This is a genomic window from Pseudomonas sp. v388, assembly GCF_003935425.1.
Lineage (GTDB): Bacteria > Pseudomonadota > Gammaproteobacteria > Pseudomonadales > Pseudomonadaceae > Aquipseudomonas.
This window is the reverse complement of sequence record NZ_RHQN01000001.1, coordinates 854,317-911,987: the sequence shown is the minus strand read 5'-3', so window position 1 is coordinate 911,987 and position 57,671 is coordinate 854,317. Positions and strand designations below refer to the sequence as shown.

47 protein-coding genes (2 of these 47 only partly in view) are annotated in these 57,671 nt (G+C 62.5%); 19 read left to right on the top strand and 28 right to left on the bottom strand.

Going from position 1 to position 57,671, the window contains the following annotated elements:
• The 9 genes from EGJ27_RS04045 to glgA all read right to left on the bottom strand — a co-directional run.
• On the bottom strand, positions 1–208 hold the beginning of the coding sequence (locus EGJ27_RS04045) for an SAM-dependent methyltransferase (protein WP_125829408.1). It extends 416 nt beyond the left edge of the window; 208 of the gene's 624 nt are visible here — the first part of the coding sequence; the start codon lies at positions 206–208; its stop codon lies beyond the left edge, outside the window.
• A complete protein-coding gene (locus EGJ27_RS04040) occupies positions 205–978 on the bottom strand; it encodes a PIG-L deacetylase family protein (protein ID WP_125829407.1) in 774 nt (257 codons plus the stop codon). The genes EGJ27_RS04045 and EGJ27_RS04040 overlap by 4 nt, the downstream gene beginning before the upstream one ends.
• On the bottom strand, positions 975–1,988 hold the full coding sequence (locus tag EGJ27_RS04035; protein ID WP_125829406.1) for an acyl-CoA dehydrogenase family protein: 1,014 nt from the start codon (positions 1,986–1,988) through the stop codon (positions 975–977). The genes EGJ27_RS04040 and EGJ27_RS04035 overlap by 4 nt, the downstream gene beginning before the upstream one ends.
• A complete protein-coding gene (glgX, locus tag EGJ27_RS04030) occupies positions 1,985–4,162 on the bottom strand; it encodes a glycogen debranching protein GlgX (protein ID WP_125829405.1) in 2,178 nt (725 codons plus the stop codon). The genes EGJ27_RS04035 and glgX overlap by 4 nt, the downstream gene beginning before the upstream one ends.
• Positions 4,163–4,322: 160 nt before the next feature.
• Positions 4,323–4,745, bottom strand: a complete 423-nt coding sequence (locus tag EGJ27_RS04025; RefSeq protein WP_125829404.1) for a DUF2934 domain-containing protein — start codon at positions 4,743–4,745, stop codon at positions 4,323–4,325.
• A 17-nt stretch (positions 4,746–4,762) separates the two neighbouring features.
• Positions 4,763–7,546 carry a malto-oligosyltrehalose synthase gene (locus tag EGJ27_RS04020; protein WP_125829403.1) on the bottom strand — a complete coding sequence of 928 codons (2,784 nt, stop codon included), beginning with the start codon at positions 7,544–7,546 and terminating at the stop codon, positions 4,763–4,765.
• Complete coding sequence (malQ, locus tag EGJ27_RS04015) at positions 7,543–9,621, bottom strand: 4-alpha-glucanotransferase (protein ID WP_125829402.1); 2,079 nt, start codon at positions 9,619–9,621, stop codon at positions 7,543–7,545. The genes EGJ27_RS04020 and malQ overlap by 4 nt, the downstream gene beginning before the upstream one ends.
• Positions 9,611–11,425 (bottom strand): malto-oligosyltrehalose trehalohydrolase, encoded by a 1,815-nt coding sequence (gene treZ, locus EGJ27_RS04010; RefSeq protein WP_125829401.1) that lies wholly within the window; start codon positions 11,423–11,425, stop codon positions 9,611–9,613. The genes malQ and treZ overlap by 11 nt, the downstream gene beginning before the upstream one ends.
• 18 nt (positions 11,426–11,443) lie before the next feature.
• Positions 11,444–13,036, bottom strand: coding sequence for a glycogen synthase GlgA (gene glgA, locus EGJ27_RS04005; RefSeq protein ID WP_125829400.1), 1,593 nt, complete (start codon positions 13,034–13,036; stop codon positions 11,444–11,446).
• 611 nt (positions 13,037–13,647) lie between these two features.
• On the opposite strand from glgA, the gene EGJ27_RS04000 reads away from it, so the two are divergent.
• Positions 13,648–14,139, top strand: a complete 492-nt coding sequence (locus EGJ27_RS04000; protein ID WP_125829399.1) for a GNAT family N-acetyltransferase — start codon at positions 13,648–13,650, stop codon at positions 14,137–14,139.
• A 132-nt stretch (positions 14,140–14,271) separates the two neighbouring features.
• Here EGJ27_RS04000 and EGJ27_RS03995 read toward each other — a convergent pair whose 3' ends face one another.
• The gene (locus EGJ27_RS03995) at positions 14,272–14,445 is read right to left on the bottom strand and encodes a DUF6026 family protein (RefSeq protein WP_125829398.1); all 174 of its coding nucleotides are present in this window, start codon (positions 14,443–14,445) and stop codon (positions 14,272–14,274) included.
• Positions 14,446–14,759: 314 nt separating this feature from the next.
• Here EGJ27_RS03995 and gnd point away from each other — a divergent pair, with 314 nt between their 5' ends.
• Genes gnd through EGJ27_RS03980 form a run of 3 tightly spaced genes read left to right on the top strand, consistent with a single transcriptional unit; the run spans position 14,760 to position 18,080 of the window.
• Positions 14,760–15,734, top strand: coding sequence for a phosphogluconate dehydrogenase (NAD(+)-dependent, decarboxylating) (gnd, locus tag EGJ27_RS03990; protein ID WP_125829397.1), 975 nt, complete (start codon positions 14,760–14,762; stop codon positions 15,732–15,734).
• A gap of 5 nt (positions 15,735–15,739) precedes the next feature.
• A complete protein-coding gene (zwf, locus tag EGJ27_RS03985) occupies positions 15,740–17,266 on the top strand; it encodes a glucose-6-phosphate dehydrogenase (protein WP_371920835.1) in 1,527 nt (508 codons plus the stop codon).
• Positions 17,259–18,080, top strand: coding sequence for an HAD family hydrolase (locus tag EGJ27_RS03980; protein ID WP_125829395.1), 822 nt, complete (start codon positions 17,259–17,261; stop codon positions 18,078–18,080). Before zwf ends, EGJ27_RS03980 begins: the two co-directional genes overlap by 8 nt.
• Positions 18,081–18,089: 9 nt before the next feature.
• Here the strand turns inward: EGJ27_RS03980 and alkB are convergent, their stop codons facing one another.
• From alkB to EGJ27_RS03965, 3 genes are read right to left on the bottom strand one after another with little or no spacing between them, the layout of a single operon-like run.
• Complete coding sequence (gene alkB, locus EGJ27_RS03975; RefSeq protein WP_125829394.1) at positions 18,090–18,767, bottom strand: DNA oxidative demethylase AlkB; 678 nt, start codon at positions 18,765–18,767, stop codon at positions 18,090–18,092.
• A gap of 24 nt (positions 18,768–18,791) precedes the next feature.
• The gene (locus EGJ27_RS03970; RefSeq protein WP_125829393.1) at positions 18,792–18,974 is read right to left on the bottom strand and encodes a hypothetical protein; all 183 of its coding nucleotides are present in this window, start codon (positions 18,972–18,974) and stop codon (positions 18,792–18,794) included.
• Between the two features lie 14 nt (positions 18,975–18,988).
• Complete coding sequence (locus EGJ27_RS03965) at positions 18,989–19,294, bottom strand: DUF1883 domain-containing protein (protein ID WP_125829392.1); 306 nt, start codon at positions 19,292–19,294, stop codon at positions 18,989–18,991.
• Positions 19,295–19,460: 166 nt separating this feature from the next.
• On the opposite strand from EGJ27_RS03965, the gene EGJ27_RS03960 reads away from it, so the two are divergent.
• Complete coding sequence (locus EGJ27_RS03960) at positions 19,461–19,811, top strand: hypothetical protein (protein WP_125829391.1); 351 nt, start codon at positions 19,461–19,463, stop codon at positions 19,809–19,811.
• 21 nt (positions 19,812–19,832) lie between these two features.
• Here EGJ27_RS03960 and EGJ27_RS03955 read toward each other — a convergent pair whose 3' ends face one another.
• Entirely contained in the window at positions 19,833–20,117 is a 285-nt protein-coding gene (locus tag EGJ27_RS03955; RefSeq protein ID WP_125829390.1) for a hypothetical protein, read from the bottom strand.
• A gap of 177 nt (positions 20,118–20,294) precedes the next feature.
• Between EGJ27_RS03955 and EGJ27_RS03950 the strand changes: the two genes are divergently transcribed.
• The 4 genes from EGJ27_RS03950 (at position 20,295) to EGJ27_RS03935 (ending at position 25,371) form a co-directional block, all read left to right on the top strand.
• A complete protein-coding gene (locus EGJ27_RS03950) occupies positions 20,295–21,656 on the top strand; it encodes a UDP-glucose/GDP-mannose dehydrogenase family protein (RefSeq protein WP_125829455.1) in 1,362 nt (453 codons plus the stop codon).
• Positions 21,657–21,700: 44 nt separating this feature from the next.
• Positions 21,701–22,540 carry a UTP--glucose-1-phosphate uridylyltransferase GalU gene (gene galU, locus EGJ27_RS03945; protein WP_125829389.1) on the top strand — a complete coding sequence of 280 codons (840 nt, stop codon included), beginning with the start codon at positions 21,701–21,703 and terminating at the stop codon, positions 22,538–22,540.
• Between the two features lie 103 nt (positions 22,541–22,643).
• Positions 22,644–24,002 carry a glutathione-disulfide reductase gene (gene gorA, locus EGJ27_RS03940; RefSeq protein ID WP_125829388.1) on the top strand — a complete coding sequence of 453 codons (1,359 nt, stop codon included), beginning with the start codon at positions 22,644–22,646 and terminating at the stop codon, positions 24,000–24,002.
• A 70-nt stretch (positions 24,003–24,072) separates the two neighbouring features.
• Positions 24,073–25,371 (top strand): PAS domain-containing sensor histidine kinase, encoded by a 1,299-nt coding sequence (locus EGJ27_RS03935; protein ID WP_125829387.1) that lies wholly within the window; start codon positions 24,073–24,075, stop codon positions 25,369–25,371.
• Between the two features lie 10 nt (positions 25,372–25,381).
• Here the strand turns inward: EGJ27_RS03935 and EGJ27_RS03930 are convergent, their stop codons facing one another.
• On the bottom strand, positions 25,382–26,389 hold the full coding sequence (locus tag EGJ27_RS03930) for a DNA-binding protein (RefSeq protein ID WP_125829386.1): 1,008 nt from the start codon (positions 26,387–26,389) through the stop codon (positions 25,382–25,384).
• A 176-nt stretch (positions 26,390–26,565) separates the two neighbouring features.
• On the opposite strand from EGJ27_RS03930, the gene EGJ27_RS03925 reads away from it, so the two are divergent.
• From EGJ27_RS03925 to ahpF, 3 genes are all read left to right on the top strand, one after another.
• Positions 26,566–27,546, top strand: coding sequence for a site-specific integrase (locus tag EGJ27_RS03925; RefSeq protein ID WP_125829385.1), 981 nt, complete (start codon positions 26,566–26,568; stop codon positions 27,544–27,546).
• A gap of 120 nt (positions 27,547–27,666) precedes the next feature.
• Entirely contained in the window at positions 27,667–28,230 is a 564-nt protein-coding gene (ahpC, locus tag EGJ27_RS03920; RefSeq protein WP_074812657.1) for an alkyl hydroperoxide reductase subunit C, read from the top strand.
• A 123-nt stretch (positions 28,231–28,353) separates the two neighbouring features.
• Positions 28,354–29,916: an alkyl hydroperoxide reductase subunit F gene (gene ahpF / locus EGJ27_RS03915; RefSeq protein ID WP_125829384.1), complete on the top strand. Its 1,563-nt coding sequence runs from the start codon at positions 28,354–28,356 to the stop codon at positions 29,914–29,916.
• A 119-nt stretch (positions 29,917–30,035) separates the two neighbouring features.
• Here the strand turns inward: ahpF and gloA are convergent, their stop codons facing one another.
• On the bottom strand, positions 30,036–30,557 hold the full coding sequence (gene gloA, locus EGJ27_RS03910; RefSeq protein WP_125829383.1) for a lactoylglutathione lyase: 522 nt from the start codon (positions 30,555–30,557) through the stop codon (positions 30,036–30,038).
• A 153-nt stretch (positions 30,558–30,710) separates the two neighbouring features.
• Here gloA and EGJ27_RS03905 point away from each other — a divergent pair, with 153 nt between their 5' ends.
• Complete coding sequence (locus EGJ27_RS03905) at positions 30,711–31,247, top strand: DUF4946 domain-containing protein (RefSeq protein WP_125829382.1); 537 nt, start codon at positions 30,711–30,713, stop codon at positions 31,245–31,247.
• Between the two features lie 491 nt (positions 31,248–31,738).
• Here the strand turns inward: EGJ27_RS03905 and EGJ27_RS03900 are convergent, their stop codons facing one another.
• From EGJ27_RS03900 to EGJ27_RS03875, 6 genes are all read right to left on the bottom strand, one after another.
• On the bottom strand, positions 31,739–32,101 hold the full coding sequence (locus EGJ27_RS03900; protein ID WP_125829381.1) for a histone-like nucleoid-structuring protein, MvaT/MvaU family: 363 nt from the start codon (positions 32,099–32,101) through the stop codon (positions 31,739–31,741).
• A 348-nt stretch (positions 32,102–32,449) separates the two neighbouring features.
• Positions 32,450–33,547, bottom strand: coding sequence for a lipopolysaccharide assembly protein LapB (locus EGJ27_RS03895; protein WP_125829380.1), 1,098 nt, complete (start codon positions 33,545–33,547; stop codon positions 32,450–32,452).
• A 133-nt stretch (positions 33,548–33,680) separates the two neighbouring features.
• Positions 33,681–35,078: an efflux transporter outer membrane subunit gene (locus EGJ27_RS03890; protein WP_125829379.1), complete on the bottom strand. Its 1,398-nt coding sequence runs from the start codon at positions 35,076–35,078 to the stop codon at positions 33,681–33,683.
• Complete coding sequence (locus EGJ27_RS03885) at positions 35,078–38,269, bottom strand: efflux RND transporter permease subunit (RefSeq protein WP_125829378.1); 3,192 nt, start codon at positions 38,267–38,269, stop codon at positions 35,078–35,080. The genes EGJ27_RS03890 and EGJ27_RS03885 overlap by 1 nt, the downstream gene beginning before the upstream one ends.
• 12 nt (positions 38,270–38,281) lie before the next feature.
• Positions 38,282–39,523: a multidrug efflux RND transporter periplasmic adaptor subunit MexE gene (mexE, locus tag EGJ27_RS03880; RefSeq protein WP_125829377.1), complete on the bottom strand. Its 1,242-nt coding sequence runs from the start codon at positions 39,521–39,523 to the stop codon at positions 38,282–38,284.
• 284 nt (positions 39,524–39,807) lie between these two features.
• Positions 39,808–40,722 carry a LysR substrate-binding domain-containing protein gene (locus EGJ27_RS03875; protein WP_125829376.1) on the bottom strand — a complete coding sequence of 305 codons (915 nt, stop codon included), beginning with the start codon at positions 40,720–40,722 and terminating at the stop codon, positions 39,808–39,810.
• 318 nt (positions 40,723–41,040) lie between these two features.
• Between EGJ27_RS03875 and EGJ27_RS03870 the strand changes: the two genes are divergently transcribed.
• The 5 genes from EGJ27_RS03870 (at position 41,041) to pgm (ending at position 49,893) form a co-directional block, all read left to right on the top strand.
• On the top strand, positions 41,041–42,069 hold the full coding sequence (locus EGJ27_RS03870; protein WP_125829375.1) for a zinc-dependent alcohol dehydrogenase family protein: 1,029 nt from the start codon (positions 41,041–41,043) through the stop codon (positions 42,067–42,069).
• A gap of 559 nt (positions 42,070–42,628) precedes the next feature.
• Entirely contained in the window at positions 42,629–44,131 is a 1,503-nt protein-coding gene (locus tag EGJ27_RS03860; protein ID WP_125829373.1) for a hypothetical protein, read from the top strand.
• A gap of 129 nt (positions 44,132–44,260) precedes the next feature.
• Complete coding sequence (locus EGJ27_RS03855) at positions 44,261–45,664, top strand: PLP-dependent aminotransferase family protein (protein WP_125829372.1); 1,404 nt, start codon at positions 44,261–44,263, stop codon at positions 45,662–45,664.
• Between the two features lie 105 nt (positions 45,665–45,769).
• Entirely contained in the window at positions 45,770–48,121 is a 2,352-nt protein-coding gene (locus EGJ27_RS03850) for an ATP-dependent DNA helicase (RefSeq protein WP_177522920.1), read from the top strand.
• A 125-nt stretch (positions 48,122–48,246) separates the two neighbouring features.
• Positions 48,247–49,893 carry a phosphoglucomutase (alpha-D-glucose-1,6-bisphosphate-dependent) gene (pgm, locus tag EGJ27_RS03845; RefSeq protein WP_125829371.1) on the top strand — a complete coding sequence of 549 codons (1,647 nt, stop codon included), beginning with the start codon at positions 48,247–48,249 and terminating at the stop codon, positions 49,891–49,893.
• Positions 49,894–49,996: 103 nt separating this feature from the next.
• Here the strand turns inward: pgm and EGJ27_RS03840 are convergent, their stop codons facing one another.
• On the bottom strand, positions 49,997–50,272 hold the full coding sequence (locus EGJ27_RS03840; protein WP_017133756.1) for a peptidylprolyl isomerase: 276 nt from the start codon (positions 50,270–50,272) through the stop codon (positions 49,997–49,999).
• Between the two features lie 74 nt (positions 50,273–50,346).
• Between EGJ27_RS03840 and EGJ27_RS03835 the strand changes: the two genes are divergently transcribed.
• Complete coding sequence (locus EGJ27_RS03835; protein ID WP_125829370.1) at positions 50,347–51,519, top strand: PilT/PilU family type 4a pilus ATPase; 1,173 nt, start codon at positions 50,347–50,349, stop codon at positions 51,517–51,519.
• A gap of 1 nt (position 51,520) precedes the next feature.
• Here the strand turns inward: EGJ27_RS03835 and EGJ27_RS03830 are convergent, their stop codons facing one another.
• The 5 genes from EGJ27_RS03830 to EGJ27_RS03810 all read right to left on the bottom strand — a co-directional run.
• Positions 51,521–52,282 (bottom strand): 3-hydroxybutyrate dehydrogenase, encoded by a 762-nt coding sequence (locus tag EGJ27_RS03830; RefSeq protein ID WP_125829369.1) that lies wholly within the window; start codon positions 52,280–52,282, stop codon positions 51,521–51,523.
• A 9-nt stretch (positions 52,283–52,291) separates the two neighbouring features.
• Complete coding sequence (locus EGJ27_RS03825; RefSeq protein ID WP_125829368.1) at positions 52,292–53,683, bottom strand: GntP family permease; 1,392 nt, start codon at positions 53,681–53,683, stop codon at positions 52,292–52,294.
• Between the two features lie 283 nt (positions 53,684–53,966).
• A complete protein-coding gene (locus tag EGJ27_RS03820; RefSeq protein WP_125829367.1) occupies positions 53,967–55,385 on the bottom strand; it encodes a sigma-54-dependent Fis family transcriptional regulator in 1,419 nt (472 codons plus the stop codon).
• Between the two features lie 234 nt (positions 55,386–55,619).
• Positions 55,620–57,203 carry an ABC transporter ATP-binding protein gene (locus EGJ27_RS03815; RefSeq protein WP_125829366.1) on the bottom strand — a complete coding sequence of 528 codons (1,584 nt, stop codon included), beginning with the start codon at positions 57,201–57,203 and terminating at the stop codon, positions 55,620–55,622.
• Between the two features lies 1 nt (position 57,204).
• Positions 57,205–57,671, bottom strand: partial view of an ABC transporter permease gene (locus EGJ27_RS03810; protein ID WP_125829365.1) — the final stretch only. Its footprint extends 556 nt past the window's final position; 467 of the gene's 1,023 nt are visible here — the last part of the coding sequence; the start codon falls outside the window, past its right edge; the stop codon is at positions 57,205–57,207.

Sequence of the window (57,671 nt, the reverse complement as noted above, 5' to 3'; positions counted from 1 at the left end):
AGCCCACCAGCCGATCGCAGCGGGTAGCCAGTTCCGCGCTGAGTTCGCCGTTGGCACAGCCGGGTTCGAAAATCGCCGCATAGCGCTCGCGGGGCAGGGCCGCCAGGGTCAAGGCCCGCTTGCGTCGTTCGTACCAGCGCTGCTTGAACGCCCAGGGATCGTCATTGTCCTGGAAAAGCTCGTCGAAATAGCTATCGGCCACACTCATGTAAATACCAGTTCAAAGGGCTGCAGCAAGCGCTCCAGCACGCCCGACGGCAGGACCGGAGGCAGGCCGATGCCCGGATCGCCCTGCAGCTGGCTGCTGAACGCGTGCACCGCGTCGCGTTTGTGCGCCAGGGTGGCCGGATCGAGCAGCAGCTTGCGCGCCTGATCCCACGGCAAACGCTCGTCCTGCGGGTCCGCCCAGTGCCAGGCCCAGATCGGCACTTCACGCAATTGCGCACCGGTCAGCGCGCAGGCTCTGGCGCTGGCGCGGCCAACGGCCTCGTGGTCGGGATGACCGTCGTGCGCCCAGGTTGAAAACACCACGTCAGTCGGTCCCAGATGCCGCTCCAGAAAGGCGACCAAGGCGTCTTCGTGATCACTGACGCTACCATCGGCAATGCCTGCGCGTTGCCATTCGAACGTTCCGGGCAGCAGGCCGAGGCGGGCGAGGGCGTCGGCGCTTTCCTGAGGGCGAATGGTTTTGAGCCGGTTTTCCGGCCACAGCAATGAGCCGGGATGGCTGCCGCCGCCGTCGGTGACGGAAATCAGTGCCAGACTGCGCTGCAGTTGCGCCAACTGGCTCATCAGGCCGCCACAGCCCAGTACTTCATCGTCCGGGTGAGGCGCGATGATCACGGCCCGGCAGTTGGGCGGAACCAGAATGTCGGCGGTGATGGCCGGTACTGCTGCCAGTTTGCCGGAAGCGTTCCATGCCTGCAGGGTAGTCCCGCGCCCGGATTCACCTTCATTGACGACAAAGGATTCGCTCATAGCGCCCATGCCTTGGCCGCAGGCAGTTGGCTGCACGTCAGCTCGCCCAGCGCCGCAAGGTCCTGCTCGGCGTGGCTCTGGCGCAGAAACACAGGCAGGTCCGCCGCCAGCCGGGCAAAGCCTGCGTCCTTGCAATACACTCCGGCGCCCAGCGCTCGGCCTACATGCAACATGACCTGCTCGGCGGCGTGCTCGATGCCCGCGCGGCAGCGCCTGGCCAGCAATTCGGCGTTGGCGCCGGGCAGCCGATCCAGTTCGGCCGCCGCCGCGCGCAGTAGCGTGCCGGCACCATTGAGTGCGACATCCACCGCACCCAGATGGGCCAGGGAATGAGGCTCCGGCCGTTTGCCCGCGTGCTGCAGCAGCCGTTGTGCCAACGCTTGCGCAGCGCCGTACCAGACGGCGGCAATGCCGATGCCGCCCTGCCAGAATCCCGGCCGGGCGAGATAAGCGCCGGGCTCGCCGACCCGCCAGCCTCTGGCGTGATCGAGCCGGATGTCAAAACTGCCGGTGGCGGCCATGCCGACGGCACGCCAGCCATCCTGGGTGACCTGCACCCCCGGCTGGTCCATCGGCAACGCCACAAGCTGCTGGAAACCGTTTTCATCCCAGGCGGTGAGCAAACCGTGGCTGACCACGGCGGCTCCCGAACACCAGGCTTTGCGACCGTGCAGGCGCAGGTTTTCGCCCTCGCCTGTTACGCTGACCCGGGCCTGGGGCGGTTCGGCCGCCCAGGTTCCCCAGGTAAAGCCCGTGCCGGGTGCCGGAGCACCCAGTTCGGTCATGATCGCCAGCGCGTCGGTGTGTCCTTCATACAGCTTGCACAGCCCCAGGTCATGACCGGCCACACAGGCCAGAGTCTGCCAGCGCTCCAGGGTACGACCAGCGGCCGGCAACGGCAGCTGATCGAACCCTTCGCCGACCATGGCCCGCAAGCACTCGCCCAGCGCCTGCGCATCGGCATAGCCGTGCTTGCGCCAGTCGAGAAACTCGCCGATGGCCCGGATCATTGCTGATCGTCACGCTGCAGTTCGAACAGCAGCAGTGAGCGCGGCGTGACGGTGTACTCGGTGCCGAAACCGAATTTCTCCTTGCTGCGGGCGTCGTCCTGATTGGTGTCGATCAGGCAGACGTAGTGATTGCCTTCGGGCACTTCCGGCAAGGTGAAGTTGACACCGTCGTGGTGGGCATTGACCACCAACAGCAGCGTCGCGTCGGCGCCTGCACGACGAATCCCGGTTTCCTGCGCGCGGCCGTCCATCAGCATGCCCAGGCAGCGCCCGTTGCTGTCTTCCCACTGTTCGATGCTCATCTCGCTGCCGTCCGGCGACAGCCAGGTGACATCCTTGACGCCGATGGCTTCGTTGTAGTCGCCGACCAGAAACCGGCTGCGGCGCAAGATCGGGTAGCTCTGACGCAGCTTGATCACGCGCTTGACGAACTTGAGCAATGCCTTGCCATCGTCGTCCAGGTTCCAGTTGACCCAGCCGATCTCGCTGTCCTGGCAATAGGCGTTGTTGTTGCCGTGCTGGGTGCGCGCGAACTCGTCACCGGCCACCAGCATCGGCGTGCCTTGGGCCAACAGCAGCGTGGCGAACAGGTTGCGCATCTGGCGCAGACGCAGCGCGTTGATTTCCGGGTCGTCGGTCGGACCTTCGACGCCATGGTTCCAGGACAGGTTGTTGTTGCTGCCGTCCTGGTTGTTTTCGTCGTTGGCTTCGTTGTGCTTGTCGTTGTACGAGACCAGGTCGTGCAGCGTGAAGCCGTCATGGGCGGTGATAAAGTTTACCGACGCCTGCGGCCGACGCCCGCGCTGGTTGAACATGTTGCCCGAGGCGGTCATGCGTGCCGCGAAGTCTGCCAACTGGCCGTCATCGCCTTTCCAGAACGCGCGCACCGTGTCGCGAAACTTGTCGTTCCATTCCATCCAGCCCGGCGGGAAACCGCCTACCTGGTAACCGCCGGGACCGCAATCCCACGGCTCGGCGATGAGTTTGACCTGGCGCAGTACCGGGTCCTGGCGGCAAGCGACCAGAAAGCTGTGACGCTCGTCGAAACCGTCGTGGTAGCGGCCCAGAATGGTTGCCAGGTCGAAGCGGAAGCCATCGACGTGCATTTCCGTCGCCCAGTAACGCAGCGAATCGGTGACCATTTGCAGGACGCACGGGTGGCTCAGGTCCAGGGTATTGCCGGTGCCCGAATCATTGATGTAGTAGCGCTTGTCTTCCGGCATCAGGCGGTAGTAGGAGGCGTTGTCGATCCCGCGCATGGACAGGGTCGGGCCTAGCTCGTTGCCTTCGGCGGTGTGGTTGTAGACCACGTCGAGAATCACCTCCAGCCCGGCATGGTGCATGTGCGCGACCATTTCCTTGAACTCAGCGATCTTGCCGTGGGCCAGGTACCGTGGGTCCGGAGCGAAAAAGGCGATGCTGTTGTAGCCCCAGTAGTTGGTCATGCCTTTTTGCAGCAGGTGCTGGTCGTTGACGAAGGCATGGATCGGCAGCAGTTCGACCGAAGTCACGCCAAGCTTGCGGATGTGGTCAGTGACCTGCTCCACGGCAAGGCCGGAAAAGGTGCCGCGCAGTTCCTCGGGTACATCCGGGTGCTGCTTGGTAAAACCGCGCACGTGGGTTTCGTAGAGGATGGTCTTGTCCCACGGTGTTGCCACGCGCTGATCGCGGCCCCAGGTGTAGGCCGGGTCGATGACCTTGCTCTTGGGTACGAACGGCGCGCTGTCACGCTCATCGAAGCTCAGGTCGCCATCGGGATGGCCGATGGTGTAACCGAACAGCGCTTCGGACCACTTCAGCTCGCCCACCAGTTGTTTGGCATAGGGGTCGATCAGCAGTTTGTTGTGGTTGAAACGATGGCCGTTCTGCGGGTCGTACGGACCATACACACGGTAGCCGTAGATCAGCCCCGGATGGGCGTCGGGCAGATAGCCATGGTAGATCTCGTCGGTGTATTCAGGCAGCTCGATGCGTTCCAGTTCCACTTCACCGGTGGCGTCGAACAGGCACAGCTCGACCTTGGTGGCGTGCGCCGAGAAAATCGCGAAGTTGACACCCAGACCATCCCAGCTGGCGCCCAGCGGGAAGGGCAGGCCTTCACGGATGCGCGTGGTTGCAGGCTTGTCTTGAACTGCCTGGCTTTCTTTTTCCACTTTTTTTGACTTGGTATTCATGATGCCTTCCTGACGTCGAATGTTTTTTCTGAGCGGCCAGAACCGCTATCGAAGCTTGGACGGCTTCAATATTGCTGTAGAAAAAGTTGGGGAGCCGCAGCCCACGTAGCGAACTAGCGTGGGTCCTGCGGCAGTGGACAGGTGCGCAGCCGCGAGAGTTTCAAGAAGCCGATGGCTTGCTCGTTTTTTTCGCGACGGGCTTGGCCGGTTGCTCAGCCTGGGCAGGGGCAGCGGAGGCCGCCTTGGTCTTGGGCTTGGGCTGGGCAGCAGGCTTGGCAGCGGAGTTACCTGCCGGTTTGGCTTTGGCAGCGTCGGCAGGCTTGGTCGCCGGCTTGGCCTTGGCCGGGTCTGCAGGCTTGGGCGCCGGTGCGGATTTGGCGGTCACCTTGGGCGCCTTGCCGTCTACCGCCGGCAGCTTGGGTTTGCTGGCCTTGCGCACGGTGGACTTGTCTGGAGCCAGTGCCTCAGCCTCGGCCAGCTTGCGCGCCATTTCCCAATGCCGTTCTTCCTGGCCGGTAGGCTGACCTTCCGACTCCCATATTTGATACGCAAACTCGCGGATTCTTTTTTCGTCGGCACTCATCTCGACACTCCCAGGTATTACTTAGTTTTAATAAGCAGGTTCACAGAAAAATTTTCGAGCACTGCGCTTACTGCAATTTCCCCGTCGTGTGTGTCTACGACTTCGGTGAACAGGCCGTTCCAGCTTGAACCGGAATCGGCGAACGGCACCTTGATACGTGTGTCGCCCCAGTTGGCCGCGTTGATGAATGGAGTTTGCGCGGTGCCCAATAGTTCACTGCAAATGCGCGGCACCACGATGATGGCCTGCGTTTGCTCCCATTGGCGTGCGAACGCCACCACGTGCCCGGCCTGGCTGCCGGTGACTTCCAGCGGCAGGTAGTCGCCCCGAGCGAACAGCGCCGGATGGTTGGCCCGCAGGTTCAGGACCCGGGCAATCACCGCCTGTTTGACGCGACCATCCTGCCAACCGGCCAGCAGCTCACCCACTTCGGCTTCTTCGGACAACGCGCGCTCGCGAGCTGCGTAGTCCACCGGGCGCCGGTTGTCCGGATCGACCAGGCTGAAGTCCCAGAACTCGGTGCCCTGGTACAGATCCGGGACACCGGGCACCGTCAAGCGTAGCAAGGTTTGCGCCAGGCTGTTGAGGGCGCCCGCCGTGGCAATGCGATGAGCCGTGGCACCCAGTGACTGACGCAATGCCGACGCTTCGGGGGCCAGCAGCAGGCGCTGGAGAAATTCGCGGCAGGCGGTTTCGTAGGCCTGGTTGGGCGCACTCCAGCTGCTTTGCAGCTTGGCTTCGCGCAGGGCTTTTTCCTGCCACTGGACCATGCGCTGGGCATAAGCTTCATGGGCCTCATCACCTTCCAGCGCAAGCGGCCAGCTGCCCAGCAGCGCCTGGTACAACATCAATTCGTCACCGGCGCTGATGCTCGGCTCCTCGCCCTTGAGCGCAATCGCCAACTGACGCCAGCGCTCGACCTGTTCGGCGTACCAGCCGGCGCATTCGCTGAGCACGGCAAGGCGGGTGCGGGTGTCTTCGCCGCGCTTGTGGTCATGGGTCGCGGTGGCCAGCAGGTTATCGGGGAAGGACTCGTGGCGCTTGAGACACGCGGCATGAAAGTCCTCGACCGGCGCACTGAAATGTTGCGGATGGAAGCCCACATCGTTGCGCGACAGCAATACCGCCGAGCGATAGAACGCGGTGTCTTCCACCGACTTGGCAGCCACCGGCGAGGTCAGTTGCTGGAAGCGCACGCACGCGTTCTTGTACAGCTTGCGTTGCCGACCGCGAGGCAGATCGCGCCAGGCTTCGCCGCCCAGCCAGCGCTGCAGATAATCGAGCACCGGCCAGTCGCCCTCGTTGAGCGTGGCCCGGGCGCCTTCCATGGCTTGCTGGAAGAAGCGCTCGTCTTCACTGGAGCGGCCGCAGACGCTGATGTAAGTGCGATAGATCGGGAAGTTGACCACCAGCGCCAGCAGCGCGCGGCGGATGGCGCCCAGAGTCAGGTCGCGGCTCATCAGGTCACTGCGCGCCACTTGCAGCAGCGCCTGTGCTACGTTTTCGAAATCGCCTGCCAGGGTGCCGTGCAGCACCAGGTCGCGGGCGACCAGCACCTCCTGATCGAAATCGGCGGTGCGCTCGCTCAACCGGCTCCACAGCTCACCCAGTGGCGCCTGGCCTTTGGGGTCGTGCTGGAGCAGTGACACCTGGTTCATGAATTCGTAGCCGGTGGTCCCGTCCACGCTCCAGTCCTCACGCAACGGCTCATCCGGACCGAGAATCTTCTCGACGAAAACCGGCAGGTGCTCCAGCGGGGCATCGGCCGGTCGCCGGGCCAGCAGGCTCTGCACCCGGCGATGCAGCTTGCGACCGTAGCCGCGCGGGTTCGCCAGGCCGTCGATGTGGTCGATGCGCAGCCCGTCCACCAGACCTTCGCTGATCAGCTCGAAAATCTTGCCATGGGTCGCTTCGAACACCTTGGGCTGCTCGACGCGCAGGCCGCCCAGCTCGTTGATGTCGAAGAACCGCCGCCAGTTGATGTCGTCGCCGGCCGTGCGCCAGCTGGCCAGACGATAGTGCTGGCGCTCCAGCAACTGGTGCAGGCGCTCGAAGCCTTCCGGCTGGCTCGAATCGAAGTGGCTCAAGCCGGCCTCGATTGCCGCGCGAATATCGGCGTCCTTGGCGCGCTCGGCCAACTCGGCCTTGGCCTGCCGTGCGCGTTCGTAGGCTTGGGGGTATTGCTCCAGCGCCGAGAATCGCTGGCCCAGCTCGGTCAACTGTGGATGGCCGATCAGGTGCAGCAGCGGGCCGTAACTGGTCGGGCACACCGGGAAGTGGTGCTGGTAGTGCTCGATGTAGAACGCGCCGTGCTCGGCATCGAAGCGCAAGGGGATTTCCCCTGCTTGCAGGACGGTGCCGTAATCGCTGCTCAGGAACGGCAACAACAGTTGGCCCTCAAGCAGCGGGTCGGGGGAGTTCCACTGGATATCGAAGAAGTCCGCATAGGGGCTGCGTCGGCCCCATTCCAGCAGGTCCAGCCACCACGGATTGTCGGCGCCGCCGACTGCCATGTGATTGGACACGATGTCCAGGATCAGGCCCATGCGGTGCTCGCGCAGCGCCGCGACCAGCCTGCGCAACGCCGGCTCACCGCCCAGTTCAGGGTTGATGAGGGTCGGGTCGACTACGTCATAGCCGTGCATGGAGCCGGCCCGCGCCTTGAGCAACGGCGAGGCGTAGATATGGCTGATGCCCAGCCTGGCGAAATACGGCACCAGCGGGACGGCGTCATCGAGGGTGAAGTCTTTATGGAATTGCAGGCGTTGCGTGGCACGTAGGGGTTGGACAAAGGTGTTCATCGGTCACGCTCCGCAGCCTGTAGCCGGGATTGGGAAAGCAGCTCCAGTCGTCGCGCGGCATCTTCATGGTCAAGTAGGGTTGAACTGTCGCCCGGCAGGCGGCGACGCCAGTTGGGGTGGCTGTCGATGGTGCCCGGCAGGTTGGCCTGTTCCTGGACACCGAGTGCATCTTCCAGCGGCAGCAGCACCAGCGGCGCGCGGGTATGCCCCAGGTAGCGAATACTGGCGTCGATGATCTGCTGCAGGTCTTCGCTGTCGGCCGGCAGGTTGTCGTTGTTCTGGCTGAGTGCCCGAAGCAGGCCGTCGAATTCCCGGGCGCGCTCTTGGCGCCAGTGACGCTCGGCTTGTTCGTCCACATGGCCGAGGCGGGCGTTCCATTCAATGTCCAGCTCGCTGAGCCAGCCGGCCAGGGTCGGCAGGTCGTGGGTGCTGGTGGTGGCCAGGGCATCGTCGGCCCAATCCAGAATCGGCTTGAACTGGCCATTCTCCTGTTCGAACAACAGCACGCGCATGCCCAGCATTTTGCGTTCGGAAAGCTTCTCATGCAGACCTTCCGGCACCGTGCCGAGGTCTTCACCCAGCACGATCGCCTTGTGCCGCCAGGACTCCAGGCTGAGCAGGCGCAGCATGTCGTCGAGGGGAAAATTCAGGTAGGCGCCTTCGCTGGGCGGCGAACCCATGGGAATGACCCACAGGCGTTGCAGGCCCATCACATGGTCGATGCGCAGCCCGCCGGCATGGGCGAAGTTGGCCCGCAGCATTTCGATGAAGGCGCGGAAACCGTTGCGTTTCAGCCCATCGGGCGAAAAGGCCGAAATGCCCCAGCTTTGCCCGGAACGGTTGAGGATGTCCGGTGGCGCGCCGACGGTGAGCGCCGACAGCAGCTCATCCTGGCGGCTCCAGGCCTGGCTGCCGGCGCCGTCGGCGCCCACTGCCAGATCGGCAATCAGGCCGATGCGCATTCCGCTGCTGCGCGCCGCCACCTGCACCCGCTCCATGCCTCGGGCGATCAGCCACTGCGCGAACGCGTGGAAGCCGATCAGCTCGCTGTGGCTGGCGGCGAAGCGGTCGATGGCCTCACTGCGTGGATCTTTGAGTTCATCCGGCCATTCGTGCCAGTTGTCGCTGATGCCCATTGCGGCGCTTTCGGCACGCAGCGCTTCGAAGCGGCAGTGGTTTTCCAGGGCTTCGCCGCCGCTGTGGCGGAAACTGTTGAAATCTTCGAACAACGGGTGGCCGCCGCTGCTGAATGATTCATACAGGCGATGCAGGACTTTCCACTTGCCGCCGGCCGCGGCGGGCCAGTCGATCAAGGGCATCTGTTCCAGGCGCTTGAATTCTTCGGCCATGCCGGCGTCTTCAATGGCCTGCCGCCAGGACCGTTCGCCCAGGATGGTGCCCGGTGAGGCGTAGAGGCCATTGAGAAACAGGCGACTGGAAGGCGAATACGGGCTGTAGCGTTGTGGATCGCTGGCGAACATCGCGTGGATCGGGCTGATGCCCAAGGCATCCGCGCCACGTTCTCCTGCGGCGCGAACCAGGTTTTCCAGTGCCTGGGTATCGCCGAACCCGCCGTCACCTTCACGGCGCAGGCTGTACAGCTGCGCGGTCAGGCCCCATGCGCGGGGCCTGGCGGCATCGGTCGCCATGGCCACGCTGAAGCAAGTCTTCGGTGCCACCGCGATGGTCAGGTGCTGGCCGTCGATGTCCAGCTGCTGATAACCGGCCGGGGCCAGGCCCGGCAGTTCGGCGCTCGCGGTCAACCGCGCATCCATGGAAGAACCGTCTTCCAGGTGCAGGGTGAAGGGCGTGCCGGGCGCGAACCACTCCGACAAGTCCAGATTATGACCTTCGTCGGCGGTCAGCAGCGGCGGTGCGCCAGCCCCGTGCCGCTCGTTGTTGAGCCGCGTCAGGCTGGCATCGATGGCTTCGCTGCCGTCGGCCGGGTAGCCGAGGGCCTCCAGTACCTTGCGCAATACATCCGGGCTGACCGTCTGCGGTCGTGCATTGGCGTCCACCCATTGCACCGACACGCCAACTTCCGTGGCCAGCCGCTCCAATTGTTCATTGCTCATCCCGTTTCTCCAGAACATCACGTGCGGTCAGGCTGACAATCGCCGTATAGGCATTGAGAGTGCCTTGTCTGGAAAGTTCGGTTGATTTGTCCTGGCTGGCGAACAGCAGCGTCGCCTCGTCCCAGGCAGGGGCCGTGACCGGCTGCGCACTCAGGTTCAGGTCGATCCGCAGTACGCTGCCATCGCCCATGCGCCAACGAGCGCTGACCGCGCCTTCACCCAGCACCTCGGCCCCCAGCGCGTGCGCACCGGGCAGCCGCGGGATGATCGCCTCATGGCGCAAAGCGAGCAGCCGACGGTAGAGCGCCAGCCAGCTCTGATGGTCCAGGCCCTTGTCGGTTTCCAGCGCCAGTGCGTCGATGGCCGGGCGCGACGCCTCGAAGGTTTTCACGTCGTTGGGGTCGGGAATGGTTTCGCGGCGCTTCTCGTCGGCAAACGCCGCGAAGTCGGCAAACTCGCTGCGTCGGCCTTCACGCACCGCGTCGGCCAGTTCACCGTGATGGCTGGTGAAAAACAGGAACGGCTCGCTGGCGGCCCATTCGTCACCCATGAACATCAACGGGATCATCGGCGACAGCAGCAACAGGGCCGTCGCCGCCTGCAGCGCCGGGGCAGGGCACAGGGCCGGGAGCCGCTCCCCGAAGGCGCGGTTGCCGATCTGGTCATGATTCTGCAGGAACAGCACGAACGCACTGGGCGGCAGATGCCCGCTGGCCTCGCCGCGGGCATGGCCATGGCGGGTCGCTTCGCCTTGATAGACGAATCCCTGGCTGAGCAAGCGTGCCAGCTTTTGCGTCGGTTCCTGAGCGAAATCCGAATAGTACGCATCGGTTTCCCCGGTCAGCAGCACGTGCAACGTGTTGTGGCCGTCGTCGTTCCACTGGGCATCGAACCCTTTCTGCAGCAGGTTCGCCTGATTGAACTCGTTCTCCAGGTTCAGCCAGACGTGGCGTTGCGGGTCGATATGCTCGCGCACCCGGGCGGCGAATTCCGGCAGGAAGGTCTCATCGCGGATGGCGTGTACCGCGTCCATGCGCAACCCGTCAAACCGGTATTCGAGCAACCACATCAGGGCGTTGTCGATGAAATAACTGCGCACTTCCTTGCGCCGGAAATCAATGGCATCACCCCAAGGCGTGTGCAGGTCGCTGCGGAAGAAGCCTTTGGCGTAACGCCCCAGATAATTGCCATCCGGCCCGAAGTGGTTGTAGACCACGTCGAGGATCACGCAAAGGCCCAGGCCGTGGGCGGTATCGATCAGGTGCTTGAGTTGTTCGGGAGTGCCATACGACGACTGCGGTGCGTAGGGCAGCACACCGTCGTAGCCCCAATTGCGGTCGCCGGGAAACTGTGCCAGCGGCATCAGTTCGATGGCGGTCACGCCCAGCTCGGCGAGGCGCTGCAAGTGGCTTTCCACGGCCGCGTAGCCGCCGAGTGTGCCGACATGCAGCTCATAGATCACCGCTTCATGCCAGGGTCGGCCTTGCCAGGCAGGGTTCTGCCACTGGTAGGCAAGGGGATCGACCACGATGCTGTGGGAGTGAACGTCATCGACCTGCGCTCGGGAGGCCGGGTCAGGGACCTCCAGCTCGCCGTCGATGTTGAAGCGGTATCGAGTGCCAGCCGGACAGCGGGCTTCGAGGATGAACCAGCCGTCCTGCTGGGGGAGCATGGCCAGTGACTGACCCTGCTCCAGTTCGACACTTACGTAGTAGGCATCCGGTGCCCAGAGGACGAATCGGGTGTGTTCAGGGTCCAGCAAAACTGCGCCGTGACGCCAGGTTTCTTCTTTACGCAGCGGCATCCATAAACCCCTTAGTCCTCAATAATGAATCGAAACGCCCGTGGTCTTCTTTAACAGGTCCTGATACAGCTCTGCATAGGGCTCCACAGCCTGATGCCAGTTGAACGGTGCCGCCATGGCACGGCAGCGCATGGCGTTGAGCAGTTCCGGGTGAGCGAACACCTGGAACGCCCGGTTCAAGGCTTCGGTGTAGCTCTCCACAGTGGATTCGTCGAACAGAAAACCGGTCACGCCGTCTTCGATGGTGTCGGCCAGGCCGCCGGTGTTGCGCGCAACCGGCAACGAACCGAAACGCTGCGCGTACATCTGGCTCAGGCCGCAGGGTTCGTAGCGTGAAGGCATCAGCAAAAAATCGCTGCCGGCGAACATGCGGCGCGCGTCGGTTTCATTGAAGCCGACCCGCACGCCGATCTTGCCGGGGAAGCGGGCCGCCAGGGCGCGCATGGCGTCTTCCTCTTCCGGCTCACCGCGACCGATGATCGCAATCTGACCGCCGTTGTTGACGATGTGCTCGGCCACGCCAATGGTCAGGTCCAGACCCTTCTGGTACACCAGGCGTGAAACCACGGCGAACAGCGGGCCGTTCGACGGTTCCAGTTCAAACAGCTCGCGCACGTGGTCGGCATTGATTTCCTTGCGCAGCCACTCGTTAGGGGCGAAGTGGCAGATCAGGTGTTCATCGGTGGACGCATCCCAGCTGGCGTCGATACCGTTGGGAATGCCGCTGAGCTTGCCTTGCTCGGCCTTGCTCTGCAGGAAACCTTCCAGGCCGCAACCGAAAGCCGGGGTGGTGATTTCCCGTGCGTAGGTGGCGCTGACCGTGGTGATGTGGCTGGCATAGGCCATGCCGGCCTTGATGAACGACAGCTTGCCGTAGAATTCCATGCCCTCGGCGGACAGCGCTTCGTCGGGAATGCCCAACTCGACGCTGGAGGCGGTACTCACCGTGCCTTGATACGCCAGATTGTGGATGGTGAAGATGGTCGGCGTGGTCTGCCCGCGCCAGCGCATGTAGGCAGGCGCCAGGCCGGCCGGCCAGTCGTGGGCGTGAACCAGCTCCGGGCACCATTGGCTCTTGACCGCACCGGCAGCGAAGTCCGCTGCTGCCAGGCCCAGGCGAGCGAAGCGGATATGGTTATCCGACCAGTCGCGACCATGGGAATCGGCATAGGGCGTGCCTTCGCGCTCGTAGAGTTCAGGGCAGATCAGGACGTAAATGACCAGGCCGTCCTTCATGTCCATGCGTCCGATCTTGCACGACGGCAGCGCGGCATAACCACCCAGCTCGCTGATGATGTGGATCGGGTTGCCGCTGTTGAGCACTTGCGGATAACCAGGAATCAGCACCCGGACATCATGCAGATGGCGCATGGCGCGGGGCAGGGCAGCGGATACATCACCCAGGCCGCCGGTCTTGACCAGGTCGGCCAGTTCGGAGGTCACGAACAGCACCTTGCGGCGGTTGACCTGCGACATGGTGGGCTGAAGCGTCGTGGGGGGTAACTGAAGCAGTGGAACCTGCGCAGACCCAAATACCGGCAGATGAGTCAGCTCGCTGGCCGTCTGATTAAAACTCTCTCCCTTCTGGGTTTTGACAGCGGCGCTAATCATCGATTTCTCCCATACAAAACTGTGTTGGTGCGTCAGTTGATTTTCTTATTGGCCATTTCCTATGGCCGGATCGCTACTGGGTGCTACGCAAGATCGATACCGAAGTGGATGTTGCAGAGCGGAGTAGCGATTCGAAGAAGCCAAATGCAGGGTGTCCAGCCAACAGCATAGGCGCTCAAAACAGATGACCTATCGGCTCTGAAGAAAGTTTCGACTTTTTAACGGGGAAATGTCTGGCGCTTGATACGGAAGGGTATTACGACCTGCTCTGACTGGCGCCAACCCCCAGCCATAGGGACTGAAACGGAACCCTGATCACCTGCACAATGTTTCGGACGACCGGTCGTGGGCCGTTTCACCAAACCCCATTGACCCGTGAAAACACGGTCGTGGACACGCCCTGCCGGGGTGCGCGGAATCGGGCAGGCTCAGAGGCCGTATGCCTTTTTATGGTGCGCGCTGCATCCGGCGAACTGTGTGCATCGAAAATTCGTGCATCTGTACTGGCACATTTAGCGGCTGGGCACGATAGAATCGTGCGCCCGGTCCGGCGTCAGGCAGGGCACGGGTCAGAAAGCACCATTCGTATCGAAGCGTTAAAGAGGTTGGCAATGGAATCCCCAGAGGTACTGGTACTGCAGGCGAGCTACACCAATCCGGTGCATGCCGAAGCGATTGGATTCGTACTCAATGAATACGCGATGGACGCAATGGGCGGCGGCGTACCGATTTCCGCCGACACCCGCGAGCAGCTCGCCATCGAGCTGGCCAAGCGTTCCCATGCCTTCAGCGTGCTGGCATTCATCGCCGGCGAGCCAGTCGGTCTGGTCAATTGCTTTGAAGGGTTTTCGACGTTCGCCTGTCGGCCTTTGGTCAATATCCACGACGTGGTGGTGATCTCGGCATTCCGCGGGCTGGGCATCAGTCAGAAAATGCTGGCAAAAGTCGAAGAGATCGCCCGGCAGCGCGGCTGCTGCAAGCTGACGCTGGAGGTGCTGGAAGGCAACGAAGTGGCGCAGGGTGCGTATCGCAAGCTGGGATTCGACAACTATCAACTTGACCCGGCCATGGGACGGGCTATGTTCTGGCAGAAGGCGCTTTGATCTGACAGGCTGCCCGACGGCGCATCACGCGAGGGTGTGCCAGGGCGTCCGGAAGGCGCAAACGCCAATGCGGGCAAGCCTGCAGATCAGGCTTGCCACGGGACAGTGACGAGATAGGTGATGCCGGTGCGGTCAGGCCTGCAGGGCACTGCCCTGGGAGATGAGTTGCGCTTGCTGCAACATCAGGCTCAAATGAGCGACTTTTTTCTGGAGCTGTTCACGCTCATCTTTGAGGGAACGCAGTTCGTCACGGCGGATAGTGACATAAAGGGTTTGTGGTGCAAGTGCTGGAAGTACAGTGCCCATTGCTCACCTCGCAAATGGCGGATTCAACCTCAGAGAGGCTCGTGGCAATGACTATCGATCCTGGATGTGTCCTTGCTTACCTCTCTATCGGCATCAATTCTGATTTCTTTTGCAAAAGATTGGAACTTTTTTATTTTTAATTGTCGCGAACGTTTCCCGATCGCGACAAAATGCACGATCCGGTGGCGCATGCGCTGCCGTCCCTCCGCAGGGCGGGAACCGATTTCGGCCTTTCTTGACTAACCAGCAGGCATCGACGCCTGACGGCCTCTGTTCAAGCCAGGCATCTTATTACGAGTTTAGGAGCACCTTTCATGCAACTTGGGATTGTTGGACTGGGCCGCATGGGCGGCAACATCGCACGGCGATTGATGCTTGATGGTCACACCACCGTGGTCTTCGACCGCGATGAAGCATCGCGCAGCGCCCTGGCCAACGAAGGTTCGACCCCTGCAGCGGACCTCGCCTCGCTGGTTCAGGCCCTCGACAAGCCTCGCGCTGTCTGGGTCATGCTGCCTGCCGGCGCGCCTACCGAAGACACCATCCAGGTACTGAGCGAACTGCTCGACGCGGACGACGTGATCATCGATGGCGGCAACACCTTCTACAAGGACGATATTCGTCGTGGTCAGGAGCTGAGCGCCAAGGGCCTGCACTACATCGACGTCGGCACCTCTGGCGGTGTCTGGGGCCTGGAACGTGGCTACTGCATGATGATCGGCGGTGAGAAGGCCGTCGTCGAACGCCTGGACCCGCTGTTCGCCACCCTGGCGCCGGGCCTGGGCGATATCGAGCGCACCCGCGGTCGCAGCGCCACCGACGACCGCGCCGAGCGAGGCTACATTCACACCGGTCCCGCAGGCTCGGGGCACTACGTGAAGATGATCCACAACGGCATCGAGTACGGCATGATGCAGGCGTTCGCCGAAGGCTTCGACCTGCTCAAGCAGAAGAACTCGGCACTGCTGCCGGAGGATCAGCGCTTCGACCTCAACACCGCCGATATCGCCGAAGTCTGGCGTCGCGGCAGCGTGGTCTCGTCCTGGCTGCTGGACCTGACGGCCGAAGCACTGGCGACCGATCCGGAACTCGATGCGTTCTCCGGTTCCGTCTCCGACAGCGGGGAAGGCCGCTGGACCATCGAGGCTGCCATCGAGCAGGCCGTGCCGGTCCCAGTGTTGTCGAGCGCGCTGTGGGCACGTTTCCGCTCCCGCCAGACCAGCTCTTACGCTGACAAGATGCTTTCGGCGATGCGCTTCGGGTTTGGTGGTCACAAGGAACCTAAATAATGGCGATGGGGCGCGGGCAATCTGAGCAGGCGCCGGCAGTGGCGCCGCCGACCACACTGTTTCTGTTCGGTGCGCATGGCGATCTGGTCAAGCGGCTGCTCATGCCCGCGCTCTACAACCTCGCCCGCGACGGGTTGGTCGACGATGGCCTGCACATCGTCGGCGTCGACCACAACGCGATCAGCGACGCGGCCTTCGCCAAGAAGCTGGAAGACTTCATCCGTGATGAAGTCGCCAGCAAGGTGGCAGGCAGCGGCAAGGAGCCTTTGGACCCTGCGCTGTGGGCCAGGCTGGCCGCGCGCATCAGTTACGTGCAGGGCGATTTCCTCGATGACTCCACCTATCAGGACATCGCCCGCAAGATCGACAGCACCGGCACCGGTAACGCGGTGTTTTACCTGGCCACGGCACCGCGCTTCTTCCACGAAGTCGCGAGCCGGCTGGGTGCTTCGGGGCTGCTGCGGGAGGCTGAAGGCGAGTTTCGCCGGGTCGTGATCGAGAAGCCCTTCGGCTCCGATCTGGCCAGTGCCATGTCGCTCAACGTCTGTCTGCTCAAGGTCATGAGCGAAAGGCAGATCTATCGCATCGATCATTACCTGGGCAAGGAAACCGTGCAGAACATCCTTGTCAGCCGATTTTCCAATGGTTTGTTCGAGTCGTTCTGGAACAACCATTACATCGATCATGTGCAGATTACCGCTGCCGAAACCGTGGGCGTCGAAACCCGCGGCAGTTTTTATGAGAACACCGGGGCGCTGCGTGACATGGTGCCCAACCATCTTTTCCAGCTGCTGGCGATGGTCGCCATGGAGCCGCCGGCGGCCTTCGGCGCCGACGCAGTTCGCGGTGAGAAAGCCAAGGTGGTCGGCGCGATCCGCCCGTGGAGCGAGATGGAAGCGCTGGCCAACTCGGTGCGCGGCCAGTACGACGACGGGCTGGTGAACGGCAAGACAGTGCCTGGATACCGCCGGGAGGAACGGGTGGCGCCGGACAGCACCACCGAAACCTTCGTCGCCCTCAAGGTGATGATCGACAACTGGCGCTGGGTCGGCGTGCCGTTCTATTTGCGCACCGGCAAGCGCATGGCCGCCCGCAGCACGGAAATCGCCATCTGTTTCAAGCCCGCGCCCTATGCGCAGTTCCGCGACACCGAGGTGGACCGTCTCAAGCCCAACTTCCTGCGCATTCAGATCCAGCCCAACGAAGGCATGTGGTTCGACCTGTTCGCCAAGCGGCCGGGCCCGACCCTTGACATGGAAGACATCGAGCTGGGTTTTGCCTACCGGGACTTTTTCGAGATGCAGCCCTCCACCGGTTACGAAACCCTGATCTACGACTGCCTCACCGGCGATCAGACCCTGTTCCAGCGAGCGGACAACATCGAGAACGGCTGGCGCGCCGTGCAACCGTTCCTTGACGCCTGGGCCAAGAGTCCCGAACTGCACCTGTATCGGGCCGGGGAGAATGGTCCGACCGCAGCGCATGACTTGCTGGATCGTGATGACCGCGAGTGGCGGCAGATCGATGGGTGATTCCGAGCAGCCAGTTATCCGCTTCCTGCTGTCAGACATCGACGGCACCGTCCTGCGCCCCGATCATAGCCTGGCTCAGGCGACCGTCGACGCGGTTGCCCGGTTGCGCGCCGCCGGCATTCATTTCACCCTCGCCAGCAGCCGGCCGCCGCGTGCCATGCGCCAGGTGATCGAGGCGCTGGGCGTCGATTTGCCGACCGTGGCCTTCAATGGCGGCACCATCACTCAGCCTGACGGCCAGATCCTGGTCGCGCACCGGATTGCGCCGCAGGCTGCACGAACGTGCCTGCGCCTGTTCGCCGAACAGCCAGTGGCGATCTGGGTGTTTGCCGACGACCAGTGGCTGCTGCGCGATCTCGATGCCGAGTACATCAACCATGAGCGTCACGCTCTGGGCTATGAGCCGGTCATCGTCGAGAGCTTCGAGCCTTATCTGGACCGTATCGACAAGATCGTGGCGTCCAGCGGGGATTTCGAGCTGCTCAAGCAGCTGGAAGCCCGTCTCAATCCGCTGATCGAAGGCTCGGCCCTGGCGGCGCGGTCGCAAGACTACTATCTGGACGTCACTGCCCTGCAAGCCAATAAAGGCGCGGCCCTGGTTGCGCTGGCGGAGTACTTGGGCGTTGCGCTGGCCCAAGCGGCTGCCATCGGCGACGGAGGCAATGACGTGGCGATGTTTCGGCGCGCCGGTCTGTCCATCGCCATGGGTCAGGCCGATCCTGCGGTGGCGAGTGAGGCCGATCAAGTTACCGGCAGCAATCTGCAGGACGGTGTCGCTCAGGCAATCGACCGCTTCATTCTGCCCGCCCGCTGATGCGGGCTTTCAGCCTGCCTTGCGAAAGGTCAGGTTGATGCGCTGCTCGCCCAGCAATGGATGAATGGCCGGCTTGACCGGCGAGATGCCATGAAAGCGCAACCGGTCCTCACCACCCCAGACCACCACGTCGCCGTGAAACAGCGGGATACGTTGCACAGGGTCACCGCGCTGCGTGCCGCCAAACTGGAAGATGGCAGCGATTCCCAGGGAAACGGACACCACCGGTGCGCCGAGATCCTGTTCGTCCCGGTCCTGATGCAGCGACATCTTCGCTCCCGGCACATAACGATTGATCAGGCATGCATCGGGAAGGAATTCCGCGAATCCCGCCGCCGTCGCGGCAGCGCATGCGATCTCGAGGCAGGCGTCCGGCATGCTCGGCCAGTGCCGCCCGGTGACCGGGTCGGTATGGCTGTAGCGATAGCCGCGGCGATCGGTGACCCAGCCCAGCTCGCCGCAACTGCTCATCGCCGCCGACATGAGATGGCCGCCCGGCGTCTGCATTTGACGAAACGGCGCCTGGGCCAGCACCGCCTGCAAGGCGCGCCACAAGGACGGCGCCTGCGCCAGGGCAAACCCGCGCAGCAAGGTCGAGGCCGGGCCGATCCGCTCGCTCGTCGGGAGCGAGGGCTCATGGTCGGCAAACAGATCAAAGGTAGCGTGAATCGGGTCCTGCGGTTGCATGAGGGTTTCGCACGCCTGCTAGGGTTAGAGGGCCTTGCTGACTTTCACGTCGGTAATCTGATCGTCGCTCTGGTCGTGCATCTTTTCCAGCGCCGCACGGGCTTCATCGACCGACGCGGACTGCAGGTTGGCGAACTCGAAGCGGCGCTCACCGTTGAGCTTGTAGCTGACGGCGTACTTGGTGGTGCGTGGGGCTGGGTTATTCACGAAGACTCCTTGAATCAGCGCAGGCGCGAGGTCGAGCGGCGGACGATCTTGATCGAGTGGGTGAACGGCGGTTTGCGGCTGGTGTTGGCATCGGGCTTGCGGCCGGAGGTGTCGATCGTGATGTTCCAGAAGCCGGTGCTGGGTGCCGCGATTTTCGCCGGAAAGCGGTCGAAGGCGCCGCCGTGGTAAGTGTGGCGACCGCCATTCTTGAAGCTGCGGAAATTCGCGTCGTTCATCAGGCGAATGTTGCAGGTCTGCGAGCACTCGATGACGACCAGGTCGTCCTCGTTCAAATGCTCACGCTGGTGTACGAATTTCATGGGGGGCTCCGAAACGGCGGTTTTCTTAAAAATCAAAACGATAGCACGCGGGGCGCGCCAATTGCCGCCGAGGGCAGGTTAAATGAGGGTTTTCACGCAAAATTCAACCCTGCAGGGATTTAATCGTGCCGGTGCTTGTCGTAGCACCTTTATTTGGAGGGATTGTATGAAACTGGCTGTGGTAGTCCTGGCGTTGGCGATGACCGGTTGCGCGACCGTCTCGGATATCGAACATACCCCTGCAACCATGAGTGTCATGTCAGGCAAGAACCCTCAGGAATACGCGGATTGTTTCAATAGCAAGATCATCGGCAGTCGTGACCGGCCGGTGGTCGAGACCCGGCACGACGGCCTGCGCCTGATCGTCGCTCAAAAGATGAGCGACTCACCAGCGGCCGTCGTGGACATCGAAAATCGCTCCGGTGGCAGCTCCATCAAGGTCTATGAGCGACTGGCGAACCTGCCTATCCGTTTCCGCGATGTGCAGCATGCCGCCGAGGCCTGTATCTCAGGCTGATCGAGCCTGGCGGGTGCCGGATCAGGACTTGCAGACCACCAGTACGCTGCGGCTCTTGTAGTTGCCGACGTCGACGCCCAGCGTCTTGTCGCTCTCGGCAGGTCGCGGCGTGCCGTCGGTGCCCACGATCTCATAGCCGGTGCCGGCGCAGGACGCATCGGCTTTCTCGTAGCAGCCGGCCCAGGACATCGCCTCGCCGGAGCAATCGATGTTGAGGGCCTGCTGGCCGTTTTTCAGATAGGTGTTGGAGGCGGTGGCGCAGCCGGTAAGGCCCACGACCGCAATAAGGGACATAAGTCTGATCATGTTATTCGCTTCACGGTAAGGCCAGGGAAGGTTACAGCTACCGAGTATGACTGAATGGCGGTGCCATCGTTCCGCCATATTTGCCTTATCTTGCGTCACGGCTTTGTCTTGTTCGTGTCACGCACCTGCAATGGCCCTGCGCTGCAATTGACCCACATTCAGGACGAGGGTCTGGGCATGCGGCTTTGCATCATTGGCGCTGGCTATGTAGGGCTTGTGACCGCGGCCTGTTTCGCGGAAATGGGTAATCGCGTGACGTGCGTGGAAACCGGCCTGCAGCGAATTGCCGCGCTGCGCCGGGGGCAATGTCCTATCTACGAGCCGGGCTTGCAGCCGATGCTGGTGGAGCATCAGGCCAGCGGGCAGCTGAGTTTCACCGCCAGCCTGTCCGTTGGCGTGCGCAAGGCGGACGTGATCTTCATCGCAGTGGGCACGCCCAGTGATGAAGAGGGCGGCGCCGATCTGTCCCATGTGCTGGCGGTCGCCGATCAGTTGGGGCAATGCCTGGACCGGGCGTGTCTGGTGGTCAACAAATCCACGGTGCCGGTCGGCACCGCTGAGCAGGTGGCCCGCCGCATCAACGGCCATCTGGCGCGGCGGGGAATTTCAGCGCGGGTGAGCGTTGCCAGTAATCCGGAGTTTCTCAAGGAAGGCGCGGCCATCGAGGATTTCATGCGCCCCGAACGGGTCATTCTCGGCTGCGCCGAACCCGAGGCGGCCGAGGTGCTCCAGCGCCTCTACGCGCCATTTCTGCGCAATCGCGAGCGCGCCCTGGTCATGGACGTGCGCGCCGCCGAGTTCAGCAAATATGCCGCCAACGCGTTCCTTGCCACCAAGATTTCTTTCATCAATGAGATGGCGGGGCTGTGCGCGCGCCTGGATGTGGATATCGAGCAGGTGCGCCGGGGTATCGGCAGCGACAAGCGTATCGGCACCCATTTCATCTATGCCGGCTGCGGCTATGGCGGATCGTGTTTTCCCAAGGATGTCCGCGCGCTGATCCGGACCGCTGAAGAGCGGGGCTTCGAGCCGCAGATCCTGCGTGCTGTCCAGGCCCGCAATGCGCTTCAGAAAACCGTGTTGTTTGATGCCCTGACCGGCCATTTCGGCGGTTACCTGCAAGGACGGGTAGTGGCGCTGTGGGGGCTGGCGTTCAAGCCCGGCACCGATGACATTCGCGAAGCGCCGAGCCTGGTGCTGATCGACGCGTTGCTGGCTGCCGGCGCCCGAGTGCAGGCGACCGATCCGGCGGCGATGGGGTCGATCACCGCGCATTATTGCGACGCGGTGCGCAATGGTCAGCTACGCTTGTGCGAGTCATTGTACAGCTGCGCCGAAGGCGCCGATGCAGTGGTCCTGTTGACCGAATGGAAGCAGTTTCGCCAGCCGGATTTCATTCGGGTGCGTGGTTCGATGCGCATGCCTGTGCTGTTCGATGGTCGCAATATCTATGATTGTGCGGAACTATCTGCGCAAGGCTTCCTCTATCATGGCATCGGACGGCCAATGGCGGGGCATTGTAAGGTGACCGCCGCCTGATTAGACTGCGCCGCTAACGCCCATAGCCCTTAACAAGGACCTTTATGATCAAGAAATGCTTGTTCCCTGCAGCCGGTTACGGCACTCGCTTTTTGCCAGCGACCAAGGCCATGCCAAAAGAGATGCTGCCGGTAGTCAACAAGCCGTTGATCCAGTACGGTGTGGAAGAAGCGCTTGCGGCTGGGCTGAGTGAGATTTCCATCGTTACCGGTCGCGGTAAGCGTGCTCTGGAAGACCACTTCGACATCAGCTACGAGCTGGAACACCAGATCAAAGGCACAGACAAAGAAAAGTATCTGGTCGGGATTCGCAAGCTGATCGACGAGTGCAGCTTCTCCTACACCCGTCAGACCGAAATGAAGGGCCTGGGTCACGCGATCCTCAGTGGGCGCCCGCTGATCGGCAAGGAAGCGTTCGCGGTCGTGCTCGCGGACGACCTGTGTGTCAATCTGGAAGGCGACGGCGTGCTGGCGCAGATGGTCAAGCTGCATAACCATTACGGCTGCTCGATTATCGCGATCCAGGAAGTCGATCCGCAGGAAACCAACAAGTACGGTGTGATCGCCGGCGACGAAATCAAGCCGGGCCTGTTCCGCGTAACCGACATGGTCGAGAAGCCAAAGCCGGAAGATGCCCCATCCAACATGGCCATCATCGGTCGTTACATCCTGACGCCGGACATCTTCGAGAAAATCGAACAGACCGAGCCGGGCAAGGGCGGTGAGATCCAGATCACCGACGCGCTGATGAAGCAGGCGGCTGAAGGCAACGTACTGGCCTACAAATTCCAGGGCCAGCGTTTCGACTGCGGCGGCGCTGAAGGCTACATCGAAGCGACCAACTTCTGCTTCGAGCACTTCTACAAGACCGGCAAAGCGTACTGATCCATCGTTCGCGAAAGTGTCGGACAAAGCCACCTCAGGGTGGCTTTGTCGTTTCTGGGCGGCGGCTTAGAGGTTATGCTGTGCGCCTGCTTAGGAGATGATGATGGCTTACGACTTCGATCTATTTGTAATTGGCGCAGGTTCCGGCGGCGTCCGGGCGGCACGCTTTGCCGCAGGCTTCGGTGCGAAGGTCGCGGTGGCCGAGAGCCGCTATCTGGGTGGCACCTGCGTCAATGTCGGCTGTGTACCGAAGAAACTTCTGGTGTACGGCGCGCATTTCTCCGAAGACTTCGAGCACGCCAAGGGCTTTGGCTGGTCGCTGGGCGAAGCCGGTTTCAGCTGGCCGACCCTGATCGCCAACAAGGATCGCGAGATCCAGCGCCTTAACGGCATCTATCGCAACCTGCTGGTCAACAGCGGCGTCACGCTGCTGGAAGGGCATGCGCGTCTGGCAGGTCCGAATGCCGTGCAAATCAACGGCCAGACCTACAGCGCCGAGCGCATCCTGATCGCGACCGGCGGCTGGCCGGTCGTCCCTGACATCCCGGGGCGCGAGCACGCCATCACTTCAAATGAAGCGTTCCATCTCCAAGAGTTGCCCAAGCGCATCGTGGTCGTGGGCGGCGGTTACATTGCCGTGGAGTTTGCCTCGATCTTCAACGGCCTCGGCGCGGACACAACCCTGGTTTATCGCGGTGAACTGTTCTTGCGCGGCTTCGATGGCAGCGTGCGTACGCACCTGCATGAGGAGCTGCTCAAGCGGCAGCTGAACGTGCAGTTCGACAGCGACATCGAGCGCATTGACCGGCAGGCTGACGGCAGCCTGAGCCTGACCCTCAAGGATGGCCGAACGCTGGAGACCGACTGCGTGTTCTATGCCACGGGGCGGCGGCCGATGCTCGACAACCTGGGGCTGGAGACGGTCGACGTCAAGCTCGACGACAAAGGCTATGTCGAGGTTAACGAGCATTACGAAAGCAGCGAGCCGTCGATTCTGGCCATCGGCGACGTGATCGGCGGCGTGCAGCTTACCCCGGTAGCATTGGCCGAGGGCATGGCGGTGGCGCGGCGGCTGTACAAGCCCGAACAGTACCGGGCGGTGGATTACCGACATATTCCGACGGCGGTCTTCAGTTTGCCGAACATCGGCACGGTCGGCCTGACCGAGGAAGAGGCGGTCGAGGCGGGGCATGAGGTGAAGATTTTCGAAAGCCGCTTCCGGCCGATGAAGCTGACCTTGACCGACGATCAGGAGCGAACCCTGATGAAGCTGGTGGTGGATGCCGACACCGACCGCGTCCTGGGCTGCCATATGGTTGGCCCGGATGCCGGGGAAATCGTTCAGAGCCTGGCCATCGCCATCAAGGCCGGTGCGACCAAGCAGATATTTGACGACACCATCGGCGTGCATCCGACGGCCGCCGAGGAATTCGTGACCATGCGCACCCCCGTCGACCGCTAACCGAGTGATGCTGCAACCCCGGCCTTCAGGATGAAGGTCGGGCAACACCCTGATACGAGGAAGGATCCCTATGCCGAGAAGCGACAGTCCGGCGCCTGCGCCCTTGAATTCCGTACGTGACGCCAGACAAATCGTGCGTCACATCGACAGCCTGCGCGAAAGCGAGCGGCATTTTCGCACGCTGGCCGACAGCATGAGTCAGCTGGCCTGGACCGCAGACCCGCGCGGATGCGTGCAGTGGTACAACGAGCGCTGGAGTGCCTACACCGGTGCGTCGGCCGAAGCCATGCACGCGCTGGGCTGGCGCTCGGTGCTGCATCCGGCCCATCGAGAACGGGTGGTCACACGCTTGCAGTATTGCCTGGCGACCGGCTCGATCTGGGAGGATACCTTTCCCCTGCGCGGCAAGGACGGCGCCTATAACTGGTTTCTGTCGCGGGCCTTGCCGGTGCGCGACGAGTGGGGCCATATCACGCACTGGCTCGGCACTCACACCGATATCACCGCGCAGGTGCGTGCCGAAGAGGCGCTGCGCGAACTCAATGAAAGCCTTGAATTGCGGGTGGCCGAGCGCACCCGTGAACTGGCGCAGGCCAACGAGCGTTTGCAGATCGAAATGGCCGAGCGTGCCCAGACTGAAGAGGTGTTGCGCCACGCGCAGAAGATGGACGCCATCGGCCAGCTCACTGGCGGCATCGCCCACGACTTCAATAATATGCTCACCGGCGTGCTGGGCGCGCTGGAACTGATCCAGCGTCGTATCGCTTCCGGGCGCGTCAGCGAGATTGACCGCTACATGAGTGCTGCCGTCACCTCGGCCAATCGCGCCGCTGCCTTGACCCACCGCCTGCTGGCCTTCGCGCGCCGGCAACCTTTGAGCACCCGTTCGGTCGACGTCAATTGCATGGTGAAGTCCATGGAGCAATTGCTGCGGCAGACCACCGGCGAGCTCATCGACGTGCGCCTGGCGTTGAGCGAGCCCTTGCCGCTGGTCGAAACCGACGAGCATCAGCTGGAAAACGCTTTGCTGAACCTGGTTATCAATGCCCGCGACGCCATGCCCGATGGCGGGGTGGTGACGATCCGCAGTCAGCTGTCGGTGGTTGAGCGTCAGCAGGGGGCGATGAGCGCGGGTGTCTACGTGCAATTGAGCGTCAGCGACGTGGGATGCGGTATCGCTGCCGACATAGTGGAGCGGGTGTTCGATCCATTCTTCACCACCAAGCCGGTGGGGCGCGGAACCGGCCTGGGGCTGTCCATGGTGTATGGCTTCATGAAGCAGTCCGGCGGGCACGTGCACGTGGAAAGCGTAGAAGGTGAGGGCACGTGCATTGGCCTCTACGTGCGTTGCACGGCGCCGTCGGACTGAGCGCGTGGGATCAGGCCTTGGGTTTCCGGGGTCTGGGCGCTTTGACCGGCTCGCTGAAAGTTGTCGGTGTCTGCAGGGCCTCCAGTGCCATTTCCTTTCTGACCAGCAGCAGTTCAAGCATCCGGTTCTGCTGCTGATTCTCGGTCAGCGCCTGCTTCAAGCTGGCGTTCTCATCCGTTGCCGCGCGCAGGCGCTCGTCCAGCAGCGCGCACTGGGTCTGTGCGTGACGATGCTGCTGCGCCGCGACCCCGACCTCATGGGTGGCCTTGTCCAGTTGTTCTCCGAGCGCCTCCAGATCGCGAAAGGTCGCCCGGTTTTCGGCCAGCAGGCGTTCGTTGTCGCGGTTCAGGCGAGTGATGTCTTCCTGGCCGATCATCAGGCTCTGCTGCACCTGCCGCAGCTCCATTTGCAACTGCTGAACCTGGCCCTCATGGCGACGCTGTTCCTGCTCGCGCTGCTCTTTGATGGAAGTGCGGTAATGCTCAAGGGCTTGCCGCGCGTGTTGGTGTTTTTCTTCCAGCGAGTCGATCTGCTTGTCCTTGTCGGTCAGGCGGCTTTCCAGATCCTGCGTGGCCTGGCCAAGTCGTGCATTGTCGGTTTGTGTGCTGTGCAGCGCCTGCTCGCAGCGCGCCAGTGCGACGGCCTGTGTTGCGTTGTCTGACTCCAGCGCGGTCAGGCGTTGGCTTTGCTCGGTGATCTGCTGGCGCGCGGCGTTCAGCTCCTGCTCGAGCTTCTCGCGCGCGGCTACGTAGACCGCCTGGGCGTTGTCGATCCGCTCCTGCCCCTGTTCTTGAAGGCGTTGAGCGAGGCGGGCAACCAGTTCGGTCAGTTCTTCATTGAGTTCAGGAGCGGACACGTCGACCTGATCCAGCTCCTTGAGGTAGCGATGGATTGTGGTTTTCGAGCCAGTGTTGCCCATTTCGATACGTACTGAATCGATGCTCGGATGCTCGCCGCGGGCAAGCAATGCCTGCCTGGCTTTATGCACCAATGCCTTGTTTACGCCGCCGCGAGCCATGATCTCTCCTACGATTTCGTACTGTGGTATGTACCCTGTAATTACATACTAAAAATGGCCAAAAAATCGAGGCATATTTCATCTTTGTCAGATGGGATATTGGCGTATTATCCCGTGTCATGACGTGTGCCGATAAAAAGGGCGCGCAAATCGGTACAGCAGCGGGGAAACAAGCCATGAACGAGGTGGATCGCTACCTGGAGGCGGCGACGCGAGATAACACGCGCCGCAGCTACCGTGCGGCCATCGAGCATTTCGAGGTGGTGTGGGGCGGCTTTCTGCCGGCGACCAGCGACAGCATTGCGCGGTATCTGGTGCACTACGCCGGGAGTCTGTCGGTCAACACTCTCAAGGTGCGGCTCTCGGCGTTGGCCCAATGGCATGCGAGCCAGGGGTTTCCCGATCCCACCAAGGCGCCCATGGTGCGCAAGGTGCTCAAGGGCATTCGCGCCCTGCATCCGCTGCAGGAAAAACAGGCCGAGCCGTTGCAACTGCTGGATCTGGAGCGAGTGATCGCCTCGCTGGATCGGCAGATCGCTCAGGCGCTGGCCCGTCAGGATCATCCGCAGGTGTTGCGCTGTCGGCGTGATGCCGCGTTGATCCTGCTCGGCTTCTGGCGCGGGTTTCGCAGCGATGAACTGTGTCGCCTGCAGATCGAGGACGTCAAAGCCGTCGCCGATTCCGGAATCACGCTGTACCTGCCGCGCAGCAAGGGGGACCGTGACAATCTGGGCCGCACCTACCAGACCCCGGCGTTGCAACGACTTTGCCCGGTGCAGGCGTACCTGGAATGGATCAAGTGTGCGGCGCTGGTGCGCGGCCCGGTGTTTCGCGGCATCGATCGCTGGGGCAACCTGAGCGCAGCGGGCCTGCATGCCAACAGCGTCATCCCGTTGCTGCGCCAGGCCCTGGAGCGCGCGGGAATTGCCGGGCAGATCTACACCAGCCATTCGCTGCGCCGCGGCTTTGCCAGTTGGGCAAGCGGCAGCGGCTGGGACCTCAAGTCACTGATGACCTACGTTGGCTGGAGGGACATCAAGTCCGCAATGCGCTACATTGACGCCTCGCCGTTCGTCGACACTCGTTCCATGGGTTCCATGGAGGCAGCGACGATGGACGCGTTGAAGGTTTCTTCTATTGATAAGCGTCTGCCATAGGCAAAAGCAATCGATGACATGAGGTTTGCCAATGAGCGAATGTCATCCATCGTCGTTAAGCTTCGCTCCATCAAATTTTCAAACCCCTACAGATTCTACAAACCATCAGGAGATATACCGATGCCTATCATCAACAGCCAGGTAAAACCGTTCAAGGCAACCGCATTCAAGAACGGCGCTTTCGTTGACGTTTCGGATGCCGACTTCAAAGGCAAATGGTCTGTCGTTTTCTTCTACCCAGCTGACTTCACCTTCGTCTGCCCGACTGAACTTGAAGACCTGGCTGACAACTACGACGCTTTCCAGAAGCTGGGCGTTGAGATCTACAGCGTTTCCACTGACACCCACTTCGCCCACGCTGCCTGGCACAACACTTCGCCAGCCATCGGCAAGATCCAGTACACCATGATCGGCGACCCGACCCTGACCATCTCCCGCAACTTCGACGTTCTGATCGAAGAAGCTGGCCTGGCTGACCGCGGTACTTTCGTGATCAACCCGGAAGGTCAGATCAAGATCGTTGAACTGAACGACGGCGGTGTTGGCCGTGACGCTTCCGAGCTGCTGCGCAAGATCAAGGCCGCTCAGTACGTTGCTGCTCACCCAGGTGAAGTCTGCCCAGCCAAGTGGAAAGAAGGCGAAGCTACTCTCGCTCCTTCCCTGGACCTGGTCGGCAAGATCTGAGTCGCTTGAAACAGCTGAGGGCGCTGAGCTCTTGAGCAAGTAAACCGCATCGCCCTCAAACACGCCCGGGCGGTCATCGCCTGGGCGTTGTTATTTCTACCCTCTGAAAAAGGAAGCCGACACATGTTGGACGCCAATCTTAAAGCCCAGTTGAAATCCTACCTGGAGCGGGTGACTCGCCCAGTCGAGATCGTCGCGTCCCTCGATGACGGCGCGAAGTCTCAGGAAATGCTGGCATTGCTGAACGATGTCATCAGCGTTTCCAAAGACGTCACCTTGAACGACAGCGGTACCGACGTGCGCACGCCGTCGTTCTCGCTCAACAGCCCTGGGAAAGACATCAGCCTGCGTTTCGCCGGCATCCCGATGGGGCACGAATTCACCTCGCTGGTCCTGGCCTTGCTGCAGGTGGGTGGCTATCCGCCCAAAGTCAGCGCCGAGACCCTCGAGCAGGTTCGCGCACTTGAAGGCAGCTTCAAGTTCGAAACCTATTTCTCTCAGTCCTGCCAGAACTGCCCGGACGTGGTCCAGGCACTCAACCTCATGGCCGTTCTGAATCCGAACATCGAGCACGTCGCCATCGACGGCGCGCTGTTCCAGGATGAAGTGACCGACCGCAAGATCATGTCGGTCCCAAGCATCTACCTCAATGGCGAGCTGTTTGGTCAGGGCCGCATGGGCCTGGAAGAAATTCTTGCCAAGATCGACACCGGCGCCGGTGCGCGTCAGGCCGAGAAGCTCAACAGTAAAGAAGCCTTCGACGTGCTGGTGGTCGGCGGTGGCCCGGCCGGTTCGGCAGCTGCTGTGTATGCTGCCCGTAAAGGCATCCGTACCGGCGTCGCGGCGGAGCGTTTCGGTGGGCAGGTGCTGGACACCATGGCCATCGAGAACTTCATTTCCGTGCAGCACACCGAAGGGCCGAAGCTGGCCGTTGCGTTGGAAGAGCACGTCAAGCAGTACGAAGTCGACATCATGAACCTGCAGCGCGCCGACAAGCTGATTCCCGGCAAGGCCGGTGAGTTGCACGAAGTGAAGTTCGCCAGCGGTGCCAGCCTCAAGGCCAAGACCGTAATCCTCGCCACCGGCGCACGCTGGAGGGAAATGAACGTTCCCGGCGAGCAGCAATACCGCAACAAGGGCGTGGCGTACTGCCCGCACTGTGACGGCCCGCTGTTCAAAGGCAAGCGTGTTGCGGTGATCGGCGGTGGTAACTCCGGCGTCGAAGCGGCCATTGACCTGGCCGGTATCGTGTCCCACGTGACGCTGCTGGAGTTCGACGTGCAACTGCGTGCCGACGCGGTGCTGCAACGCAAGTTGCACAGCCTGCCGAACGTGACCGTGCTGACCAATGCCCAGACCACCGAAGTCACCGGCGACGGTGAAAAGGTCAACGGCCTGCGCTACAAGGATCGGGTGTCGGGTGAAGAACTGACCGTCGCGCTGGAAGGCATCTTCGTGCAGATCGGTCTGCTGCCCAACAGCGAGTGGCTCAAGGGCTCCATCGAGCTGTCGCCCCGTGGCGAAATCGTGGTGGACGCTCGCGGCGAGACGTCGGTGCCGGGTATCTTCGGTGCCGGTGACGTGACCGTTACGCCGTACAAGCAGATCATCATCGCCTTGGGCGAAGGTGCCAAGGCCTCGCTGAGCGCCTTTGATCACCTGATCCGCACCTCAGCGCCAGCCTGATAGATGCTGTAGGAGCGGACCGGGCGGCGGTCCGCTCCCACCCAGTACAGCGCCAAACAAAAAGCCCCATGAGCAATCATGGGGCTTTTTGTTTTGCGCGGCGTTCAGCTATCGAACGATCACAGCGGCGTCGGCTGGATGATTTCGACCCAGTAGCCATCCGGGTCCTTGATGAATGCAATGCTGTTCATGCGGCCATCAGCCAGGCGCTTCTGAAAGTTCACGCCCAGGGTTTCGAAACGCTCGCATGCCGCGCGGATGTCCGGCACGGACACGCAAATGTGGCCAAAGCCGCGTGGGTCGCTGTTGCCGTCGTGGTAGGCGAAGTCGGCATCGTTCTCGGTGCCGTGGTTGTGGGTCAGCTCCAGAATGCCGGGCATCGACTTCATCCACACTGTGCGCGCAGCGTCGTCGGCCGGGATCTGCGCCTTGTCGACCAGACCGAGGAAATACAGGCTGAATTGGGCTTCAGGGAAGTCACGCTTCTCCAGCAGGCTGAAACCCAGCACGCGGGTGTAGAAGTCCAACGAGGCGGTGACGTCCTTGACGCGCAGCATCGTGTGGTTGAACACGAACTGTTGGGTCACAGCCTCGGGCTGGGCCGTCACGCCCGGGAATGTGTTGAGTGCTTGCAAGCTCATGAGTCTCTCCAGCTAAGTGTTCAAATATGTCCAAATGATACGGAACCTGGGCGCCTGTGCCAAACGCTGAGGCAGGTTGATGCCGATTGAGCACTTGATCGGGCAGGGTAGTGGCTTCAGACTTTGCGACCTGCCCACCGGATGCCGTCGATCATGATTCTTGCCCGTTCCCGCATTACTTTGATGGGCCTGTGCCTGCTGCTGCCGACGCTGGCCCTTGCGGCAGACCCTGAAATCACCTGGCCGCCGGGCTGGGACGTGGAAGTGCTGCCCGCGGCGCCCGAGGCGTCCGTGCAGATGAGACAGCGCGCGGTGAAGAACGATCAGGCGGGCAATCCGGAAATGGTCATGGAGTTGACCCAGACGCGCCTCACACCCGGCCATGAAGTCAATGTCCAGGGCGTGCTGCTGGAAATGCGCAAGGCCATTCAGGTCAACTTTGCCCGCAGCGGCCTGCAGAGCGCCTGCACCCCGGTGCGCGAGACCACGCTCAGTACAGTGCCCGCGCTGGAGACCACTTGCTCGATCACCCAGAACGGTGTGCATGTCCTGACCCAGACGTTGGTGGCCGCTGCCGGCAAGGAGCTGGCCTGGTCATTGTCTTACGCCGGTTCCGCCCAGGGTTACGCCGCAAACAAGGAGCAAGCCTTGCGCATTCGCCAGACCATGAAGCTGCAGAACGTGCCGTGAGCGGGAGGGGATGGCGCGGGGAGCGGTTTTTTCGAGGCAAAAAGAAGCCCGCCGAAGCGGGCATTGGGGCGCTATTCCTTTAGCGGTCTTCACTATGTAAGAAAGCATGTGAAAAATGTGTGAAGCTTTGCGACGTCCGTCGGCTTACTGCGGAACGGTCTGTCGGCACTTTAGGAAATTTCTTTCGTTAAACAAAATTTATCTGTCACGGTGGCTTTACGGATCAGTGTCTATTGGCTGATGCACCCGGCGTGTTACAGGACATGACCGAAAGTGTTCGGGTGCAAGTTTATTGACGTCAGGATTTTAACGGGGCCGTTTGTATGATCTGCGGCCCATTTATATATACACCGCCGATAACCACTGTCGAGCGCGTCACAATCGCTGGATATAGTCCTTGGGATATCGTGGTTGTCCCGGCCTGCAACTCACATAACCATGACGGCATAAAAAAGCCCTGCGAGTGCAGGGCTTCGAGGTAACACCGGCGATCAGGCGCGCAGCCATGAATCGACAGTGTCCACACCGTATTGCTCTTTCCAGGCTTTCAGGCCGCGGTGGTTGCCGCCCTTGGTCTCGATCAGTTCGCCAGTGTGCGGGTTCTGATAGACCTTGACGACGCGCGCGCGGCGGCGCTTGGGGCCTGCAGGGGCAATCAGGGTGGAAGTGCTGGCCGGGTCGAGGATGGCGATGATGTCGCGCAGGCTTTTGCCGTAGCTGCCCATCAGGTCCTGGAGCTTGTGCTCGAACTCGATTTCCTTCTTCAACCCTGCATCATTCTTCAATGTTTCCAGCTGTGCCAGCTGTTCTTGAAGGGCCTTTTCTGCTGCGCGAAACTCGGCAAGTCTGGACAAATAACATACTCCGACAGTGTAGTGACCGTAAGCGGTCCAAATAGAGCGACCAGATAGGAATCCGCTCGATACGCTCGTTCGTTGCTACCCAGCCCCCAGCGATGTCGATGATGAAACTTAACGTTCCAACCAGTCCCGCAGAAGATAATGGGTAGTTATTAATCAGTAGCCTGCAAATGATGCACGTTTTTTTCGAAAGAGAAAATAGTTTCCACGAAATTGATATTTGAATGTGGCGCGCCGATCGCTACTTTGTGAGGTGCGTTGTCTTATTTGATGAAGAAGGTTGTAAGTTATTTCCGAAATCAGGCAGTAAGCTAAAGAAACGCCGGATTCGGCCGAGGGCTGCTAAAGACCCTGTTGCAACGCCGGATCATCGGGGTTCTGCTGTTCCAGCTCGGCCAGCAATACCTGCACGTTCTGCAACTGGCCGGCTTCCTTCCAGTATTGAATCAATAGCACCCTGGCGCGACGGTTGGCCGGCTGATCCTGGAGGATCTGGATCAACTGCTTCTGAGCGGCCTCCAGCTGCTCCAGATCGTGCAGCGCCACGGCCAGGTCGTAGCGGTAGTCGGCGTTGCGCGGCGCGAGTTCCGACGCCTTGGCCAGGCTGAGCAGGGCGAACTCGCCCTGGCCATGTTCCAGCAGCCAACTGCCCAGCGCGTGTTGCAGGAGTGCCGAATCAGGGTTGCGTTGAAGCAGCCTGGCAAGCAGGCTGCGAGCCTGATCCGCCTGGCCCTGGCTGTCGAGCAGATCGATGTGCGCCAGCGCCGCCTCGACATTGTCAGGCTCCAGCGCGACGGCCCGCTGCAAGGCGGCCAGCGCCGGTTCATTGTCGCCGGTCTGCAGGTAAAGGCGGGCCAGCTGCAGCAGCGTCCGGGCGCTGGCCGGCTGGGTCCGCAGAAATTCCTGATACGCCTCGATGCTCTGCTGCTGCACCGCGAAATACAGCCCCAGCTCATCTGGAGACAGGCCCAGCAGCGCGCCGGTGGCACTGAAACGCACCGACTGGTCCGGATCGTCGAGCAGCGGGCCGAGCAACAGGCTGCGCTGGCTGGTGGTGATCAGCTTCACGCTCGCTTCGATGGCTGCGCGGCGCACCGTCGGTGATTCATGTGCCAGGTGCGCATCGAGCAGCTTGAGCGCCTGGGGGCTGGGGTAATTGGGCAGTTCGGCAAGCAGGGCGACGCGCCGGGCGTCGGTCAGGTCGCTGCGCGCCAGTTGCTGGTACAGCACCCGCGCGGCACCGGGCTTGCCGTTGTGGGCCAGGTCCAGGGACTGGGCATAATTGAGGCTGGGTCTGGGCGCAACGCTGGCCGCTTGGTCGCGCCAGGAGCGGACCAGCAGGGCAAGCAGGACAAGCGCCATGACCACGGCCAGGACGATCAGCCAGCGACGGCGTGCAAGGGATGAAGGCGAGGTGCCCTGTGACGGCAATGGGGGCATATCAGAATCCATTTCTTGATGACGTGCAGCTTCGGTGCTGCGACGGGCCGCTGTCAAACTTCAAACGCAGAAACCCGCGCCACCGGAAACCGGGACGCGGGCTGCATGGCCAGTGATGGCGGGGTTCGGCCGATCAGGCCTGGGGTTGCCAGCCTCCGCCCAGCGCTTTGTAGATGGCGACGATGCCCCGGTACAGCTCGATCTGGGCCTGGGCCTGAGTGTCTTCGGCGGCCAGGCGCTCACGCTCGGCGTCCAGCAACACCAGGAAATCGGCGGTGCCTTCGCGGTATTGAACCGAGGCCAGCCTGGCGGCGGCACGACTGGAATCGCTCTGGCGCATCAGCGACACCAGGCGTTGCTGGCGCTTGTCGTAATCGCTGAAAGCGTTTTCCGATTCCTCCAGCGCCAGTAACACCTGCTGCTCGTAGTTGGCCAGTGCGCCTTCGGCGTCTGCGTCGGCGCTGCGGATCTGCGCCCTGACGCTGCCCAGGTCAAACGCCGCCCAGGTGATGCTCGGGCCTAGCGCCCAGGCTTTGGCTGCCGACGAACCGATCTGCGAACCCCGGCCGGCGGTAAAGCCCAGGAAGCCACTGAGGCTGACTCGCGGGAACAGATCCGCGGTGGCCACGCCAATGCGTGCCGTGGCCGCAGCCAGTTGACGTTCCGCGGCGCGTACGTCCGGACGGTTGCGCAGCACCTGGGTCGGATCGCCGATCGGCAACGCCTTGGTAACCGCCGGCAGCTTGCTCGGGCTCAGGTCGACGCTCAGGGCTTCCGGGCGCTCACCCAGCAAGGTCGCGATCCGGTTGCGCTGGCGCACCTGCTCGGCCTGCAACTGCGGCACGCTGGCTTCGACAGCGGCCAGGCGTGCTTCGGCGCGCACCACGTCCAGTTCATTGCCGACACCGGCATCACGCAGCTGGGTGGTCACGCCCTTGGAGCTGCGCTGGTTCTCCAGGTTGTCGTGGGCGATGGCCTCACGCAGTTGCGCGCCGCGCAGCTGGCCGTAGGCGTCCACGACTTCGGCGATCAGCGTGACCTGCAACTGATACAGGTCTGCTTCGGCGGCTTGCTGGTCGGCGTCACTGGCTTCCAGTTGACGCTGGATACGGCCGAACAGGTCCAGCTCCCAGGCCATGTCCAGGCCCAGGTCATAACGCTCGCTGTTGACCCGGCGATCGGTCACGCCCGGTTGCTGGCCCTTGCCGATGTCGCTGCTGGCACGGCTGGTGACCACCGGCATGGCGTCGTTGCTGACGTCATCGCGGATGGCCCGGGCCGATTTCAGTCGGGCAAAGGCCACGCGCAGATCGCGGTTGCCGTTGAGCGACTGGGCGACCAGCTTGTTGAGGGTCGGGTCTTCGAACTGATTCCACCACAGAGCGTCCAGCCTGGAGCGGTCATAGTTGCCCTGGCCGGCGGCGGTCATGGCCGCCGGTGCGGTGTCGGGCGCCTTGTAGTCCGGGCCGACTGCGCAGGCGGCCAGCGCCAGTACCAGCAGGCTTGGGACAAAGAGTTTCAGCGCGCTCATTAATGCATCTCCGCAGGCAGCGTGTTCAGCTTCTGCGCCCGGGCGGCCTTGCGGGCCTCCTGGCGCTCAACGTAGTTTCGAATCAGGACATAGAACACCGGCGTCAGCAGCAGGCCGAAGAAGGTCACCCCCAGCATGCCGGAGAACACCGCTACGCCCATCGCGTGACGCATTTCCGCACCGGCGCCGCTGGAGATCACCAGTGGCACGACACCCATGATGAAGGCGAACGAGGTCATCAGGATCGGCCGCAGACGCAGGCGGCAGGCCTCCAGCACCGCGTCCAGCGGGCTCATGCCTTCTTCCTGTTTGTCCTTGGCGAACTCGACGATCAGGATCGCGTTCTTGCACGCCAGGCCCACCAGTACGATCAGGCCGATCTGGGTGAAGATGTTGTTGTCGCTGCCGGCAATGATGATCCCGGCAATGGCCGACAGCAGGGTCATCGGGACGATCAGGATCACCGCCAGCGGCAGGCTCCAGCTTTCGTACTGAGCTGCCAGCACGAGGAACGCCAGCAGTACGCACAGCGGGAATACGAACAGCGCGGTATTGCCGGACAGAATCTGCTGATAGGTCAGGTCGGTCCATTCATAGGTCATGCCGTTGGGCAATTCGGCTTCGAGCAATTTCTCGACCGCCGCCTGGGCCTGGCCGGAGCTGAAGCCCGGTCCTGCCGCGCCGTTGATCTCCGCCGTGATGAAGCCGTTGTAATGCATCACCCGATCCGGGCCTGCGGTGTCGCTGACCTTCACGAAGGTTGCCAGCGGGATCATCTCGCCCAGGTTGTTACGCACCTTGAGCTGGCCGATCTGGTCCGAGTCCTGGCGGAACTGTTGTTCGGCCTGGACGTTGACCTGGTAAGTACGGCCGAAGCGGTTGAAGTCGTTGGCGTACAGCGAACCCAGGTAGACCTGCAGGGTATCGAAGATGTCGCTGATCGCCACGCCGTGGGTCTTGGCCTTCTCGCGGTCGATGGCGGCATCCACCTGCGGCACGTTGACCGTGTAGCTGGTGAACAGGCCAGCGAGTTCGGGCACGCTGCGGCTCTTGGCGATGATGTTCTGGGTTTCCTTGTACAGCTCGTCATAACCCAGGTTGCCCCGGTCTTCGATCTGCAGACGGAAACCGCCGATGGTGCCCAGACCCTGAACCGGGGGTGGCGGGAATATCGCCATGTAGGCTTCCTGGATCGAAGCGAACTTGCCGTTCAAGGCGCCGGCGATGGCATTGGCCGACATGCTCGGATCCTTGCGCTCATCGAACGGCTTGAGGGTCACGAACACCACGCCGTTGTTCGGGCTATTGGTGAAGCCGTTGATCGACAGGCCCGGAAAGGCGATGGCGTCTTGCACGCCTGGCTGTTGCATGGCCAGGTCCGACATGCGCTTGATCACCTCTTCAGTGCGATCCAGGCTGGCGGCATCGGGCAGTTGCGCGAAGGCGACCAGATACTGCTTGTCCTGGCTGGGCACGAAACCGGTCGGCGTGCTGGAGAAACCCATCCAGGTCAGCACCATCAGGCCGGCGTAGACCAGCAAGGCGATGCCGCTGCTGCGGATGACGCGTGCCACCGTGCCGACGTAGCCATGGCTGGCTTTCTCGAAGAAGCGGTTGAACGGACGGAACAGCCAGCCGCCGAGCATGCGGTCGAGGAAACGCGAGAAGCGATCCTTCGGCGCGTCGTGTCCTTTGAGCAGTACTGCCGCCAGGGCCGGAGACAGGGTCAGCGAGTTGAATGCCGAGATCACCGTCGAGATGGCGATGGTCAGCGCGAACTGCTTGTAGAACTGCCCGGTCAGGCCGGAGATGAATGCGGCCGGAACGAACACTGCACACAGCACCAGTGCCGTGGCGATGATAGGCCCGGTCACTTCGGCCATGGCCTTGTGGGTGGCCGCCACCGGTTCCAGTCCCAGCTCGATGTTGCGTTCGACGTTCTCCACGACCACGATGGCGTCGTCGACCACGATGCCGATGGCCAGCACCAGTCCGAACAGCGACAGGGCGTTGAGGGAGAAGCCGAACATGTGCATCACGGCGAACGTACCGATCAGCGAGACCGGTACCGCCACCAGCGGGATGATCGAGGCACGCCAGGTCTGCAGGAACAGGATCACCACCAGCACCACCAGGATCAGTGCTTCGAACAGGGTGTGAATCACCGCCTCGATGGAGCCGCGCACGAAGATGGTCGGGTCATAGACGATGCTGTAGTCCATGCCTTCGGGGAAGCCTTGCTTGAGCTCGGCCATTTTTGCCCGCACATCGTTGGAGATGTCGATGGCGTTGGAGCCTGGGCGCTGGAAGATCGGGATGGCCACCGCCGGCTTGTTGTTGAGCAGCGAGCGCAGGGCGTACTGGTTGGAGCCCAGCTCTACACGGGCGACGTCTTTGAGCCGGGTAATTTCGCCGTCAGCACCGGCGCGGATCACCACGTTCTCGAATTCTTCCTCGCTGACCAGGCGGCCTTGAGTATTGATCGACATCTGGAAGCTGGTGGCAGTGGGCGAGGGCGGTGCGCCCAGCTGGCCGGCCGCGACCTGGCGGTTCTGTTCGCGAATCGCGTTGACCACATCGGTGGCGGTCAGATTGCGCGAAGCGGTCTTGTTCGGATCGAGCCACACCCGCAGCGAGTAGTCGCCCATGCCGAACAGCTGCACGTCACCGACACCACCGAGGCGAGCCAGCTCGTCCTTGATGTTGAGCACCGCGTAGTTGGACAGGTACAGCATGTCGTAGCGGTCATCCGGCGAGGTCAAGTGCACGACCATGGTCAGGTCGGGCGATGCCTTGTCCACGGTGATCCCGATCCGCGTCACCTCTTCAGGCAGCTTGGGTTCGGTGCGCGTCACGCGGTTCTGCACCTGCACCTGCGCATTGTCCAGGTCGGTGCCCAGGGCGAAGGTGATGGTCAGGGTCAGCTTGCCGTCGGCGGTGGCCTGGGAGGACATGTACAGCATGTTTTCCACGCCGGTGATCGCCTGCTCCAGCGGCGATGCAACCGTTTCACCAATCACCTTGGGGTTGGCGCCGGGGAAGTTGGCGCGCACCACGACGGTGGGCGGCACCACTTCGGGGTATTCACTGATCGGCAACTGGAACAGCGAGATGGCACCGGCGATCAACACCAGCAGCGACAGCACCGCCGCGAAGATCGGCCTGGAAATAAAGAATTTGGAGAAGTTCATCGGACAAGTCCCTTAGCCGCGTGGCGCGGTGGCGCTGGCGAGTTTGACGACCGCTTTGGGCGTCACTTGTGGCAGGTTGCTGGCTTCGAGGGCCTGGCGTTGTTTGAGCAGCAGCGCCAGGGTGTCGGCGCTGGCCATCGGAGTCACTTCAGGGTCCACCGGCTGGCCGGGACGCACGCGTTGCAGGCCCTTGACCACAATGGTGTCGTCCTTGGCCAGGCCGCTGCGCACGATGCGCAAGCCTTCGATCTTCGGCCCCAGTTCAACGGCGCGATACGAAGGCTTGTTGTCCTTGTCCATGACCAGCACGAATTTCTTGCCCAGGTCGGTGCCGACCGCTTCGTCGGTGATCAGCACGGCGGAGTAGGTGCCGCTGCCGACCAGCTTGAGGCGGGCGTACAGGCCAGGAGTAAAGCTACCGTCAGTGTTGTCGAACACGGCACGACCGCGGATGGTGCCGGTGCGCGGATTGACCTGGTTGTCGATGAAATTCATCTGGCCCAGGTGCGGGTTGCCGGTTTCAGTAGACAGCCCCAGGTACACCGGGGTGGTCTGGCCGCGCTGGCCTTTGCGAGCCAGCTCGGTGTACTTGAGGAACACGCGTTCATCGGCATCGAAATAGGCATACACCTTGTCGGTGGAGACCACGCTGGTCAGCGGTGTGACGTCGGCGGTGACGATGTTGCCGGCGGTGATCTCGGCGCGGCTGACGCGGCCGGTGATCGGCGCGGTCACCCGGGTGAAGCTCAGATTCAGGCGAGCCAGGTCCAGTTGCGCCTGAATGGCGGCGACCCCGGCTTTCGCTTCCTGCGCGGCGGTGGCGCGGGAGTCGGCCAGTTCCGCGGAAATGGCATTGTTGGTGCGCAACCGCTCACCGCGCTCGGCTTCGTTCTGACTGCGAGTCGCTACGGCGCGGGCCTGTTGCAGTTGGGCTTCAAGACGGCGGACTTCAGACTGGAACGGCCGCGGGTCGATCTGGAACAGCAGGTCCCCTTTCTTGACCAGCGAGCCGTCGGTAAAGGCCACCTGATCGATCTGCCCCGACACCCGCGGGCGCACTTCGACGGTTTCCGGCGCTTCGAGACGCCCGGTGAACTCGTCCCACTCATTGACGGGTTGTTCCAGCACCTTGGCAACGCTGACCTTGGCGGCCGCCGGCGCAGTGGTCGCCTCAGGCGCACGCCCGCAGGCGCTTATCACGATCAGGGCCAGGGCGGTGAGGGGATAGCGCAGATGGGAGAATGACTGAGACATGGGAAAATCCGCCGATAGTAGGAATGGACGGATTCTGTTGCGCCGGGGGTGTTATTAACGAATCGAATAAAACGAAGGTTAATATCATTCGTATTGATAAATCTTTTTTTAAGATTGGCCCGGCCGATGCGCGCGCCGGGGCTTATTCAGATCGCCACGAACAAGCCTCAATAACTTCGCCTGCCTCATTGCGCCTTCCGGCGACTGGAAGCTGGCGCCGGCCTGCGACGTGACCTTCTGATTTGCCCAGCTGACAGCATGCGCCCGGTGCGGACGGCCGCTGTTCACAGGCTGTCCGGATCCCCGAAAAACATCTGAATCCTGGACCTTAACCAGCGCTCGCCCGGATCGTTATCCTGCGCGCCGCGCCAGGCCATGTGCAGTTCGAAGGTGCGGCTCTCCAGCGGCAAGTCTTCGGAGCGTACGCCGCCGGCGGCAGTCAGCACCTGGGCGGCGTAGTCGGGCACGGTGGCGATGATATCGGTGCCGGTCAGCAGCGTGGCCAGGCCATTGAACTGGGGCACGGCCAGCACCACATGGCGCTTGCGGTCCATCTCGGCCAAGTACTCGTCGATGAACCCGCTCAGGTCGCCGGCGAATGAGACCAGGGCGTGGGGCCGGGCGCAGAAGTCGTCCAGCGACAGCCGGCCGGGAATCGAGTCGGCGCGCAGCAGTTGCGGCTTGCTGCGGCGCAGCACTTTGCGCTTGGCGTTGGCCGGCAGGTCCTGGGTGTAACTGACACCCACCGAGATCTCCCCGGACGCCAGCAGCGCCGGCATCAGGATGTAATTGACCCGGCGGATCACCAGCACGATACCCGGCGCTTCGGAGCGCAGGCGTTTGAGCAGGGTAGGCAGCAGGGCAAACTCGACGTCGTCGGACAGGCCGATACGAAACACCGCATTGCTGGTGGCCGGGTCGAACTCCGAAGCGCGGCTGACCGCCGTCGAAATCGAATCCAGCGCCGGCGACAGCAGGCCGAAGATCTCGGTAGCGCGGGCGGTGGGCTCCATGCTGCGCCCGGTACGGACGAACAGAGGGTCGTCGAACAGGCCGCGCAGGCGAGACAACGCGGCGCTGATCGCCGGCTGCCCGAGGAACAGCTTCTCCGCGGCACGGGTGACACTTCGCTCATGCATCAGGGTTTCGAAAACGATGAGCAGATTCAGGTCGACGCGACGCAGGTCGTTGCGATTCATACAGGAGGTCCCGGGCCATGGGTCGAGGGTGAACGGAAGCAGGTTGCGATAGTACGAGCAAATGCCGATCCGGCGCACCGAAAAATTCCTTTGTTGTGTAGGACATCGCCCGAAATCCCCTTGAGGTTGCAATGTTGAGTGCAGATGCGAACAATGGCGGCCGATCGCACATCCAGGCACGGGCGTGGTCTGACTCGTCATGCGGCCTGTGCAACACAATCGACGGCAGGCATGTCGACTATTAATAGCCACTGATAGTGTTACCGGCAGCGCCCGGATAGAGTTCATGGCATCAAGGTTTCCAAGGCGAGGTTCTAAATGTCCCGCATGATCCGTTTTCACCAGTTTGGCCCGGCCGAGGTGCTCAAGGTCGAAGAGCACCCTGCCGCGCTGCCTGCTCCCGGCGAGGTGCAGGTGCGTGTGCAGGCCATCGGCATCAGCTGGTATGACGTACTCTGGCGGCAAAATCTTGCGTCGACCCAGGCGCGCTTGCCGGCGGGCCTGGGCTATGAGATGGCCGGCGTGGTCACCGCGCTGGGCACTGGCGTAGACGATCTGGCGGTAGGCGACCGGGTGGCCAGCTTTCCGGCGGCCGACCCCAATCAGCATCCGGCCTATGGCGAAGTCATTGTGCTGCCGCGCGGTGCGCTGACCCGTTATCCGGATCTGCTGTCGCCGGTCGAGGCCAGCGTGCACTACACGCCGTTTCTCAATGCGTACTTTGCCTACGTGGATCTGGCACGGATCAAGGCAGGCCAGTGCGCCCTGATCACCGATGCCAGTCATTGCGCCGGTCCCAACTTCGTGCAACTGGGCAAGGCGCTGGGCGTGCGGGTGATCGCCGCCACCAAGACGGCCGATGCGCGGGACTATCTGTTGTCCCTGGGCGCGGACAAAGTGGTGGTGACCGAGGAGCAGGACCTGCTGCTGGCGGTCAACAAGTTCACCGAAGGCCGGGGTGTGGACGCGGTGTTCGACGGGCTGGGTGGCCCGCAGATGTCGATCATGGGCGATGTGCTTGCGCCCCGTGGCAGCCTGGTGCTGTACGGCCTGCAAGGCGGCAACCAGACGCCGTTTCCGGCCTGCGCCGCGTTCCAGAAGAACATCCAGTTTTTCGTGCACTGCCTGAGCAACTTCACCGGCAAGCCGGAGCTGGCGATTACCCAGGATGCCGAGGCGCTGCAGCGTGCGTTGCGCGACATCAACCAGCTGACCGCCGACCGGGTGCTCAAGCCCTTGCAGACGCGTACCTTTGCCTTCGAGCAGGTCGTCCAGGCGCACCGTTACATGGACAACTGCCCCATCGGTGGCCGTGCGGTGCTTGAACTTGCCGCCGACGCCGAATAATCGTTACTCAGGTCTTGAAAGCCTTCCACCTGCGGAAGGCTTTTTTTATGGCCGATTGAAAAGCCAGGTGGATGGAAAGTTTAAACTTTGCCGGGATAAAGAGTGCGCGTTTAATCAGCCGATGAATCGTGTTTATCGGCGGCGGTAAATGCCGCCATTGTGAAATGGCGGCATTCCTACTCAGGCGAAGTATTGCCACGCAGGCGTGGGTCGCCTGCGCCGAACGAGCGTCCGTTTGAACTTTCGGTGGCGGGTGTCTGCCACGCGGCTGCGGACGCCGGGGACTGGCTTGATGCCCGCGTGGGCAAGGGGTTTGCCCGGCGTGCGGTGTCTGGAAGGTGATTAAACAAAGTGTTTTCGGCGCGCCTGATAATACGCGCAGCTGTACTGTTTTTGCCCGGTATCTGTGCATTGTAATCGCCGGGAAGATACTGATAATAGTTGGGTAATTATTACTCAGGGAATGAGTCATGCGCGATTATAAACCCGGTTGCCAACCTGATATCCATCACCGCCCCGACGCCGCGCCGCGTCTACAACCAAGGGTGGGCAAGACACGATGAGCACTATCCACGAGCAAGCGATGAATTATGTCTACCAACAAGTGCTGCAACGCCTGTTGGGTTACTTCACGCGCGCTGAACGTACCGCATTGCAGTTGCTGATCCAGCGCCTGATCGTGGCGGCGGGCGGCATCGAGCGAATCTCCAGTTTCAAGGCGCTGGTGACCTTCGGCGGCGGCAAGGACAGCGCCTACACCCTGGCCTTCATGCGCGCCGCGCAACTGAGCATTGCCTGCCGCGCGCCGGGCACCTTCAAGCTGCGAGTCGCCACCCTGCGCCACGTGGGCATCACGCCGGCCGTGATGGACAATATCCATCGCACCTACTCGGCCTTGTTTCTGTACGACGACCCGCGTGTCGAAATGCTGGTCATGGACAACCAGTACACCCAGGCCTTCGAGCGGGACCTGCCGCTGTCCAGCGCCGGACGGGAACAGAACCGTTCGGACATGCTGGTGGCCGGGCATCTGTCGGCAGGCGACGGGCGCAGTACGTTCTGTACCCGTTGCTACCTGAACCTGGCGGATTTCCTGGGGCGCGCGGCGTCCTCGGGCGCCGGTGTGGATGCGCTGGTCAGCGGTGATGCGCGCAAGGAACAGAAACACTACGCCACCTGGCTGGCGCGGCTGGCTCAAGGCAATGGCCAGGGCGGCCGCTGGGCGACACAGAGCCTGGGCGGCGCGTTGCGTCTGGTGGAGGGCATCGGCCAGGCCTGGCATCAGGCGTTGTACGCCGACGACGATGAAGGTGGCGGCCAGGCGCCGCGCCCCCTTTTGCAGGGCAATCGGGGCACGCTGCCGGCGCTGGTGCCCATCGCCGATCTGGTCAGTTGCAAGGTCGATGAGCACTGGAACCTGCTGACTGAATTCCTCGGTTTTCGCTTCGATGACCTGGCCTTCAGCTTCAGCGAATCGGACTGCGCCAACCCGTTGCTGATGGCGCATATGCGCGGGCTCAAGGCCCAGTACCTGCAGCAGCGAAGCTACGCCGACGGTATCGCCGAATACCTGGAACTGGCGAACAGGCTGATGCGGCGCAAGCAGATGCCGCCCCGGCTGATAGAGCAGGCGCTGGGCGCGTACCGCGGCGCCGAGCGCCTGGAAGCGCGGCGCGAACTGGCGGCAAGCTATGCCCAGGAGGGCTTCGGCCTGAACGAGTCGCAACTGGTGTGCATGCTGTTCTCGCCGTTCGTGGACCAGGGCCGCGAGCTGGAAACTTTCCTGCGCCGCTGTCATCCGGGCATGCTGGTGGCCCTGCCGGACCTGCACAAGGCGCTGCAAGGCAGTGGCGCGCCGGATCAGGTGCTGCAATGGCTGACCGATATCAGCGGCATGAGCCTCAAGGGGTTGAATGCGCTCTACCGCAAACAGCGGGTGGACTTCAGCGATACCCACTCGATCATCGCCCGGATCCGCGCCTCGGACCCGGACAAGTGCCGCATCCGCACGGTCGATCCGCTGACCGGGCAGGCGACCGTCGAGGTCGTGTCCGGGCGCTGAGCCCACTCGCTGTTTAACCCCCCTTTCGTCATCGGCAATGGCGGCTGCCCGTACCGGCAGTTGCCTTTGCGCCGTTGTCTTTGCGTGCACTCGCCGATGCGCTCGGCTGCTCCATGAGTAAGTTGTGCCATGAATAATAAAACCGACTTCGCCTATCAGGCGGTCTATCGCTACATCGTGCGCCTGGTCAACGAGGTGCAGGCCGACTCCACCAGGAAGCTGCCGTCGCTGCGTCAGTTGGCGCGCCGCCTGCGGGTTTCGATCTCCACCATACAGAGCGCCTACGCGTTGCTGGAGAAAGAAGGACGGGTATGCTCGGTGCCCAAGTCGGGCTACTTTGCGGTGCCGGTCAGTGCCGGCGATGAGCCGCTGACGGAAGCCGCCGAAGACAGTCCGATGGACCTGTTCTACCGCCATGCACGGCGTCCCGGCATGGCGCTGCTAGGCAACGACGAACCGACTTTACTGCAGTCCCTGCAAGGCCAGTTGCTGGTGATCGAGCGCGAGCTGCTTCGGCATTGTCCGCGGCCGCTGGACCCAGGCTTCCAGCCTTTCGGCGACCTGGAACTGCGCATCGCGCTGGCCGCACGCTACACCTGTGATGCGCAGCGCTGCTGGTATCCCGAGAACGTCTACGTCGGCCCCGACCTGCTGGGCATGCTCAAGGCGGCGGTAGAGATCCTGCAGCTGCGCGGCGCCACGGTGCTGGTGGAATCCCCGTGCCCGTGGGCGCTGTTGCGCCTGTTGCAGTCGCTCGGCGTGCAAGTGGTCGAGCTGCCGCTGGATGCCGGCGGCGCCATCAACGTGCAGCAACTGGACCAGTTGCTGCACCAGGCGCCGGTCGGGCTGGCGATCCTGTCATCCTCGATCAATCCGGTGCGAGGCAGTAGCCTGCCACTGCGCAACCGACAGGCCGTGGCGCAGGTGCTCAATAGTCATCAGGTCTGGGTCATGGAGAACGACAGCCACGGTGACCTGGCCTTTGTCGTGGGTCGTACCCGGTTGCGGGACCTGATCGACCCGCAGCGGCTGTTGATCGTCGGCGCGTTCGACAAGACCCTGAGTCCGGAAGCCCCCTATGGCTACCTGCTGTGTCGTCAGTTTCCGGTTCAGTGGCAGCACTACTTTCTGCTGCGCGCATTCGAGATCCCACCGCTGCGTCAGAAAGCCATTGCCCGGCTATGCAGCAGCGGACGGCTCGACGAACATTTGCACCAGCTGCGGCAGTTACTGTCACAGCGCATGCTGGCCATGGCGCAGCTGCTGGACGAGCATCTGGGAGCGCTGATCCATTATCAGACCCCCGAAGGCGGCGGCGCGATCTGGGCGCAGAGCACGCATCGCGTGGACATGCGCGCGGTGTACCGCAATCTGTTGCAGCAACGCATCGTCACCACCCCCGGCGAACTGTTCAGCCTCGGCGGGCTGCACGCCCAGCACCTGCGCATCAGCTATACCGTCGATTGGCGCCAGGATTTGCCGCGCTTGCTCACGGCGCTGGGTGACGCGTTGCGCCAGGCGCGCCGACCATGAGGGTGATTGATACAGGCCGTCGATCCATTTGTATTTGCCACAGGCGGGTCCGGGCTGGTATCTGTACGCCCATCCAGTACCGCCAGCCCATGGTTTTCCCGCGCAGTGACCCTCACGATCCCCATCGATCCCGACACCAGCCCCGCATCCGTTGCACCTGAAGCCACCGCTGGTATAGAGGCCGAGGCCGATTGCTACGTCGTGGCGGTGCGGGCGCTGTGCGAGTTCACCGCCAAGATCGGCGACCTGGACCTGCGTTTCACGCCATCGCCCACCGCTCAGGAAGGGATCGCTGGACATCGCACGGTGGCGTCGCGGCGCAGTGCCGATTATCAGGCCGAGGTGTCGTTGAGCGGCGACTATCGCGAGCTGCGGGTCCGGGGCAGGGCGGATGGCTATGATGCCGCCGGCAATCAGCTGGAAGAGGTGAAAACCTACCGGGGGGAGTTCGACGCCATCCCCGCCAACCATCGGCAACTGCACTGGGCGCAGGTCAAGGTCTACGGCTGGTTGCTATGCCGACAGTTACAACTGAGTGAAGTGACCCTGGCGCTGGTGTATTTCAACATCGTCACCGAGCGGGAAACCGTGCTGCGCGAGCACTACCGGGCCGAAACCCTGGGCGAGTTCTTTACCCGGCAATGCGAGGTATTTCTGCAGTGGGCGCGGCAGGAGCTCAAACACCGGCGCGAGCTCGATCAAGGACTGCTCGGGCTGGCGTTCCCTCACCCTGAATTTCGCACCGGGCAGCGTACCCTCGCCGAATCGGTGTACAAGGCCGCCAGCACCGGGCGTTGCCTGATGGCCCAGGCGCCAACCGGGATCGGCAAGACCATCGGCACCTTGTTTCCCCTGCTCAAGGCCCGGCCCGGGCAAAAGCTGGACAAGGTGTTTTTCCTGACCGCCAAGACCCCCGGCCGCAAACTGGCGCTGGACGCGCTGACGGTGATCGGCGAAAGCGCGCCGCAGCTCAATCTTCGCGTGCTGGAACTGGTGGCGCGGGACAAGGCCTGCGAGCATCCGGACAAAGCCTGTCACGGCGATTCCTGTCCACTGGCCAAGGGTTTTTATGATCGCTTGCCGGCTGCGCGACTGGCCGCCGTGCAGGTTGCCAGGCTGGACCAGGCCCGCCTGCGGGAGGTGGCGCTGGAGCATCAGGTCTGCCCGTATTACCTGAGCCAGGAGCTGGCGCGCTGGGCGGATGTGGTGATCGGTGACTACAACTATTACTTCGACCTGAGCGCCATGCTGTTCGGCCTGGCCCAGCTCAATCAATGGCGCGTCGCGGTGCTGGTGGACGAGGCGCACAACATGGTCGAGCGCACGCGCAGCATGTACAGCGCCAGTCTCGACCAGCAGCGTCTGAACGAATTGCGCCAGTCGGCTCCGGTGGTGTTGAAGAAGCCTCTGGACCGCCTCAATCGCCAGTGGAACGCGCTGCACAAGGAGCAAATCGCGCCTTACCAGGCGTACCGCGACGTGCCGATCAAGTTCGTCGACAGCCTGAACCTGTGCATGACCGCCCTGGGCGATTACTTCAACGAGCATCCGCAGGCGGTAGAGGGCGCGTTGCAGAACTTCTACTTCGAGGCCATCGGTTTCGCGCGGATCGCCGAGCTGTTCGACGAACACTTCATCTTCGACATTGCCAAGCGCGACATTGGACGCAGTCGCAGCCTGTCGCGCCTGAGCTTGCGCAATGTGGTGCCGGCCAAGTTCATCCAGCCCCGCTTGACGGCAGCGCGCACCACGGTGCTGTTCTCAGCAACCCTCAGGCCTGGGCAGTATTACGCTGACTTGCTGGGCCTGCCGGCCACTACCGCGTGGATCGACGTCGAGTCGCCGTTCCACCACGCGCAGCTGGATGTGCGTATCGTCAGCCGCATCTCCACGCGCTTTGCCCATCGTCAGGCGTCGCTGGCGCCGATCGTCGCACTGATGGCCGACACGTTTCGCGAACGGCCCGGCAACTACCTGGCGTTTTTCAGCAGCTTCGATTACCTGCAACAGGTGGCCGAGCTGCTGCAACGCGAGCATCCGGACATCACCCTGTGGCAGCAGGCGCGGGGCATGAGTGAAGGTGAGCGCCAGGGCTTTCTCGACCGCTTCACCCTTGAGAGCCGGGGCATCGGCTTCGCGGTGCTGGGCGGCGCGTTCGGCGAAGGCATCGATCTGCCCGGCGCGCGCTTGATCGGTGCGTTCATTGCCACGCTGGGGCTGCCGCAGCTCAACCCGGTCAATGAGCAATTCAAACAGCGCATGGCCGGGCTGTACGGCGCAGGCTACGATTACACCTACCTTTTCCCCGGTGTGCAGAAAGTGGTCCAGGCAGCGGGCAGGGTAATCCGCAGTCAAAGCGACCAGGGCGTCGTCATGTTGATCGATGACCGTTTCGCCGAACCCAAGGTCCAACATTTACTGCCTGACTGGTGGCGGCTAGATCGATCAGAGACTTAGGGATCGATAAACAAGCGTTGCGGTCGAACTGCCAGTAAACTGCCACACCTCGAATTTTCCGCGTTGCGGCCTGGTACGGGTCGCCGCGCTCTGTCTTCCGAAACCGTTTCTCCATGGAGGTTTGTATGAGTCTCAGTCCATTCGCCGGCAAGCTGGCACCTGCGCAGTTACTGGTCGATATCCCGCGGCTGGTCACGGCTTATTACACCGGTCAGCCGGACGCGTCGGTTTCGACCCAGCGCGTGGCCTTCGGCACGTCCGGCCACCGGGGTACGTCGCTGGAGCTGAGCTTCAACGAATGGCACGTCCTGGCGATCAGCCAGGCAATCTGCTTGTATCGCCAGGCCAAGGGCATCGACGGCCCGCTGTTCCTCGGCGCCGACACCCACGCACTGTCCACACCGGCCGCCGCCACCGCGCTGGAAGTGCTGGCCGCCAACGGGGTGCAGGTGATGATCTCCGAAGGCGACGAATACACCCCGACGCCGGCCGTTTCCCACGCGATCATCTGCTACAACCGTGGCCGGACTTCGGGCCTGGCCGACGGCATCGTCATCACCCCGTCGCACAATCCGCCGCAGAGCGGTGGCTTCAAGTACAACCCGCCCAATGGCGGCCCGGCCGACAGCGATGTCACCAAGTGGATCGAGAACAAGGCCAACGAGCTGCTGGCCGAGAAAGTCCTGGGCGTTTCGCGCATCAGCCATGAAAAGGCCCTGCGCGCCGACACCACTCACCGCCATGACTACGTAAACACCTACGTGGCCGACCTGAAGAATGTCATCGACCTGGACGCGATCCGTAACGCCGGCCTGCGCCTGGGCGTGGACCCGCTGGGCGGCGCCGGTGTGCGCTACTGGTCGGCCATCGGCGAGCACTACGGCCTGAACCTGGACGTGGTCAATCCGTTCGTCGACGCCACCTTCCGCTTCATGAGCGTGGACTGGGATGGCCAGATCCGCATGGACCCATCCTCCAGCCACGCGATGCAAAGCCTGATCGGCCTCAAAGACCGCTACCAGATCGCCTTCGCCTGCGACCCGGACCACGACCGCCACGGCATCGTGACCCCGACCGGCGGGCTGATGACCCCCAACAGTTACCTGGCCGTGTCCATCGACTATCTGTTCCAGAACCGCCCGGACTGGCGCGCCGACGCGGCGGTGGGCAAGACCGTGGTCAGCAGCGGCATGATCGACCGGGTTACGGCACGTCTGGGTCGTCGCCTGTATGAAGTGCCGGTGGGCTTCAAGTATTTCGCTGACGGGCTGTTCGACGGTTCACTGGGCTTTGGCGGTGAAGAGAGCGCTGGTGCGTCGTTCCTGCGCCGCGACGGCACGGTCTGGACCACCGACAAGGACGGCCTGATTCCGGCATTGCTGGCGGCGGAAATCACCGCCACTCAGGGCCGTGACCCCAGCGAGCTGTATCGCAGCATGACCGACGAACTGGGTGAACCGTTCTCGACCCGCGTCGACGCCAAGGCCAATCCGCAGCAGAAAGCACTGTTGAGCAAGCTGTCGCCAGATCAGGTGACCTCCACCGAACTGGCCGGCGAACCGATCCAGTCGGTGCTGAGCAACGCGCCGGGCAACGACCAGCCGTTCGGCGGTGTGAAGGTCATGACCGAAAACGGCTGGTTCGCTGCACGCCCTTCGGGCACCGAAGACATCTACAAGATCTACGCCGAAAGCTTCATCGGCGAAGAGCACCTCAAGCGCCTGGTGGCCGAAGCTCAGGTATTGGTGGATGGGGCGATTGCTCCGAAATAAGCGCGGCATTTGCCGTGGTTTGAAAGCCGTTTCGCCAGCGAGCTGGCTCCTATAGGCCGCGCGGTATCTGTGGGAGCCAGCTTGCTGGCGAACGCCAAAACCATCAATCCCGGTAAAACACCTGCACCAGGTGGTAACCGAATTTGCTCTTGATCGGCCCGTGTACGGTGCGCAGGGGTTTCTTGAAGATCACTTGGTCGATGGCGCCGACCATCTGGCCGGGGCGAACTTCGCCCAGGTCGCCGCCGCGCTTGCCGGATGGGCAGGTGGAATGCTTTTTGGCCAGCACATCGAACGCCTCGCCCTTGGCGATGCGCTGCTTGAGTTGTTCGGCCTCTTCGGCAGTCTTCACCAGAATGTGGCGGGCTTGGGCTTTCATGTCGCAATATCACCAGTGGAAAAAGGCTGCCATTATGCCTGTCATTCACGCTTATTCTGAAGTTGGTGTCGATTATGGGTTTTCCAGCGTTGTTGAAGATTCTGGCCAGCCAGGACGGCTCGGATCTTTATCTGTCCACCGGCGCGCCGCCGTGTGCCAAGTTCAACGGCGTGCTCAAGCCGCTGGGCACCGAAACCTTCAAGCCCGGCGAAGTCGCGCAGATCGCCCAGGATCTGATGGATGACGAGCAGAAGCTCGAATTCCAGCGCGAACTGGAGATGAACCTGGCGGTGTCGCTGGCCGGCATCGGGCGTTTCCGTATCAACATTTTCATGCAGCGCAACGAAGTCTCCATCGTGGCCCGCAACATCAAGCTCGATATCCCGCGCTTCGAGGACCTGCACCTGCCGCCGGTGCTGCTCGACGTGATCATGGAGAAGCACGGCCTGGTGCTGTTCGTCGGCGCGACCGGTTCCGGCAAGTCCACCTCCCTGGCCTCGCTGATCGATTACCGCAACCGCCATGCCAGCGGGCATATCATCACCATCGAAGACCCGGTGGAATTCATCCATCGGCACAAGAAATCCATCGTCAACCAGCGCGAAGTCGGCGTCGACACCCGCAGCTTTCACGCGGCCCTGAAAAACACCCTGCGTCAGGCGCCGGACGTGATCCTGATCGGCGAGATCCGTGACCGGGAAACCATGGAACACGCCCTGGCCTTTGCCGACACCGGGCACCTGGCGATTTCCACGCTGCACGCCAACAACGCCAACCAGGCGCTGGACCGCATCATCAACTTCTTTCCCGAAGAACGTCGTGACCAGTTGTTGCATGACCTGGGCAACAACCTCAAGGCGTTCGTTTCCCAGCGGCTGGTCAAGACCACCGATGGCAAGCGTCGCGCTGCGGTGGAGGTGATGATGGGGTCGCCCACCGTCCGTGACCTGATCCATCGCAACCAGCTGACCGAACTCAAAGGCATCATGGAAAAATCCGCCAACCTGGGGATGCGCACCTTTGACACGGCATTGTACGAGCTGGTGGTGGAGGGGGCGATCAGCGAGGAAGAAGCGCTGAAACACGCCGACTCGCAGAACAACCTACGCCTGCGGCTCAAACTGCACAGTGAGGACGGCGTGTCGAGCCTGACCACGCCGCCGCCACCGCCGGTGGCGAGCTCCAGCGACAACCCGGCCGAATGGGGCCTGGTAGAGGAGAAGGACGAGCCGGGCGGTCAGGCCTGATTCATTGCGCCAGCCAGCCGCCGTCCACATTCCAGGCCGCGCCCCGCACCTGGGTCGCGGCATCGCTGCACAGGAACAGCACCAGTTCCCCCAACTGCTGCGGGGTGACGAACTCCAGCGACGGCTGTTTCTCGGCCAATAGATCCTGCCGCGCCTGATCCGGATCGCCACCGCGCTTGTCGATCTGTTGCTGCACCAGCGGCGTCAGTACCCAGCCCGGGCAGATGGCATTGCAGGTCACATTACTGCGCGCGGTCTCCAGGCCCACCACCTTGGTCAGGCCGATCACCCCGTGCTTGGCGGCGACATAGGCCGCCTTGCCGGTCGAGCCCACCAGCCCGTGCACCGAGGCGACATTGACGATTCGCCCCCAGCCTTTGTCGCGCATGCCCGGCAGGCTCAGCCGCATGCTGTGGAACACCGAAGACAGGTTGATGGCGATGATCGAGTCCCAACGTTCGATGGGGAAGTCTTCAACGCTGTCGACGTGCTGGATGCCGGCGTTGTTGACCAGAATGTCCACGCCCCCGAACTCTCGCTGGGCGTAGGCGATCATGTCGGCGATCTGCGCCGGGTCGCTGACGTCGGCCGGGTGGTGGCCGACCTTGCCGCCGAAGCGCTGCACCTCGGTCACCGCCGCCGAGGCGTCGCCGAAGCCGTTGAGGATCAGGTCGGCGCCGGCCTGGGCCAGCACCTGGGCGATGCCCAGGCCAATGCCGCTGGTGGAACCGGTGACCAATGCTGTCTTGCCTTGCAGATTCATGTCTATTCCTCAAACGATACCGGTGGCGTAGAACGTGCCGATGACGACGAATACCGCCAGGGTCTTGATCAGGGTGATGCCGAAAATGTCTTTGTAGGCTTGCCGATGGGTCAGGCCGGTCACTGCCAGCAGCGTGATCACCGCGCCGTTGTGGGGCAGGGTGTCCATGCCGCCGCTGGCCATGGATGCCACCCGATGCAGCACTTCCAGAGGGATGTTCGCGGCATTGGCCGCATCGATGAAGGTCTGGGACATGGCGGCCAGGGCGATGCTCATGCCGCCCGACGCCGAGCCGGTAATCCCGGCCAGTAACGTGACGGTGACCGCCTCGTTGACCAACGGATTGGGAATGCTTTTCAGCCCGTTGGCCAGCACCAGGAAACCGGGCAGCGAAGCGATCACGGCGCCGAAGCCGTACTCCGAGGCGGTGTTCATGGCCGCCAGCAGCGCACCGCTGACCGCGCTCTTGCTGCCTTCGGCCAATTTGTTGCGGATCGTGCCGAAGGCGAATACCAATACCATCACAATGCCGACCAGCAAGGCCGCTTCCACCGCCCAGATGGCCGTGAGCTTGGCGATCTCGGTCTGTACCGGCGCGGTCATGCCCGGCAACGCCAGGGTGTGGGTCTTGCCGTACCACTGCGGAATCCACCAGGTGAACAGCAGGTTCATCAGGCCCACCAGCAGCAGCGGCGACAACGCGATCCATGGATTCGGCAGGCGGATGTCCTCGGCGGTTTCCGGCTCGTTACGCAGCTCTGAGCCGTAGCCCTCGCCGGCGCGCTGCGCCTTGTTGCGCTGGCGTTGCAGGTAGAGCATGCCGGCGCAGAACACGAACACCGTGCCGATCACGCCCAGCCAGGGCGCGGCCCAGGCGGTGGTGTTGAAAAACGTGGTGGGGATGATGTTCTGGATCTGCGGCGTGCCGGGCAGCGCATCCATGGTGAAGGAGAACGCACCCAGGGCGATGGTGGCCGGAATCAGGCGCTTGGGGATATTGCTCTGGCGAAACATCTCGGCGGCGAACGGGTAGACCGCGAACACCACCACGAACAGCGAAACGCCGCCGTAGGTGAGCAGCGCACAGACCAGTACGATCACCAGCATCGCCTGACGCGTGCCCAGCAGGCCGATGGCCGCTGCGACGATGGAGCGTGAGAATCCCGACAGCTCGATCAGTTTGCCGAATACCGCGCCCAGCACGAACACCGGGAAATACAGTTTGATGAAGCCGACCATCTTGTCCATGAACACCCCGGTGAAGGCAGGTGCCACGGCAGCCGGGTCGGTCAACAGGACTGCACCGAGGGCGGCGATGGGGGCGAAGAGGATGACGCTGTAGCCGCGGTAGGCGGCGACCATCAACAGCGTGAGTGCTGCCAGTGCGATGAGTACGCTCATCGGTTTCTCCAGTCGTTATTGTTTTTTTAATGCGCGGGTGGCCCGCTTCATTGCCGCGGCAGGCGTTTGCACGGCAGTGAACGTCATAGCGGGTTTCGTGCCAGACAACTAAATCATTGATATTCAAGGAAATTGCTTTTGATGGCCGGCCAGCCGAGCGGGCCTGCGTCCCGAAGCGTAGACGACGAAGCAGCCGTGGCGCCGAAAAGCCTGCGGCCATGCGGGCAGAGCCGCAGCGCAGCGCGGTCAGAGCAGAGTCTCTCTAAGTGGACGCAATATCCCGCTATGGAGATTCCGCGATGCCCAGGACGGCCATCTTCTTGTACAACGTGGAGCGACCCAGCCCCAGCTGGGTGGCGGCGCGTATCACGTTGCCCGCACATTGCAGCAGTGTGGTTTCGATCAACTGCCGCTCGAAGCGCTGCCGGGCCTGGCCGAACGTCTCGTGCACGGCCGCGCCATTGAGGGGTGGCACGGCGACGGCGCTGACCGGCACCAGCGAGCCGATGGCCGCGCGAATGTCATTGGCCGTCAGCACCAGATCATCGCTGAGCAGCGCGGCACGCTCCAGCACGTTGCGCAGTTCACGGATATTGCCGGGCCAGGCGTGCTGAGCCAGCAATGTCAGGGCCGCAGCCTCCAGTTCGTGCCGGCTGCGCAGCTCCTCAAGAATGGCTTCGCTGAGGGCCGGAATGTCTTCGAGGCGCTGGCGCAACGGCGGTACATGGATCGGCAGCACGTTCAGGCGGTAATACAGGTCGGCACGGAATTCACCCCGTTTGATGGCAGCTTCCAGATCCGTGGACGTGGCGGCGATCAGGCGCACGTCGCTGTGCAGCACCTCGTTGGAGCCGACCGGTTCGTACTCCTTTTCCTGCAGCACCCGCAGCAGCTTGCTTTGCAGGGCCAGCGGCATATCGCCGATCTCATCGAGAAACAGCGTGCCACCCTGGGCGATCTTCAGCTTGCCGGCACGGCCTTTGCGCTCGGCTCCGGTGAAAGCGCCCGGCGCAGTGCCGAAAAATTCCGCCTCCAGCAGCGATTCAGGAATCGCCGCGCTGTTGATGCTGACAAACGGCCCGTTGGCGCGCGGCGAAGCATTGTGGATCGCATGCGCCAGCAGTTCCTTGCCGGTGCCGGTTTCGCCCAGCAACAGCACCGGCGACTCGGCGGCCGCACCCCGCCGGGCACGGCGCTTGACCTCAAGGGTCGCTTCGCTGATGCCGATGAAATGGGCGAAGCTGTACTTGGCCTGGCGCGCCTTGAGCAGCGAACGGGTCGTGGCCAGTTCCTGCTCCATGCTCAGGTAGCGTTTGAGCAGCGGCGACAATGTATGCAGCTCGTCGAACAGGGCAAAGCCGATAGCCCCGATCAGCGAGCCACCGCCGTCATGGATGGGCAAGCGCATGACCACCAGTGGATCCTTGGCGGTGTCCATCATATCCAGCAGGATCGGCTGGCCGTCCCGCGCCACCTGGCGCAACAGGCTGCCGGGAATCACGCTTTCACAGGGTTTGCCGATGGCAAGGCTGGGGTCCTGCAGGCCGAAGCGCCGCGCATAGCGTTCGTTGATCCATACGATGCGTGCATCTTTATCGACGATCACCGTGCCTTCGCTGGACTGCTCGATGATCTCGAACAGCGAGCGAATCGCCAGGCGCTGCACCCGCTTGTAATCGTTGAGGGTGTCGCTGTCTTTCATTGGGTTGTTCCATCCTTGAGAGGGCCTCTAGAAAATGGCTGCGCTTGACATCACTGCGTGGAAATCGCGCTCGAATGCTCAATTACGCTGAGGAAACTGCGCTTTTTCGAGCGCTTTCGCCTTGTCTTGCCTTCATCGCCGATTTTGTAGACACCCTCTGTGAGCCGGCGTCTGGCCGCACAGAATGCCCGTTGTTAATGTTTGCCCGGCAAGAGGTCTGTCCGGGCGTGCCTGTCAGTTGAAACCCGGATGGGCCGCCGCCAGCAGCTCGCGGGTGTAGGCGTGTTGCGGCGCATCGAACACTTCGTGGCTGGCACCGCGCTCCACCACCTTGCCGTCCTTGACCACGATCACATCATGGGCCAGCGCCCTGACCACCGCCAGGTCGTGGCTGATGAACAGATACGTCAGCCCGTGCCGCTCCTGAAGTTGGCGCAACAGCGCAACGACCTGCTTCTGCACCGTGCGGTCCAGCGCCGACGTGGGCTCGTCCAGCAGAATCAGCGCCGGCTTGAGCACCAGAGCGCGGGCGATGGCGATCCGCTGGCGCTGGCCGCCGGAAAATTCATGGGGGTAGCGATGACGGCTCTGGGGATCGATGCCCACTTCTTCCAGGGCACGGATCACCTCGATATCGCACTGAACCGCGTCCAGCCGGTTATGGACCTCCAGGCCTTCGGCAATGATCTGCGCCACGGACATCCGTGGGCTGAGGCTGCCGTAAGGGTCCTGGAAAACCACCTGCATCTCTTTGCGCCACGGGCGCATCTGTTTCTGGCTCAGCCCCTCCAGCGCCTGGCCCCGGAAACGGATACTGCCACGAGATTCCAGCAGCCGCAGGATTGCCTGACCAAGTGTCGATTTGCCCGAGCCGGACTCACCGACGATCCCCAGTGTCTTGCCGCGCTCGATATTCAGGCTGATGTCATCCACCGCCTTGAGGTATTCCTGATGGCGGCGCAGCAGACCGCCGGCCAGGGAAAACCAGACCCGCAGATTGTTCACCTCCAGCACGTTTTCCCGGGCATCGCGCGGCAGCGGCTCGCCCGCGGGCTCGGCGTCCAGCAGCAGGCGGCTGTAAGGGTGCTGCGGCGATTTGAACAATGACTGACAATCGGCCTGTTCGACGATTTCGCCGGCACGCATCACGCACACCCGTTGCGCGACGCTATGCACCAGGTTCAGGTCATGGCTGATCAGCAGCAGCGACATGTTCAAGCGCTCCTGCAACGACTTGAGCAACAGCAGGATCTTGCGCTGCACAGTGACGTCCAGCGCGGTAGTCGGCTCGTCGGCAATCAGCAGCTCCGGCTCGCAGGCCAGGGCCATGGCGATCATCACCCGCTGGCGCTGGCCGCCGGACAGTTCATGGGGGTACGCCTTGAGACGCTTGTGCGGTTGCTGGATGCCGACCAGTTCCAGCAGCTCGACGATTCGTGCCTGGGCCTGACGCCCGCCGAGCCCGCGGTGCAGCAGCAGCGTCTCGCCGATTTGCCGGGCTATGGTGTGCAGCGGGTTCAACGAGGTCATCGGCTCCTGGAAAATCATTGCGATCCGATTGCCTCGCAGCTCTTGCAGGGTCCGGTCGCTGGCGCCGAGCAATTGTTTGCCGCGATAGGTGATGCTGCCGCTGCATCGCGTCCCGGCCTTGGGCAGCAATTGCAGAATCGAATGGGCGGTCACCGACTTGCCCGAGCCGGATTCACCCACCAGCGCCAGGCATTCCCCGGCACGCACATCCAGGCTCAGGTTGCGCACCACCTGCTCACCGTTGAAGGCCACGCACAGGTCGCGGATTTCGATCAGGCTGTCGGACATGTCAGGACCTCGGGTCGAAGGCATCGCGCAGCGCCTCGCCAATGAATACCAGCAGGGTCAGGATCAACGCCAGGGCGAAGAACGCGGTCAGGCCCAGCCACGGCGCTTGAAGGTTCTGTTTCCCTTGGGCGATCAGTTCGCCCAGCGAGGCGCTGCCGGCGGGCATGCCGAAACCCAGGAAATCCAGCGCCGTGAGGGTCGAGATGGCGCCGGTCAGAATGAACGGCAGGTAGCTGAGGGTCGCGTTCATGGCGTTGGGCAGGATGTGCCGCAGGATAATCTTGCGGTTGGGCAGGCCCAGGGCGCGGGCCGCCTTCACGTATTCAAGGTTGCGCCCGCGCAGGAACTCGGCGCGCACCACATCCACCAGCGCCAGCCACGAGAACAGCGCCATGATGCCCAGCAACCACCAGAAGTCCGGTTCGACGAACCCGGACAGGATGATCAGCAGGTACAGCACCGGCAGCC

Bases quoted from the DNA above. Each gene is read 5' to 3' on its own strand.
- EGJ27_RS04040 (WP_125829407.1), bottom strand. From the start codon at position 978: ATGAGCGAATCCTTTGTCGTCAATGAAGGTGAATCCGGGCGCGGGACT.
- EGJ27_RS04035 (WP_125829406.1), bottom strand. From the start codon at position 1,988: ATGATCCGGGCCATCGGCGAGTTTCTCGACTGGCGCAAGCACGGCTAT.
- glgX (WP_125829405.1), bottom strand. From the start codon at position 4,162: ATGAATACCAAGTCAAAAAAAGTGGAAAAAGAAAGCCAGGCAGTTCAA.
- EGJ27_RS04025 (WP_125829404.1), bottom strand. From the start codon at position 4,745: ATGAGTGCCGACGAAAAAAGAATCCGCGAGTTTGCGTATCAAATATGG.
- EGJ27_RS04020 (WP_125829403.1), bottom strand. From the start codon at position 7,546: ATGAACACCTTTGTCCAACCCCTACGTGCCACGCAACGCCTGCAATTC.
- malQ (WP_125829402.1), bottom strand. From the start codon at position 9,621: ATGAGCAATGAACAATTGGAGCGGCTGGCCACGGAAGTTGGCGTGTCG.
- treZ (WP_125829401.1), bottom strand. From the start codon at position 11,425: ATGCCGCTGCGTAAAGAAGAAACCTGGCGTCACGGCGCAGTTTTGCTG.
- glgA (WP_125829400.1), bottom strand. From the start codon at position 13,036: ATGATTAGCGCCGCTGTCAAAACCCAGAAGGGAGAGAGTTTTAATCAG.
- EGJ27_RS04000 (WP_125829399.1), top strand. From the start codon at position 13,648: ATGGAATCCCCAGAGGTACTGGTACTGCAGGCGAGCTACACCAATCCG.
- EGJ27_RS03995 (WP_125829398.1), bottom strand. From the start codon at position 14,445: ATGGGCACTGTACTTCCAGCACTTGCACCACAAACCCTTTATGTCACT.
- gnd (WP_125829397.1), top strand. From the start codon at position 14,760: ATGCAACTTGGGATTGTTGGACTGGGCCGCATGGGCGGCAACATCGCA.
- zwf (WP_371920835.1), top strand. From the start codon at position 15,740: ATGGGGCGCGGGCAATCTGAGCAGGCGCCGGCAGTGGCGCCGCCGACC.
- EGJ27_RS03980 (WP_125829395.1), top strand. From the start codon at position 17,259: ATGGGTGATTCCGAGCAGCCAGTTATCCGCTTCCTGCTGTCAGACATC.
- alkB (WP_125829394.1), bottom strand. From the start codon at position 18,767: ATGCAACCGCAGGACCCGATTCACGCTACCTTTGATCTGTTTGCCGAC.
- EGJ27_RS03965 (WP_125829392.1), bottom strand. From the start codon at position 19,294: ATGAAATTCGTACACCAGCGTGAGCATTTGAACGAGGACGACCTGGTC.
- EGJ27_RS03960 (WP_125829391.1), top strand. From the start codon at position 19,461: ATGAAACTGGCTGTGGTAGTCCTGGCGTTGGCGATGACCGGTTGCGCG.
- EGJ27_RS03955 (WP_125829390.1), bottom strand. From the start codon at position 20,117: ATGATCAGACTTATGTCCCTTATTGCGGTCGTGGGCCTTACCGGCTGC.
- EGJ27_RS03950 (WP_125829455.1), top strand. From the start codon at position 20,295: ATGCGGCTTTGCATCATTGGCGCTGGCTATGTAGGGCTTGTGACCGCG.
- galU (WP_125829389.1), top strand. From the start codon at position 21,701: ATGATCAAGAAATGCTTGTTCCCTGCAGCCGGTTACGGCACTCGCTTT.
- gorA (WP_125829388.1), top strand. From the start codon at position 22,644: ATGGCTTACGACTTCGATCTATTTGTAATTGGCGCAGGTTCCGGCGGC.
- EGJ27_RS03935 (WP_125829387.1), top strand. From the start codon at position 24,073: ATGCCGAGAAGCGACAGTCCGGCGCCTGCGCCCTTGAATTCCGTACGT.
- EGJ27_RS03930 (WP_125829386.1), bottom strand. From the start codon at position 26,389: ATGGCTCGCGGCGGCGTAAACAAGGCATTGGTGCATAAAGCCAGGCAG.
- EGJ27_RS03925 (WP_125829385.1), top strand. From the start codon at position 26,566: ATGAACGAGGTGGATCGCTACCTGGAGGCGGCGACGCGAGATAACACG.
- ahpC (WP_074812657.1), top strand. From the start codon at position 27,667: ATGCCTATCATCAACAGCCAGGTAAAACCGTTCAAGGCAACCGCATTC.
- ahpF (WP_125829384.1), top strand. From the start codon at position 28,354: ATGTTGGACGCCAATCTTAAAGCCCAGTTGAAATCCTACCTGGAGCGG.
- gloA (WP_125829383.1), bottom strand. From the start codon at position 30,557: ATGAGCTTGCAAGCACTCAACACATTCCCGGGCGTGACGGCCCAGCCC.
- EGJ27_RS03905 (WP_125829382.1), top strand. From the start codon at position 30,711: ATGATTCTTGCCCGTTCCCGCATTACTTTGATGGGCCTGTGCCTGCTG.
- EGJ27_RS03895 (WP_125829380.1), bottom strand. From the start codon at position 33,547: ATGCCCCCATTGCCGTCACAGGGCACCTCGCCTTCATCCCTTGCACGC.
- EGJ27_RS03890 (WP_125829379.1), bottom strand. From the start codon at position 35,078: ATGAGCGCGCTGAAACTCTTTGTCCCAAGCCTGCTGGTACTGGCGCTG.
- EGJ27_RS03885 (WP_125829378.1), bottom strand. From the start codon at position 38,269: ATGAACTTCTCCAAATTCTTTATTTCCAGGCCGATCTTCGCGGCGGTG.
- mexE (WP_125829377.1), bottom strand. From the start codon at position 39,523: ATGTCTCAGTCATTCTCCCATCTGCGCTATCCCCTCACCGCCCTGGCC.
- EGJ27_RS03875 (WP_125829376.1), bottom strand. From the start codon at position 40,722: ATGAATCGCAACGACCTGCGTCGCGTCGACCTGAATCTGCTCATCGTT.
- EGJ27_RS03870 (WP_125829375.1), top strand. From the start codon at position 41,041: ATGTCCCGCATGATCCGTTTTCACCAGTTTGGCCCGGCCGAGGTGCTC.
- EGJ27_RS03860 (WP_125829373.1), top strand. From the start codon at position 42,629: ATGAGCACTATCCACGAGCAAGCGATGAATTATGTCTACCAACAAGTG.
- EGJ27_RS03855 (WP_125829372.1), top strand. From the start codon at position 44,261: ATGAATAATAAAACCGACTTCGCCTATCAGGCGGTCTATCGCTACATC.
- pgm (WP_125829371.1), top strand. From the start codon at position 48,247: ATGAGTCTCAGTCCATTCGCCGGCAAGCTGGCACCTGCGCAGTTACTG.
- EGJ27_RS03840 (WP_017133756.1), bottom strand. From the start codon at position 50,272: ATGAAAGCCCAAGCCCGCCACATTCTGGTGAAGACTGCCGAAGAGGCC.
- EGJ27_RS03835 (WP_125829370.1), top strand. From the start codon at position 50,347: ATGGGTTTTCCAGCGTTGTTGAAGATTCTGGCCAGCCAGGACGGCTCG.
- EGJ27_RS03830 (WP_125829369.1), bottom strand. From the start codon at position 52,282: ATGAATCTGCAAGGCAAGACAGCATTGGTCACCGGTTCCACCAGCGGC.
- EGJ27_RS03825 (WP_125829368.1), bottom strand. From the start codon at position 53,683: ATGAGCGTACTCATCGCACTGGCAGCACTCACGCTGTTGATGGTCGCC.
- EGJ27_RS03820 (WP_125829367.1), bottom strand. From the start codon at position 55,385: ATGAAAGACAGCGACACCCTCAACGATTACAAGCGGGTGCAGCGCCTG.
- EGJ27_RS03815 (WP_125829366.1), bottom strand. From the start codon at position 57,203: ATGTCCGACAGCCTGATCGAAATCCGCGACCTGTGCGTGGCCTTCAAC.